This window comes from Campylobacter troglodytis (genome assembly GCF_006864425.1).
Lineage (GTDB): Bacteria > Campylobacterota > Campylobacteria > Campylobacterales > Campylobacteraceae > Campylobacter_D > Campylobacter_D troglodytis.
The window spans coordinates 1-57,671 of the sequence record NZ_QHLI01000008.1; the positions used below are offsets into that span (position 1 = coordinate 1).

49 protein-coding genes, 1 tRNA gene and 4 pseudogenes (1 of these 54 running past the window's edge) are annotated in these 57,671 nt (G+C 35.9%); 34 read left to right on the forward strand and 20 right to left on the reverse strand.

Annotated elements, in window-relative coordinates; genetic code table 11:
* Positions 1-784: 784 nt before the first annotated feature.
* Together DMC01_RS02880 and DMC01_RS02885 are read right to left on the reverse strand one after the other, a co-directional pair.
* Positions 785-1,033, reverse strand: coding sequence for a hypothetical protein (locus DMC01_RS02880; protein WP_142692792.1), 249 nt, complete (start codon positions 1,031-1,033; stop codon positions 785-787).
* 635 nt (positions 1,034-1,668) lie between these two features.
* Positions 1,669-1,744, reverse strand: a tRNA-Phe gene (locus tag DMC01_RS02885).
* Positions 1,745-2,477: 733 nt separating this feature from the next.
* Here DMC01_RS02885 and DMC01_RS02890 point away from each other — a divergent pair.
* The 7 genes from DMC01_RS02890 to DMC01_RS02920 all read left to right on the forward strand — a co-directional run bounded on the left by DMC01_RS02890 (position 2,478) and on the right by DMC01_RS02920 (position 7,739).
* The gene (locus DMC01_RS02890) at positions 2,478-3,821 is read left to right on the forward strand and encodes a TrkH family potassium uptake protein (protein WP_142692793.1); all 1,344 of its coding nucleotides are present in this window, start codon (positions 2,478-2,480) and stop codon (positions 3,819-3,821) included.
* On the forward strand, positions 3,818-4,465 hold the full coding sequence (locus DMC01_RS02895; protein WP_142692794.1) for a potassium channel family protein: 648 nt from the start codon (positions 3,818-3,820) through the stop codon (positions 4,463-4,465). Before DMC01_RS02890 ends, DMC01_RS02895 begins: the two co-directional genes overlap by 4 nt.
* Positions 4,466-4,663: 198 nt before the next feature.
* Positions 4,664-5,077, forward strand: coding sequence for a nucleoside-diphosphate kinase (ndk, locus tag DMC01_RS02900; protein ID WP_142692795.1), 414 nt, complete (start codon positions 4,664-4,666; stop codon positions 5,075-5,077).
* Positions 5,078-5,080: 3 nt separating this feature from the next.
* Complete coding sequence (locus DMC01_RS02905; protein ID WP_142692796.1) at positions 5,081-5,434, forward strand: hypothetical protein; 354 nt, start codon at positions 5,081-5,083, stop codon at positions 5,432-5,434.
* Positions 5,435-5,632: 198 nt separating this feature from the next.
* Positions 5,633-5,779, forward strand: coding sequence for a 50S ribosomal protein L32 (rpmF, locus tag DMC01_RS02910; RefSeq protein WP_142692797.1), 147 nt, complete (start codon positions 5,633-5,635; stop codon positions 5,777-5,779).
* A 3-nt stretch (positions 5,780-5,782) separates the two neighbouring features.
* Positions 5,783-6,769 carry a phosphate acyltransferase PlsX gene (gene plsX, locus DMC01_RS02915; protein WP_142692798.1) on the forward strand — a complete coding sequence of 329 codons (987 nt, stop codon included), beginning with the start codon at positions 5,783-5,785 and terminating at the stop codon, positions 6,767-6,769.
* Between the two features lie 7 nt (positions 6,770-6,776).
* Positions 6,777-7,739: a beta-ketoacyl-ACP synthase III gene (locus DMC01_RS02920; protein ID WP_142692799.1), complete on the forward strand. Its 963-nt coding sequence runs from the start codon at positions 6,777-6,779 to the stop codon at positions 7,737-7,739.
* Between the two features lie 369 nt (positions 7,740-8,108).
* Here DMC01_RS02920 and DMC01_RS16395 read toward each other — a convergent pair.
* Positions 8,109-8,196: pseudogene (locus DMC01_RS16395) on the reverse strand (IS1595 family transposase); the annotation flags it as partial.
* A gap of 1,129 nt (positions 8,197-9,325) precedes the next feature.
* Entirely contained in the window at positions 9,326-9,448 is a 123-nt protein-coding gene (locus DMC01_RS15770) for a hypothetical protein (protein WP_282432236.1), read from the reverse strand.
* A 226-nt stretch (positions 9,449-9,674) separates the two neighbouring features.
* Between DMC01_RS15770 and DMC01_RS02925 the strand changes: the two are divergent.
* Positions 9,675-10,315 (forward strand): annotated as a pseudogene (locus tag DMC01_RS02925) (IS1595 family transposase).
* 209 nt (positions 10,316-10,524) lie between these two features.
* Here the strand turns inward: DMC01_RS02925 and DMC01_RS02930 are convergent.
* Together DMC01_RS02930 and DMC01_RS02935 are read right to left on the reverse strand one after the other, a co-directional pair.
* On the reverse strand, positions 10,525-12,318 hold the full coding sequence (locus DMC01_RS02930) for an aminopeptidase P family protein (protein ID WP_142692800.1): 1,794 nt from the start codon (positions 12,316-12,318) through the stop codon (positions 10,525-10,527).
* A 105-nt stretch (positions 12,319-12,423) separates the two neighbouring features.
* Positions 12,424-13,200, reverse strand: coding sequence for a triose-phosphate isomerase (locus DMC01_RS02935; RefSeq protein ID WP_142692801.1), 777 nt, complete (start codon positions 13,198-13,200; stop codon positions 12,424-12,426).
* Positions 13,201-13,460: 260 nt separating this feature from the next.
* On the opposite strand from DMC01_RS02935, the gene truD reads away from it, so the two are divergent.
* The 14 genes and pseudogenes from truD to DMC01_RS02995 all read left to right on the forward strand — a co-directional run bounded on the left by truD (position 13,461) and on the right by DMC01_RS02995 (position 31,454).
* Entirely contained in the window at positions 13,461-14,597 is a 1,137-nt protein-coding gene (gene truD, locus DMC01_RS02940; protein ID WP_427846091.1) for a tRNA pseudouridine(13) synthase TruD, read from the forward strand.
* Between the two features lie 887 nt (positions 14,598-15,484).
* Complete coding sequence (locus DMC01_RS02945) at positions 15,485-16,579, forward strand: capsular polysaccharide synthesis protein (RefSeq protein ID WP_246058967.1); 1,095 nt, start codon at positions 15,485-15,487, stop codon at positions 16,577-16,579.
* Complete coding sequence (gene yibB / locus DMC01_RS02950; RefSeq protein WP_142692804.1) at positions 16,569-17,510, forward strand: protein YibB; 942 nt, start codon at positions 16,569-16,571, stop codon at positions 17,508-17,510. Before DMC01_RS02945 ends, yibB begins: the two co-directional genes overlap by 11 nt.
* Positions 17,507-18,787, forward strand: a complete 1,281-nt coding sequence (gene waaF, locus DMC01_RS02955; RefSeq protein WP_246058969.1) for a lipopolysaccharide heptosyltransferase II — start codon at positions 17,507-17,509, stop codon at positions 18,785-18,787. The genes yibB and waaF overlap by 4 nt, the downstream gene beginning before the upstream one ends.
* 271 nt (positions 18,788-19,058) lie before the next feature.
* Positions 19,059-19,925: a DNA cytosine methyltransferase gene (locus DMC01_RS14430; RefSeq protein ID WP_221887124.1), complete on the forward strand. Its 867-nt coding sequence runs from the start codon at positions 19,059-19,061 to the stop codon at positions 19,923-19,925.
* An 8-nt stretch (positions 19,926-19,933) separates the two neighbouring features.
* Positions 19,934-20,047 carry a DNA cytosine methyltransferase gene (locus tag DMC01_RS15775; protein ID WP_282432238.1) on the forward strand — a complete coding sequence of 38 codons (114 nt, stop codon included), beginning with the start codon at positions 19,934-19,936 and terminating at the stop codon, positions 20,045-20,047.
* 38 nt (positions 20,048-20,085) lie between these two features.
* Complete coding sequence (locus tag DMC01_RS14440) at positions 20,086-21,195, forward strand: DNA methyltransferase (RefSeq protein ID WP_221887126.1); 1,110 nt, start codon at positions 20,086-20,088, stop codon at positions 21,193-21,195.
* Positions 21,196-21,210: 15 nt separating this feature from the next.
* Entirely contained in the window at positions 21,211-22,902 is a 1,692-nt protein-coding gene (pglK, locus tag DMC01_RS02965; RefSeq protein ID WP_142692805.1) for a BC-type lipopolysaccharide transporter PglK, read from the forward strand.
* Positions 22,899-23,960 (forward strand): annotated as a pseudogene (locus DMC01_RS02970) (glycosyltransferase); the annotation flags it as partial. The gene pglK and the pseudogene DMC01_RS02970, both read left to right, overlap by 4 nt.
* Before the next feature lie 207 nt (positions 23,961-24,167).
* Positions 24,168-25,148, forward strand: a complete 981-nt coding sequence (gene pglI, locus DMC01_RS02975; protein ID WP_142692836.1) for a GalNAc(5)-diNAcBac-PP-undecaprenol beta-1,3-glucosyltransferase — start codon at positions 24,168-24,170, stop codon at positions 25,146-25,148.
* Entirely contained in the window at positions 25,136-26,236 is a 1,101-nt protein-coding gene (gene pglJ, locus DMC01_RS02980; RefSeq protein WP_142692835.1) for an N-acetylgalactosamine-N,N'-diacetylbacillosaminyl-diphospho-undecaprenol 4-alpha-N-acetylgalactosaminyltransferase, read from the forward strand. Before pglI ends, pglJ begins: the two co-directional genes overlap by 13 nt.
* Before the next feature lie 3 nt (positions 26,237-26,239).
* Entirely contained in the window at positions 26,240-29,275 is a 3,036-nt protein-coding gene (locus DMC01_RS02985) for an STT3 domain-containing protein (RefSeq protein WP_185908645.1), read from the forward strand.
* Between the two features lie 237 nt (positions 29,276-29,512).
* Positions 29,513-30,664: a glycosyltransferase family 4 protein gene (locus DMC01_RS02990; protein ID WP_142692806.1), complete on the forward strand. Its 1,152-nt coding sequence runs from the start codon at positions 29,513-29,515 to the stop codon at positions 30,662-30,664.
* A 187-nt stretch (positions 30,665-30,851) separates the two neighbouring features.
* Positions 30,852-31,454 carry a sugar transferase gene (locus DMC01_RS02995; RefSeq protein WP_142692807.1) on the forward strand — a complete coding sequence of 201 codons (603 nt, stop codon included), beginning with the start codon at positions 30,852-30,854 and terminating at the stop codon, positions 31,452-31,454.
* 105 nt (positions 31,455-31,559) lie between these two features.
* Here DMC01_RS02995 and DMC01_RS03000 read toward each other — a convergent pair whose 3' ends face one another.
* On the reverse strand, positions 31,560-31,763 hold the full coding sequence (locus tag DMC01_RS03000) for a hypothetical protein (protein WP_142692808.1): 204 nt from the start codon (positions 31,761-31,763) through the stop codon (positions 31,560-31,562).
* Between the two features lie 146 nt (positions 31,764-31,909).
* Here DMC01_RS03000 and DMC01_RS03005 point away from each other — a divergent pair, with 146 nt between their 5' ends.
* The 3 genes from DMC01_RS03005 to DMC01_RS03015 all read left to right on the forward strand — a co-directional run bounded on the left by DMC01_RS03005 (position 31,910) and on the right by DMC01_RS03015 (position 34,186).
* Positions 31,910-32,509, forward strand: coding sequence for an acetyltransferase (locus DMC01_RS03005; protein WP_142692809.1), 600 nt, complete (start codon positions 31,910-31,912; stop codon positions 32,507-32,509).
* Between the two features lie 225 nt (positions 32,510-32,734).
* Positions 32,735-33,895: an aminotransferase class V-fold PLP-dependent enzyme gene (locus DMC01_RS03010; RefSeq protein ID WP_142692810.1), complete on the forward strand. Its 1,161-nt coding sequence runs from the start codon at positions 32,735-32,737 to the stop codon at positions 33,893-33,895.
* A gap of 90 nt (positions 33,896-33,985) precedes the next feature.
* Positions 33,986-34,186: a hypothetical protein gene (locus tag DMC01_RS03015; protein ID WP_142692811.1), complete on the forward strand. Its 201-nt coding sequence runs from the start codon at positions 33,986-33,988 to the stop codon at positions 34,184-34,186.
* Between the two features lie 66 nt (positions 34,187-34,252).
* On the opposite strand, the gene DMC01_RS03020 is transcribed toward DMC01_RS03015, so the two are convergent.
* Positions 34,253-34,414, reverse strand: coding sequence for a hypothetical protein (locus DMC01_RS03020; protein ID WP_185908647.1), 162 nt, complete (start codon positions 34,412-34,414; stop codon positions 34,253-34,255).
* 171 nt (positions 34,415-34,585) lie between these two features.
* Here DMC01_RS03020 and DMC01_RS03025 point away from each other — a divergent pair, with 171 nt between their 5' ends.
* From DMC01_RS03025 to DMC01_RS03050, 6 genes are all read left to right on the forward strand, one after another.
* A complete protein-coding gene (locus DMC01_RS03025; protein ID WP_142692813.1) occupies positions 34,586-36,352 on the forward strand; it encodes a polysaccharide biosynthesis protein in 1,767 nt (588 codons plus the stop codon).
* A complete protein-coding gene (locus tag DMC01_RS03030) occupies positions 36,352-37,251 on the forward strand; it encodes a PDC sensor domain-containing protein (protein WP_142692814.1) in 900 nt (299 codons plus the stop codon). The genes DMC01_RS03025 and DMC01_RS03030 overlap by 1 nt, the downstream gene beginning before the upstream one ends.
* A gap of 110 nt (positions 37,252-37,361) precedes the next feature.
* Positions 37,362-37,751, forward strand: coding sequence for a chemotaxis response regulator CheY (locus tag DMC01_RS03035; RefSeq protein WP_142692815.1), 390 nt, complete (start codon positions 37,362-37,364; stop codon positions 37,749-37,751).
* A 15-nt stretch (positions 37,752-37,766) separates the two neighbouring features.
* Positions 37,767-38,774 carry a 50S ribosomal protein L11 methyltransferase gene (locus DMC01_RS03040; RefSeq protein WP_142692816.1) on the forward strand — a complete coding sequence of 336 codons (1,008 nt, stop codon included), beginning with the start codon at positions 37,767-37,769 and terminating at the stop codon, positions 38,772-38,774.
* Positions 38,771-40,684 carry an ATP-dependent zinc metalloprotease FtsH gene (gene ftsH / locus DMC01_RS03045; RefSeq protein ID WP_427846090.1) on the forward strand — a complete coding sequence of 638 codons (1,914 nt, stop codon included), beginning with the start codon at positions 38,771-38,773 and terminating at the stop codon, positions 40,682-40,684. Before DMC01_RS03040 ends, ftsH begins: the two co-directional genes overlap by 4 nt.
* Complete coding sequence (locus tag DMC01_RS03050) at positions 40,684-41,280, forward strand: phosphatidylserine decarboxylase (protein ID WP_142692818.1); 597 nt, start codon at positions 40,684-40,686, stop codon at positions 41,278-41,280. Before ftsH ends, DMC01_RS03050 begins: the two co-directional genes overlap by 1 nt.
* 17 nt (positions 41,281-41,297) lie before the next feature.
* Here DMC01_RS03050 and DMC01_RS03055 read toward each other — a convergent pair.
* Positions 41,298-41,996, reverse strand: a pseudogene (locus tag DMC01_RS03055) (IS1595 family transposase).
* Positions 41,997-42,598: 602 nt separating this feature from the next.
* Here DMC01_RS03055 and DMC01_RS16400 point away from each other — a divergent pair.
* From DMC01_RS16400 to DMC01_RS03070, 3 genes are all read left to right on the forward strand, one after another.
* Positions 42,599-42,886, forward strand: coding sequence for a hypothetical protein (locus DMC01_RS16400; RefSeq protein ID WP_142692819.1), 288 nt, complete (start codon positions 42,599-42,601; stop codon positions 42,884-42,886).
* A gap of 147 nt (positions 42,887-43,033) precedes the next feature.
* Positions 43,034-43,753: a CDP-diacylglycerol--serine O-phosphatidyltransferase gene (gene pssA / locus DMC01_RS03065; RefSeq protein ID WP_142692820.1), complete on the forward strand. Its 720-nt coding sequence runs from the start codon at positions 43,034-43,036 to the stop codon at positions 43,751-43,753.
* Positions 43,754-44,451: 698 nt separating this feature from the next.
* Positions 44,452-44,652, forward strand: a complete 201-nt coding sequence (locus DMC01_RS03070) for a hypothetical protein (RefSeq protein WP_142692821.1) — start codon at positions 44,452-44,454, stop codon at positions 44,650-44,652.
* A gap of 516 nt (positions 44,653-45,168) precedes the next feature.
* Here the strand turns inward: DMC01_RS03070 and DMC01_RS03075 are convergent.
* The 11 genes from DMC01_RS03075 to DMC01_RS03125 all read right to left on the reverse strand — a co-directional run.
* Entirely contained in the window at positions 45,169-46,203 is a 1,035-nt protein-coding gene (locus DMC01_RS03075) for an aspartate-semialdehyde dehydrogenase (RefSeq protein WP_142692822.1), read from the reverse strand.
* 811 nt (positions 46,204-47,014) lie between these two features.
* Positions 47,015-48,298, reverse strand: coding sequence for a sigma-54-dependent transcriptional regulator (locus DMC01_RS03080; protein ID WP_142692823.1), 1,284 nt, complete (start codon positions 48,296-48,298; stop codon positions 47,015-47,017).
* Positions 48,295-48,714, reverse strand: a complete 420-nt coding sequence (locus DMC01_RS03085; RefSeq protein WP_142692824.1) for a hypothetical protein — start codon at positions 48,712-48,714, stop codon at positions 48,295-48,297. Before DMC01_RS03085 ends, DMC01_RS03080 begins: the two co-directional genes overlap by 4 nt.
* A 10-nt stretch (positions 48,715-48,724) precedes the next feature.
* The gene (locus tag DMC01_RS03090) at positions 48,725-51,877 is read right to left on the reverse strand and encodes a cytochrome c biogenesis protein (RefSeq protein WP_142692825.1); all 3,153 of its coding nucleotides are present in this window, start codon (positions 51,875-51,877) and stop codon (positions 48,725-48,727) included.
* Between the two features lie 589 nt (positions 51,878-52,466).
* Positions 52,467-52,712 (reverse strand): hypothetical protein, encoded by a 246-nt coding sequence (locus tag DMC01_RS03095; RefSeq protein WP_142692826.1) that lies wholly within the window; start codon positions 52,710-52,712, stop codon positions 52,467-52,469.
* Between the two features lie 126 nt (positions 52,713-52,838).
* Entirely contained in the window at positions 52,839-53,534 is a 696-nt protein-coding gene (locus DMC01_RS03100) for an ABC transporter ATP-binding protein (protein WP_142692827.1), read from the reverse strand.
* Positions 53,521-54,303, reverse strand: a complete 783-nt coding sequence (locus DMC01_RS03105; RefSeq protein WP_142692828.1) for an ABC transporter ATP-binding protein — start codon at positions 54,301-54,303, stop codon at positions 53,521-53,523. Before DMC01_RS03105 ends, DMC01_RS03100 begins: the two co-directional genes overlap by 14 nt.
* Positions 54,300-55,328 (reverse strand): branched-chain amino acid ABC transporter permease, encoded by a 1,029-nt coding sequence (locus DMC01_RS03110; protein ID WP_246058970.1) that lies wholly within the window; start codon positions 55,326-55,328, stop codon positions 54,300-54,302. Before DMC01_RS03110 ends, DMC01_RS03105 begins: the two co-directional genes overlap by 4 nt.
* Positions 55,325-56,221: a branched-chain amino acid ABC transporter permease gene (locus DMC01_RS03115; protein ID WP_142692829.1), complete on the reverse strand. Its 897-nt coding sequence runs from the start codon at positions 56,219-56,221 to the stop codon at positions 55,325-55,327. Before DMC01_RS03115 ends, DMC01_RS03110 begins: the two co-directional genes overlap by 4 nt.
* A gap of 13 nt (positions 56,222-56,234) precedes the next feature.
* Entirely contained in the window at positions 56,235-57,344 is a 1,110-nt protein-coding gene (locus tag DMC01_RS03120) for an ABC transporter substrate-binding protein (protein WP_142692830.1), read from the reverse strand.
* A gap of 10 nt (positions 57,345-57,354) precedes the next feature.
* Positions 57,355-57,671: the end of an ABC transporter substrate-binding protein gene (locus tag DMC01_RS03125; RefSeq protein ID WP_142692831.1), read on the reverse strand. The gene runs 799 nt beyond the window's last position; only the last 317 of its 1,116 coding nucleotides appear in the window; its start codon lies off the right edge, out of view; its stop codon occupies positions 57,355-57,357.

Sequence of the window (57,671 nt, forward strand, 5' to 3'; positions counted from 1 at the left end):
AGATAACCATCTCGCTTTAAGGACTTAGCATCCTTTCTGCCGATACTCTTTCTAAGTATGCCTTCTAACATTTTTTGTCCTTTTTGTGAATTTTCGCATATTTTGCTAAATGTTGATTTTAACAAAACTTAAATTATAGCCAATTTGTGCTTAAAGTGCATTTAAGTTTTATCTTTTTTTGCCTTTTTCTGCCCTTCTTTCAAGCAAAGATCTTTAATTAAGATAAAAATTCAAGCCTTTCTTTATCATTCTTTATCATTCTTTATCATTCTTTATCATTTTTGAAGGTAAAGTTTTTTAATTAAGATAAAAATTCAAGCCTTTGTGATCTTTAATCCTTTAATCCGCATTTTGCCTTCTTCCTCTAAATGCTTTTTAATTCACATTTTGCACTCTTGCTCTAAACATTCTTTGCTTTTTGTCTTAGTTTAGCAATGCTTATCTTGCTATCTTCATTAAGGGACTAAAAATTCAAGGAACTAAGTTTTCTTATGCTAGCTTATAGTAAATAAATTAAGTTTTCTCATACTAAACGGTAGCAAACAAGTCGCAGCTTCCCCCCTTGTCATTGCGAGTTTGCGCAAAAAAGGATTTGTCATTGTGAGCCTTGCGAGAACAAGGCGAAGAATCTTTTTTTGAATTTTTGTTATACTAAGGCTTAGCCGAAATATCTCTAAATTTGTCATATTGAGCGAAAGCGAAATATCTCTAAATTTGTCATATTGAGTTTTCGCAGCAAGTAATTTGTCATTTTGAGGAGGCGAGGCGATCGAAGAATCTCTTTTTAAATTGCGATATACTTCGCACAAAGCCTCAGTATGAGAAGTGAGGACTGAGATTCTTCATTGTCGCTTCGCTGCCTCAAAATGACAAATAAAGATTTTATAGCCATTGTACGTGTTAATAAGCCATAAATTCGCCCATTCATAGCCATATCTTTTGAGGTCTTTGCCATGGGCTTTATGAGTTTTGCGGTGCATTTTTTTTGTGAGTGTTTCGCATTGAAAACTTCCTTTGCAAGTAACGGTTTCAAAGATTCCCTTTGTATTGCTGAGGGTTTGCCTTTTAAAGACCTCTTGCTGAAAATATTTAGAAGAAGGATAATTTTATGTGTAAAGCGTGAATTTTTGACAAATTTTGTGAATTTTTTAGAAAATTCACAAAATTATGTGTTTTGTTGTCCGTAATTTATGTTTTGTTAAACCACCACCTAGCAACTTGTAAGCACTGTGTTGCAAACCCCTTCGCAAGGGGAGCTAAGGTGTTGATCTTCGCTTAACAAGAGGCATTGTCATATTAAGCATAAGGGGCAAGTAGATTGCAAGGACATCCGTGGCAAAAAGATCTCAAAAAGCTTCTTTGACAAAGGATGTTTTTGGCAAAAGAAGTTTTTTCAGAAAAAGAGTTTCTTTGTTTTTTGAGAGCTTAAAATGATGAATATATGACTTATCATACTGATTTTACCAACTAACGATGAAAAAAATTTATGTTTTTGCAATGATAATTTTGTCTAAGCTCTTGTGAATTTTAAAATAAAATTTACTCATTTGCGTAAATTTTAAGCTTCTTTGCCACAAAAGGCTGGGTGCTACAAGGTTTAATGCCTTTTTAAAAGATCTAAATTCAAAATGTGGCTGAAAATTCAAGCAGATTTAAAAAGTTTAAGAATGGTGGTTAGAGGCAGAATCGAACTGCCGACACGCAGATTTTCAGTCTGCTGCTCTACCAACTGAGCTATCCAACCATAAATTGAAATTATAGCTTATTTTTTTTAAAGTAAAATAAAGTTTTAGTTGATTTTTAGATTTTTAGCAATAAAATGCCTAGGCTTAATTAAACTGAAATCAAAGGATTTTTAAGTTAAGAGCTATAAAAAACAAAGATCTGTTTTTAAATTTCGCAGATTAAAAGAAATTTAAAAGTATTTTTGCTTCGCCTAACTTGCAATGTTTAAAGAAAGACTTAATTTATAAGCAAACACCCTCTAAGCTTGTCAAATTCAAGGCAAACTTTGTGTAAAATTTTCAAAAAAATTCGCATTTTAACAGCAAAAAACTGTGAAAGATTAGCCAATCTAAGTTTCTTTAAAAAACAAGCAAGTTTTTTCTAAGCGGTGAGATTGAAATAAATGAGAGTTATTTTTTACAACGCTTATAACTGTAAGCAAAAGGGGTAAGAGCTGTGCCTTAAAAGCGTCCAAGTAAAGCTTGTAAGAAAAGTTCTATGTTTTTATTTCATACTCTTGCAACTTCTGAGTATAAGAGAATTTGCAAAGCTTAGACTTGCCAAATTCACGGCTAATAAAATTTTTATCCTTTAAAAGAAATAGAATTTAGATACAATACAAAAATTCAAGATCAAGTTTTGTATAAAATCTTAATTAAAGACAACAAGAGAAAATCCGCTTAAGTTAGATTGAGCCAAATAAAATTCTGTTAAGTTTAATTAAGCCATTTTTGATCTAAGATGGAGTTTTTTTGAGACAAACGCAATTTGATAGAAAAACAGTTAGATATTTATTCTTAGGCTATGTGCTTATAGCTCTTTTGGGTGCGTTTTTACTGAGACTTGAAGGGGTTTGTAAGAGTGAGTTAAGCTTTATAGACGCCTTATTTACAGCCACCTCAGCCATTAGTATGACAGGGCTTATAGTCAAAAATACAGCCCTTGATTTTAGCCTCACAGGACAGGCTATAATCTTATTTTTAATACAAATCGGAGGGCTTGGCTATATGGGGCTTGGGGTCTTTTTCTATGTGCTTATACGCAAGAAAATAGGCTTTAATGAAAGAAATATGCTAAAAGAATCCCTCATTTATCCACATATGGAAGGGGTTGTTAGCTTTTTACAAAGGATACTAATCTTTGTTTTTGTGGCTGAGTTTATAGGAGCTGTGCTTTTTTTCTTTCGCTTTATACTTGATATGAGCCTTGAAGAAGCCCTTTGGCATAGCCTCTTTCACTCCATCTCAGCCTTTAATAACGGAGGCTTTAGCACCTTTGACACAGGCATAATGGAATACAAAGGCGATTTTTGGGTGAATTTCATCATAACAAGCCTTGTTATAATAGGAGGTATAGGGTATTTTGTCTTGGTTGAGCTTTATTTGTTTCAAGCAAAAAAGCTAGCAAGTCTTAGCGTTCATACCAAGCTCGTTTTATCAAGCACTGTTATTTTGATTATATCTGCTAGCCTAGCGGTTTTTTTGTTTGAGTATTCAAATGAAAAGAGCCTTGGCGAGCTTTCCTTGGTGGATAAAATTCTAAGTTCTTATTTTACAGCCATAAATTATAGAACCTCAGGCTTTAACTCCTTGGATCTAGGGGGATTTAAGGATGCTAGCTTGTTTTTTGGCTCCTTGTTTATGATTATAGGAGGAGGACCTGGTGGAACAAGCGGGGGCATAAAGGTAACAACGGCTGCTGTCTTGCTTATTTATACTTATTGGGTCATTAAAAACGGCAGAGTTAGGGTGTTTAATCACGAAATCCCAGAAGATACCATAAAAAGAGCCTTTGTAATAGCGGTTGGTTCTATGTTTTATCTAGCCATTTGTGTTTTGATTATATCCTTGTTGGAGGATGATTTTCACTTTTTAGCCCTCTTGTTTGAAACCACCTCAGCCTTTGCTACTGTGGGATTTTCTGTTGGGGATGGGGGGGTGCTTTCTTTGAGTTCTTTGTTTGGTGTGGAGGCAAAACTTGTGATTATAATCTTAATGATAAGTGGTAGAATAGGCATCTTCGCCTTTTTGCTCAGTATATTCATCAAAGAAAAGGAAAAATACCTTAAATATCCAGAAGGGAGAATTTATTTATGAAAAATGCAAGTTATGGCATCATAGGGCTTGGTAAATTTGGCTCTGTGGTGGCTGAAAAGCTATTAAATGCAGGAGAAACAGTTATAATAGCAGATAAAGACGAGGAGCAGCTTAAAAATTTACAAGATAAGGTATCTTGTGCTTATATCTTAGATTCTACAAATTTAGTAGCCCTCAAAGAGGCTGGCTTTCATAATATAGATGTTGTCATAGTTAGCATAGGAGAAAGTGTTGAAAAAAGCGTTTTGACCCTAATGGCTCTTAAAGACATAGGGGTTGAAACTGTTATTGCTAAGGCTACCTCTCAAATTCACGGACAAATACTCTCAAAGCTAGGAGCTTCAAAGGTAATCTATCCTGAAAGAGAAAGTGCGGTTCGTTTGGCAAAAGAGTTTATAATGGACGCTGAGCTTGAGATCATCGATCTTTCAGCTAATACTGTCAAGGCTGTAAAGATTCGCATTGATGAGAGCTTGGTAGGATACAGCCTTAAACAGGTGGCTCAAAATATGAAGATAGTTGCTTATAAAAACAGCTCAAATGACTGGCTAATGTTTCCTGATCTAGAAACAACCCTGGTAAATAAAGGAGATCATGTGATCTTAATAGGGACAAACAAGGACTTGAAAGAATTTAAATATTAATTTTTAATTAAAACTTTTTTAAAGAAAAAAAGATATAATTTAATTTTAGTTTTTTTTAAACTGTATTGAATTTAAAACAAAATGCTTTTAATGTTTTTTGTAAACTTCATAAATTCATAGCAAAATAGCTTGAATTTATAATTTTAAGCTAAAAGTTACAGTTTCAATGCAAAATATAATTACACAAGGAGTAAGATTTTGGAAAGAACCCTATCTATCATAAAACCTGATGCGGTTAAAAAGCAAGTTATAGGCAAGATCATAGACCGTTTTGAAAGCAACAAGCTTCGCATAGTGGCTATGAAGAAGATCAAGCTAAGTAAGGATCAGGCACAAAATTTTTACGCCATTCATAAGGACAGAGCCTTTTTTAAAGATTTGGTTGAATTTATGACAAGTGGGCCTGTTGTTGTTTTGGTGCTTGAAGGCGAAAATGCAGTGCTTAAAAACAGAGAGCTTATGGGTGCTACAAATCCAAAGGAGGCAAAGTCTGGCACCATTAGGGCTGACTTTGCTGAAAGCATAGATGCTAATGCAGTGCATGGAAGCGACAGCTTAGAAAATGCAAGGAATGAGATCAAGTTTTTCTTCAAAGAAGATGAACTTTCTTAAAAGATGAAACTTTCTTTTTCAAAACTATTTTTCAAGCCTTATCCTTTTAGTTTAGAGCTTGAAAATGTGAATTTTGAAGGAAGTTTACAAAAAAAAACTGAGTTACTTATAGAACTTAAAATGCAAATGAAAGGCTTTGTTTATAGACCTTGTGATTCTTGTGGAAAGGATATGAGGCTTGATATAGATGAAAAGATCGAGCTTTTAATCAGCAAGGGGATTTTTAAAGACGAAGAGGGCAAGTTAAGCGATGTGGTGGAGTGCTTTGAGCAAGAGTTTGATTTAAAGGAGCTAGCCTTGGCTGAGCTTGAAAGCTATTTAAGTGGCTATTTTTACTGCAAAAGTTGTGAAAACTAGGGACTTTTTAAATAGAATTTAACTTAGCAAGATTAATCTTGTGTTTTAAATTTTATTCAAAAGGTTCTTTTAAGATAGTTAATCTTGTAATTTTGAGCCAGTGGATGTTTGTATTTGCAAATGCGTGGCAAGACTTTAAAAATTCACAAATTAACACCAAAAAAGAGTCATTAAATAAGCTAAAATAAAGGAGAAAAAATGGCTGTTCCAAAAAGAAGGCTTAGTAAAACTCGTGCAGCAAAGCGTAGGACACATTATAAACTTAGTCTTGCAAGGCCAGTAAAAGACAAAGATGGCAGCTATAAAATGCCTCATAGAGTAAATCCATTAACCAAGGAATACTAATAAATGACAAGCATTGCCATAGATGCAATGGGTGGGGACTTTGGCGAAAAGCCAATCATCCAAGGACTTATTCAAGCTCTTGAAGAAAGACCCTTTAATGCTATCTTAGTTGGCACTCGCAAGATCTTAGAGCCTCAAATTCCTGATCATTTACGCAAATTTATAAGCTATGAAGAAGCAACTGAGATCTTTCCTATGGAAGAAAGTGCTACCGAGGCTTTAAAGTATAAAGAAAGCACCATTTATAAAACTGTTGAGCTTTTAAGAGAAAAAAGGGTTCAAGCCCTACTTTCAGCTGGGCACAGTGGGGCTACAATGTCCTTAGCAACCCTTCGTTTAGGCAGACTTCAAGGTGTCTTGCGCCCTGCCATTGCTACCTTGATGCCAAATGTATCAGGCAAGACGCTTTTTTTGGATGTAGGAGCAAATACAGACTGCAAGAGCGAGTATTTGTTTCAATTTGCCATTATGGGCGAGGCTTATGCAAAGGAGCTAATGAAGATCCAAAAGCCAAGAGTTGCCTTGCTTTCAAACGGAGAAGAGGAAGGCAAGGGAAACGAGCTAACCAAAGAAACCCATCAGCTTTTAAAGAAATTGCCAAATTTTGTAGGAAATGCTGAGGGTAGGGATATTTTTAATGCAAAGATCGATGTCCTAGTTTGTGATGGTTTTAGTGGTAATATCATCTTAAAAGCCTGTGAGGGCACAGCCACAGCTATATTTGACATACTAAAAAAACTCATAAAATCCTCCTTTCTTTCTATGTGCGGGGCCATGCTTATGAAGGCAAGTTTTAAAAAGCTTAAAAAGCACATAGATTGGCAAGAGTACGGAGGAGCGCCCTTACTTGGCGTAAATGGTTGTGTCATCATCTCTCACGGCAAAAGCGATGCAAGAGCCATAAAAAATGCCATCTTTCAAGCCTTGAATTTTAGTAATTCTCACATAAATCAAATCATAGAAAGCGAGTTAAGTGCCTTTGAAAAATAAAGCCTCAATGAAGAGCATAGCAGCCTTTGTGCCTGAAAGAATTTTAAGCAATAAAGACCTAGAAAGTATGGTAGATACTAGCTCTGAGTGGATCTTTAAAAGAACTGGCATTGAGGAAAGAAGATTGGCTGCTGAAAACGAAAAATCAAGCGATCTTGGCACAAAGGCAGCCATTTTAGCCGTGCAAAGAGCTGGCTTAGAGCTAAAAGACATTGATGCTTTAATCACAGCCACTCTTAGCCCAGATTACTTCACTATGCCCTCAACAGCCTGTAAGATAGCCTCAAATTTAGGGCTTAAAAACATCACAGCCTTTGATCTTTCAGCTGCTTGTGCTGGCTTTATTTATCTGCTAGAAGTAGCAAGATCTCTTGTAGAAAGTGGGGTGAAGAAAAATGTCCTCATAGTTGGTGCTGAAAAGACAAGCTCTGTGATGGACTACACAGATAGAAGCATTTGCATACTCTTTGGAGATGGAGCTGGTGCTGCTGTAATCAGTGCTGATGAAAAATACCCCATAATCGATGTGCATACAGGAAGCAATGGGGATTTTGGAGATCTTTTAAAGATAGAAAGGGTTGAGTCAAGCAAGGCAGCTTCTTTGGCTATGAGGATGAGGGGCAATGAGGTCTTTAAGGTAGCCGTCCAAACCCTACAAAATAGCGTTTTAGAAATACTAGCTAAAAATCAGATCAGATCAGAAGAAATAGATCTTTTTATCCCCCATCAGGCAAATTTACGCATCATCAAAGCAGTACAAGATAGATTAAAATTGCCAGATGAAAAATGCGTTTTAACCATACAAAAATACGGCAACACAAGCTCAGCCTCCATACCAATGGCTATGAATGAAGCCTATGAGGAAGGACGCTTAAAAAAAGGTGATCTAATCTTGCTTGATGCCTTTGGTGGAGGCTTTGTGTGGGGTTCTGCTCTGCTTCGTTTTGGAGGCGAAAACTTTAAGGCATAGTAATTTTATTTTTACTCCTACCTATAAAGCCAAGAGCTTACGCCCCTAAATCCTCGTCCTTTAAAATCTTAAAGCCTTGTTTAAATTATTAAATTTAGCCAAATTCATAGGGTATTTCTAAAATTTTTACAAGATGAAAGATTAAGCCTAAGAAAAATGCAAAAAGATTAAGGCGATTGATACTTTTAGCTAAAATGATCTAGGATTTTCCTAAGCCATTTTTAAAAAAATTTATACAATTTGCATTCTTAACTTTGATCTTAGATCTAAATTCACTCTCTTTCAAATGCGTGAAAAATTCCCTTGCCATGAAACTGAGCTAAGCTAGCCTTTGCAAACTTCTACTACACAGTTAAAAGAGTGCGAAGTAAAAAAATTCACAATTTCGTTTATGTGGTTTTGTGAGTATGCAAACTCATTTTTAGAGTGTTTTACCCTAATAATAAGCCTTTACTCCTTACTTGCAAAGTTGAAAGCCTAGCGTTGTAAAAAATAACTTTGTAAAAATAACTCTCACCCTCTTCAATCTCACCACTCATCTTGCTGATTTTTCGCACTCTTTAAGGGTTAAAAGCTTGCTGCACTATCCTATTTGTGCAAGAGCGAACAAGCTTGCAAAAAGGCGATTTTCTTAGGCAAAGCTTAGCACAAAAACACTCCAATAATTGCTAAAATTTGTGCTAAAAAATATGGGACAAAATATACCAAGTTCTATTTTACCAAGCTTGTAAATCTACTTATATCAGCTAAAAATATCAATAGCCAAATTTAAATGAAGGATTAAAGAATGCTTTGTGAATTTAACATTTAAAATAAAATCTTTAAATTTTAGCTAAATGAAAGCCTTTAAAACTTGTTTAAATTCAATCTAAAAGCTTATGAAGGCTTTTAGTTGCTTTCAAACCTTAAAATACTCAAACTTCTTTTTAGCTTTCAAATTTAAAGCTCTATTTAAAGCCTTTAAAAATTCTTTTAACTTCTTTGAATTTACCTTCAAGCCATTTTTAACTTTTTTCAACTAAACTCACAAGCTTGTAAATCTTTTAAATTCAAGCTTAGATTTAATTTTAAATTTTAAGTTTTATATTGGTTTCAAGCTTAACTTAAATACCACATAAAGCCTTCAAGTTTCTTTAAATTCAAGCTTTCACTTAATTTAAAAGCCTTTAAACTCTTAAAGTTCTTTTCAAACTTTTTAGTCTTAAAACTGCTTTAAAGCCCTTTTTAAAGCCTTAAAACCCTTTCAACCTCTTTCAATCCCAAGCAAACATTTTAACACCAACTTAAATTTAAGCTTTAAAAAGAATTAGCCAAGTTAATCTTAAATCAAGCTTGAATTTAAAGCTTTCAACTTCTTTAAATTCAAGCTTAAATTTAACTTTAAATTCAAATTTAAACTCTAAATTCAAAGCTAACTTAAAGGACTAGTTCCTAGCCTTTGACAAAGGCTTCTTGCCCATCATCTTATAACTTAGTTTAAGTTAGGATACCTTCGTTTGGTATGATAATTTTTGCTTTTGTCATTGCAAACTTGTCGCAAGGAAGAAGCTCTTTTTTTATTGAGATACTTTTGCTTTGGCTACCTCCTAAAATGCTAGATCGTTTTGCTTAATATGACAAGGATTTAGATATACTTTTGCTTTGGCTACCCAATCCGCTAGATCGCTTCTTAGAGTATGAGGGGCTTTGGATACTTCGCAATGCTTCAAATGACAAATCTTTTATCTAAGATTAATTCTTTTTTAAAAGAGTTTTAAAGCTGCCTAAATTTCTAAGCACCATTTAAATTTATCTTCATAAAGGCATTATTAAATATATATTTAAATTAGGCTCAAGACAACTTAAGCTCTAAGAAAGGAGCTTCAAGTTATGATTACAGCAATGAAAAACAAGTATATAATTCGTTCCCGAATTTCGCAGATATAATTTAGGGAAATTTTGAAGTATTTCTGCCTTGATATTGAAGCAGTAAAAATTGCAAAATTAAGTAAAATTTCTCGTCCTTGTGTGAATAGAATTTTGCGTGAAATTCGCATTTTAATAGCCAAAGAGTGTGAAAAAATCAGCAAAACGAAGTTTCTTTAGAAAATGGAGCGGTGAAATCGAAGTCTATGAGAGCTACTTTGGTGCAAGGCGTGTGCGTGGAAAAAGGGGGCGTGGAGCTGGAAAAAAGACACCTGTGTTTGGTATGTCAAAGCGAAACGGTTGCGTTTATACGCTCAAACACTTGCTCTGCCAAAGAATTGCAGTCCATAATAAAGGAATTTTCAGAGCTGGCAGAAAGTGAAATTTATAGGAAAGCTTCAAATCCTACGATGGTTTAGTGGATTTCGGTGCAAAGGCACATTACAGGGTAAAGCACAGCAAAAACGAGTTTGCAAACGGACGAATCACATTAACAGAATAGAGAATTTCTGGGGCTTTGCGAAGTTTCGACTTGCCAAATTTCGTGGCATTAAAAAAGAAAATTTTGTCCTTCACTTAAAGGAAACAGAATTAAGACGAAAAATTTAGGACAAAATTTTTATCAAATTTTATTAAAGTTGATAAGAGAAAATCCTATTAGAGTATCTTGAGCCTTAAATTTAAATTAAATATAAGCAAAATCTTTTCTTGCATTAAAAGCTAAAATAATTTAAAATCAAAAAGTCTTTATGTGATTTAAATTCAAGGCTTTAAATTCAAGGGCATCTTAGTTTTTTCAATTTTAAATCCTTAAATTCAAGCTTAAATTCACAAAGCCTAGCAACAAGCTAGTTTTAAATTTAGCACCGTGAATTTCAGCTTAAATAAATTTTTTGATCTTCTTTTTAAGCCAGTTTAGGGACGAGCCTTCCAAATAAGGAGAAACTGTTTTGAAAATCTTTTGATGATACTGACTAAGCCAGGTTTTTTCTTTCTCATTTAGCATTGAAAAGTCTATTAATAGACTTTCAAAGGGACAAAGGCTAAGGGTTTCAAAACGCAAAAACTCTCCAAATTCCCTCTCCTTTTTTTCAGATTCAACTATGACAACAAGATTTTCTAGGCGAATGCCCCATTTGTTCTTGCGGTAAATTCCTGGCTCAATAGAACTTATCATACCCTCTTTTGCCTTGTTGTGAGTTTTTAGTTTTGAAAAATAAGAAATGCCAACGGGTGCTTCATGCACATTTAAAAAATACCCCACACCGTGCCCTGTACCGTGCATATAATCAAGATTAAAATCCCACAAATTCACCCTAGCCAAGCTATCAAGCAAGGGCAAGGCTATGTTTTTAGGAAAGGTGGCTGTGCTTAAAGCGATTAAGGACTTTAAAACAAGGGTGTAATCTTTTTTTTGCGCACTGCTTACCCTGCCTATGGGTGCTATGCGGGTTAGATCTGTTGTGCCGTTTTGATACTGAGCGCCTGCATCTATGAGCAAAAGTCCGTTTTTACTTATGTAAGAATAGTTGTTTTTTGTAGCCCTGTAATGAGGCAAGGCTGAGTTGGCATTAAAGCCTGCTATTGTAGAAAAGGAATTGCAAATATAAAGAGGATGCCTTGCTCTAAAGGCACTAAGTCTAGCATCTATGTCAAGTTCGTTTAGCTTAGGCTCTCTTTTAATGGCCTTTTCAAGCCAGGCAAAAAAATGACAAAGGGCTATAGCATCTGCTTTCATAGCATTTTTGATGTTTTTTATCTCCTTTGAGTTTTTACAGGCCTTAAGTAGGGTGCTTGGGTTTGTGGCTTTTATTAATTTATTGTTCTTGCTTTTTAATAAATTTGCAAAATGAACGCTTGTTTTTTGAGGATCAAGCAAGATACTTTCTCCTTCGATCTGAGCTAGAATTTGATCTACTTCCTCGTATTTATACACAGTAAATCCTTGAAGTTCAAGCTTATTTATAAGCCTTGTTGAAAGCTTATCTTTGGCTACAAAAAGACTTGCCTTGCTTTGATCTATAAGCAAAAATGATAAAAAAACAGGATTAAAGTCTATATCAAGCCCTCTTAAATTTGTTATATAGGCTATGTCATCAAGAGAGGATATGAAATGATAGTTTGCCTTGCTTTCTTGCATCTTGGCTCTAATCTTGCGCAATTTTTGCACCACCCTAGCTCCTTGATAAGCTATTTTTTGCTCAAAGATCTCCTTTTGAGGTAGGGGGGGACGAGGGCTTATGATCTTAGAGCTTAGATCAAGATATTTAAGCTCAAACTTACCTTTTTTGCACTGCTTTTTAAGCTCTTTGTTAAAACTCATAGAAAGAATGCGATCATTTACTCCAATACAGGCTTCATTTTCAAGCACCTTGCTTAAAAAGCTTATGAAATTATGCTGTAAGCTTTGTTTTTCAAGCACTATATTACTTCCTAAAAGCTCCTTTTCAGCCTGGATCCAATAGCGTCCATCTGTGAAAAGATGAGCTGATTTTGCAAGTACTACCAAGGTTCCAGCAGAACCCGTAAAGCCACTTATAAAAACCCTATCATTAAAGCACTCGGGCAGATATTCATTAAAATGAGGATCTGCTGTTGGCACTATGTAGGCATTTAAGTTCTCTTGTTTCATAAGTTTTTGTAAGCTACTTATCCTTTTGGCATAGATATTCATAAACCCTCCTTTGAGTCTTGATTTTTCATTTTGGCAATTTTCACTGTGTTTTGACTGTTTTAAAATATTTTTAAAGAACTATTTTTTAAAAAGAATTTTTAAATTTTAAGTAAATGATTTTTTAATCAAGGCTATAAAATCATCAGCCTTTAAAGCAGCTGAGCCTATTAAAACTCCGTTGCAAAATTTTAAATTTAAAATATCTCTTATGTTATTTAAATTCACGCTTCCTCCATACAAGAGTTTAGCAGGGCTTTTTTGGCTTAAAAACTCTAAAATTTCAGCTAGATCTTTAAGATCTGCACTTAAACCCGTGCCTATGCTATAAATTGGCTCATAGGCTATGATTAGTCTTTCATAGGCTAGATCTAGCTTTGAGAGCTGTTTTGTTAAAAAATCCCTTGTTTGACCTACTTTTTTAATTTCTAGGCTTTCTCCTATGCAAAGGACGATCTTATAGCCTTGATCCTTTGCGAATTGAAATTTTTTTTCAATCAACTCATCGCTTTCATTTAGCAAAACCCTTCTTTCAGAATGTCCAAGCAAGACACAGTTGATATTAAACTCATCTAAATGATCCTTTCCCAACTCTCCTGTAAAGGCTCCATTTAAGCAAGGATAAAAATTTTGAGCCCCTTGAGTGAAGAAAAGCTCTTTTTTGACAAAGGCTGTGCTTGGAGGAAAGATTAAAATTTCATTTTCTTTGTGTAAGGAAGTTGTTATCTTTGAATTTAAATTTATGTTTGCTTGTGAATTCATGAGATCTTTCTTGGCTTTTAGATCCTTTGTGCTTGAATTTTTTATAAATTTGTTTAATGTTTTAGCATAGGCTTTAAAGCTAGTTCTGTTGTGATTACATTTTAAATTTGCAGCAAAGATCATATAAAACCCCTTGTAATTCTTAAAATTCACATAATTTTTAATTTTTAATATATTAGCAATACCGTTTTAATGAAACGGTAAAAAAGGCTTAAAAACTTAATAAAACAGTGTAAATTTAGGTAAATAAGCACTAAAAAATTTAAATTAGCCACTGTAAGCTTATAAACTTAAAATTGTATCTTTAAGGCAAATTTTAATTTAGCTTTTTTCAAAAATATTAAGCAAAAAGAAATTTTTGCTATCATTTTGCTATGAAAAATATTAACCTTGACGCACAAAATGAAGCCTTGCAAGCAAACTTCAAGCCTTTGCGAACCCTTACTCACGCCCCCATAAACTCACATTTTAGCAAAAACGCTGATGATTTTGTGGTGCGTGAAGTGCCGCTTTATGAGTTTAGCGGAAATGGAGAGCATTTGATCTTACACATTTGCAAAAAGGACTTGACGACAAATGAAGCTTTGCAAGCTTTAAGCGAGCAAAGCGGGGCAAAAATGCGTGATTTTGGCATAGCAGGGCTTAAAGATAAGCAAGGACAGACCTTTCAATACATAAGCATTCATAAAAAATTTGAGCAAATTTTGCAAAAATTCACACACGAAAAGCTAAAAATTATAAGCACGGCCCATCACGACAACAAGTTAAAAATAGGACATTTAAAGGGAAATTCCTTTTTCATAAGGCTTAAAAAAGTAAGTAAAATCGATGCCTTAAAATTAGAACAAGCCTTTGAAGCACTTAAACATCAAGGCTTTGCAAATTATTTTGGCTATCAGCGCTTTGGTAAATTTAAGGATAATTTCGCACAAGGACTTGAAATTCTGCAAGGTGAAAAAAGATTAAAAAATCTCAAAATTCAAGCCTTTTTACTCTCAGCCTTTCAGAGCGAGCTTTTTAATCGCTACCTAGCTAAGAGGGTGCAGTTGTCGCATTTTGTAAGAGATTTTAACGAGAAAGAACTTGCTAAGATTTATCCGCTAAATAAAACTGAGCTTAAAGAATTAAAGGCTCAAAGGCATTTTTTTAAGCTTTTAAGAGGCGAGGTTTTGGGGCATTATCCTTATGGCAAATGCTTTGTGTGTGAGGATTTAGAGGCTGAGTGTGAACGCTTTTTACAAAAAAATCTTTCTCCTCTTGGCTTAATTCTTGGCAAAAAGGCATTTTCTTGCGATAAGGGCTTTGCAAAAGCCCTTGAAAACGAGGTTTTTGCTGAATTTGAATGCTTTGCGTCTCAACTTATAGGCTCAAGGCGGTATTTATGGAGCTTTTTAGAAGATGCTAAAAGCCGATATGATGAGGAAAAGGCACATTTTTGTTTGGAGTTTTTCTTGCAAAAGGGCAGCTATGCCACTGTGATCTTAGAGGAGCTTTTGCAAAGATCTTTACAAGAAAGTTAAGGGCATTTAATGAAAAACTGTCATCGCTTGTTAAGCAAAGTATCTAAAACTCCCCCTTGTTATGCTAGGCGAAGTATCTCATAATAACGCAAAGTTTGTCATACCAAGCCCTTGTGCAAAGTATTTCAAACTCAACATTGTCATTCTGAGGGAGCGAAGAATCTCAAGCCTTCCCTTGTCATACAAGGCAAAGTATCTTAATAAGATACTCAAAACTACACTCTTTGTCATACCAAGAGTCTGTGTAGCACGAGTGAAGTATCTCAAAACTCTTGTCATTTTAAGCAAAGCGAAAAATCTCAAAAAAGAGATTTTTCGCTTTCTATGAAAGCTCAAAATGACAAAATCCTTGTCATACTGAGCCTTTAGGCGAAATATCTCAAAGCTCTATTTGTCATACTAAACATTGCGATCCAGCAGGTTGGGTAGCCGAAGCAAAAATATCTCAAGTCTCACATTGTCATACAAAGTGTAGCGAGGCATCTCGTAATTCTAAAAGAATTTCTTCGTTTTCTACGCAAACTTGCAATCATAAAGGCAAAAATTTTCATACCAAGCCTTTGTGCGAAGTAGCTTAAACAAATTTTTGTGATATTTAAAAAGACTATTTAGTAGAATTTTAGACCCAAAGATCTCTTTTGCCTTTTTCAAAAAGAAGGACTGTCTTGCTATACTCTTAAAGACTTAGCTAAATTAAACTTTAAGCCTGATCAAAGAAATTTAACTGACTTTGCCTTAAAACATTTATAAAAATTCATTAAAATTCACAAAAACTAGCTTAATAAAATTATCCTTAAAAGGACAAAATCTTGCTTTACACCCTGTGTTATCATTTATCTAGGTTAATTCCCATAAAAGCTCTAAGAAGAAGGCTAAAGGGCATCTTTTTGTATAAAAAAGAACAGCCCAAGGCATTAGAATATCTTAATCAAAACTATATTTCCCCCTTTTTAAAGGGCGAGTTAAAGCATTATGAATTTAAGCCCTTAAAAGAATTCAAAGATAGCAAAATCATTTGGCAGTTTTGGGCACAAGGAAAAGAAAATGCCCCAAGGCTCGTGCAAACTTGCCTTGCCTCAATTCAAGCTCAGATGAAAGACTATGAAATCATCGTTTTAGATGAAAGCACGGTGCAAGATTACATAAATTTCCCACCCCTTATCTTGCAAAAGCTTGAAAACGGAACGCTAAGCAAAACCTTTTTTTCTGATTTGCTTCGTGTGTGTTTGCTGGCAAGCTATGGGGGTGTGTGGCTTGATGCGACTATATTTTTAAGTGCTAAAATCCCCCAAAGCCTCTTAGAAAAGGACTTTTTTGCCTTTCAAAGAAGTAAAGAGCCACCACAAGATTATAAACTGTGGCAGGGCTTTGATTATCGCTATTTTATTTGGGATGAGGGCTTTAAAATAAGGCTTTTAAGCTCTTTCATCATAGCAAAGCCCAGACACAAGCTACTTTTAGCCTTGCAAGATATGATGATTTCTTTTTGGCTAAAAGAAGACAAATTGCCACACTACTTTACCTTTCAACTTCTCTTTGAGCTGCTTGTTTCAAATGAGGCTTATGCTAGTTTTAACTGCGAAATCACAAACGACACAGACGCGCATTTACTTCAACTTCACGCCAAAGAGCCTTTTGATGAAGCCTTGTGGGCTGAAATTCAGCAAAAAAGCCCGGTTCATAAGCTGACATATTTTAAAAATTTGCCTGAAAATTCAATGGTTTCTCGCATTTTAAAGCTTAAAAAAGAGGACTTAGAGGGCTTTTCAAAAAAAAACTTATCAAAAAATGAAAAAAAGCCTCAGGGCTTGGCATTTAAAAACTCACAAGCATCTTCTTTGACACACAAAAACTCAAAAGACATAAATTCACAAAGCACACACTCAGCACAAAAAAATTCACAAGACATAAATTCAACAAGCATTGAAAATTCAAAAGAAAAAATTCAAAAGACATCACAAGGACAAAAAGATGAACGCTGAAATTACCATAGTTACAGCCTTTTATGACATAGGCAGGGCGAGCATTAAGGGCTTTGAGAGGGATTATAAAAGATATATTGAGTATTTTTCCTTTTGGGCTGGGCTTAAAAACGAGCTTGTTATCTTTACTAGCGAGGATTTTGCAGATGAAATTCTAGCTGTGCGTGAGAAGCTAGGGCTTAAAGATAAGACAAAGATAGTGGTAAAAGAACTAGAAAGCTTTGACAGCGAGGCTTTAAGCAAGATGCGTGAGGTTTTTGCAAACTTTAATCAAAGCAAGGGACGCAAGAACCCTCAAAACATAGAGTGTATCAGTGCTGAGTATGATTATTTGATGTATTGCAAGCCCTTTTTTGTCTGCGATGCCATAGAAAAAGGGCTTACAGGCGATAAGGTGCTTTGGCTTGACTTTGGCTTTAATCACGGGACAGACTTTTTCACTGATAAAAGCCAGTTTAACTTTACCTTGTCCGTGCAAGAAGGGCTTAAAGATGATAAAATCAATTTTTTCGCTCTAAAAGATAAAGAAGAAGCACACTTAGCCCAGCTTTATTACTCTATGGATGTGTATTTAATAGGCGGTTTGATTTATGGAGGATGCAAGGTGTGGGCTGAGTTTAAAAAGCATTTTAGTGAAGCTTTGAGGGCTTTTTTGTCCTTGCAGCTTGTAGATGATGATCAAATTTTTCTTATATGGTGCGCTAGAAACTACCCACAAAGCTATAATATAGTGCGAAATAAGGGGCATTGGTTTGATTCTTTAAGCTTTTTTATCCCCCCACAAATTCGTTTAAATCTTAACTGCAAAGAAGCACGAATGAAGCCTCATAAAAAAGCAAAAAAGGCTATGCAAGAAGCCCTCTCACAAAAGCTTTATCTTAAAGCCCTTTTTTATGCCCTAAAATATATCTTTAAAAAGCTTTTTAAATGACTAGGATCTTCATAGAACTTCCCACCTGGCTAGGCGATAGCGTAATGGCAAGTGCGGCTTTAAGAGAAATTTTTTGGCATTTTAAAGGCGTTAATGAGAGCTTACAAGGCTTTGAAAACTACGGCACTAAAAATGCTTTACATTTGCAAAAAAACCCCCAGCAAAGCCTTGAAAATTCACACAGCCAAATAAATTTAAATCCAGCAAAGCTCACAAACAATTCTTTAAATCAAACAAGCCTTAAAAATTCAAAAAATATTTTAAATTCACAAGAAAAGCTCCAACAAAGCCCACAAAAACAAGTAGAATTCACCCTTTATGGCTCATTCGTGGCTTGTGAGTTGTTTAAAGGGCTTAAAGAGTTTGAAACTTTAAAAGAAAAATTCAAAGACAGCAAAGAATTCAAAAACTACGACAATTTTAGCTTTAAATTCATAGTTCAAGCTCCAAAAGCAAAGGGCTTTTTAGCCCCTTTTAAAAGGCTTTTAAACTTAAAAAAACTAGCCAAAGATTTAGGTAAATTCAACTATGCCCTTTCTTTTCGCTCAGCCTCTTCAAGCAAGATTTTGCTTTTTTTTATAAGTGCCAAAAATAAATTCGTCTTTGATAAAAATCAAAACAAAGAAGCCCATCAGGTGCTAAAATACCTTGCTTTCGTTGAAAATGTCTTGAATTTAAAGGCTACTTCAAGCGAGCTTTTTTTGCCAAGCCCTGCTTTTAAGGATATTTCAGCTAACGAAAAGCAAGAATTATGCGATAAATTCACGCTCTTGCAAGATAAAAAATGGCTAGGTATAAACGCAGGTGCTAAATACGGACTAGCAAAATGCTGGGATAAGGAGTATTTCGCAAAAGTGGCATTAGAATTCAAAAAAACGCACGAAATTTTAATCTTTGGCGTGCAAAGCGAGGCTGAAATTTGTGAATTTATCGAGCAGAATTTAGCTCAAAAGGGAGTAAGGGCTCATAATCTTTGCGGGAAAACGAGTATAAGTGAGCTTTGCACCCTCATTTCAGCACTTGACATTTTTATAAGCAATGACAGTGGGGCTATGCACATAGCAGCCTCTTATAAAACCCCCACCGTTGCTATCTTTGGACCCACTCGCTTTACTCAAACTAGCCCTTGGCAAAACGAGCGTGCAAAAATAGTGCATTTAAACCTAGCCTGTATGCCCTGTATGAAAAGGGTTTGTCCGCTAAAACATCACGGTTGTATGAAAGATTTAAAGCCTATTCTTGTCATAAACGCAGCAAACGAGCTTTTGGCTTTGTAAAATTTGCTTTAAAATTTAACATAAGATGCTAAAAATTATTCATAAATTCAAAACAAAGAACTAAATTAAATTTAAAGCAACTAGCAAGATGAATACAGTTTGTAAAACTAAAATTAATAGCTTAAAAATCACCTAAAAAGTGCGTATGAGTGGGAGTTGAAAGGCTAAATTCACACGCTTTTGTTGCTTTGCTGATGAAACATTTGCATTAAGAAATTCGGGGTAGAATTTTGCAACAAAATTGAGAATGCTTGAAAAAAGGACAGAAACAATGAGCCAAACAAATCTTTTTTCGCAACTAGAAAAAAGCCTAGAAAATTTAAAACAAAGTTTTAATTTCATCGACTTATTTGCTGGTATAGGTGGCATTAGAATGGGGACTGAAAATGCTGGTGGCAAGTGCGTTTTTTCAAGCGAGATTAACCCAAAAGCCGCCAAGGTTTATGAAAAAAACTTCAAAGAAAATCCACTAGGCGATGTAACCAAGATAGATTTAAGCAAACTTCCAAATTTTGATATGCTGTGTGCAGGTTTTCCTTGTCAGCCTTTTAGCATTTCGGGCAAAAAAAGGGGCTTTGAGGACACTAGGGGGACTTTGTTTGTTGATATTTGTAGGATTGTTGATGATAAAAAGCCAAAAATAGTATTTTTAGAAAATGTCAAGCATTTAATACACCACGACAAGGGCAAAACATTAAAAATTATCTTAACAACGCTTGAAAATTTAGGCTATAAAGTTACATATCGCTTGTTAAATGCCAAGGATTTTGGTGTCCCACAAAATAGAGAAAGGATTATCATCATAGCTTCAAAAAATGAGGGCTTTGATTTTAATCTCTTACAAACGCAAAAACAAGTGATTTTAAAGGATTTTTTGGATAAAAGTGGCGAATTTGAAGTGCTTGATAAGGCTCAATACACCCTACTTTCACACACTACAAACCAAGACTCTGGGCTGATTTTTTGTGGGTATCGTAACAAAAACATTTGGAAAAAGGGCATAAGGGAAAATACCCTGCATTTATCGCGTGTGCATAGACAGCTAAATCGCATTTATTCTGTCTCTGGTGTGCATCCTACCATACCTTCGCAAGAAAGCTCGGGCAGATTTTTATTTACATACCCGAAAGCAATATAGTGCGAAAAATGACTATAAATGAATGTTATAGGGTTATGGGCTTTCCCAAAAATTTCATAAAAGATGAAAGCCTAGCAGAGTGTTACAAACAAATCGGCAACTCCGTGTGTGCCTATGATTGAGGCTGTGATTAAAGAGATTATTTTTCAAGGACTGCTTAATGAGCGAAAACAAACGGCTTGAATGTCTTTTTGAAAAGGCTCAAATTCCACAAATGACAAATGATGAAAAAAGCTATGCAAGTGTTATAATATCTAATGCCTACAAGCAAAAGGGCGTTTGGACTGTGCTTGTTACGCTTTTATTTTACAAAACCTTACACCCAAACCAAGATATAAGATACCACAAGGTAGAGCTTGAAAATGGCTTTTCAGGTAGGACATTTGATACAAAAATCGTTACGCCAACTTTAAGAAAGCTAGGACTTCCTTGTATGGCTGAGAGTGGCCGGCTTACTCGCAGTTTTAAGCAAGCTTATCCTTATACGCTAAATTATCAAGGCAAAATCGCCAACAAAACCCTTAAAAACGCCTTTTTAAATATATTAGATCTAGTGCAAAAATGCGACACTAACGAAAAAGCAGCACAAAAAGCAAGGGATTTTTTAGAGCTTTTGTTTGTCAAAATCAAGCAAGAAATGCAAAAACATAAGGTAGAAATTATTCCCTTAAAAAATAAAGATAAAATTACGATAAACCAAATCACAACTATGCTTAACTCGCATTTTGAGCGTATTTACCAAACGCACGGAGCTTCAAAACTGCCCGTTTTAGCCTTTTACGCCATATATGAAATTTTAATTAAAGAGCTTAAAAGGTATGAAAATTGCGTTTTAATGCAGCTTGGCTCGCACACAGCAAGTGATAGAACCTCAAAAAGTGCTGGGGATATTGAAATTTTTAAGGATAAGCAACTTTATGAAGCCATTGAGATTAAGCTAGGTAGGGAGATTGACATAAATATGCTTGATATAGCGTATAATAAAATCATCAAATTCTCGCCAAAAAGATATAGCATTTTTTCCACAGCAAACATTAAAGAAAGCGACACTGCACAAATTTACGAAAAAATCGAAATCATAAGGCAAGAACACGGCTGTCAAGTCATCATAAACGGCGTTTTGCCAAGCATAAAATACTATTTAAGGCTTATTGATGATTTAAGTAGTTTTATAAACAACTATTCAGCACTCGTTGAACGAGATAATGAGCTACAAAAAGAGCATAAGGAATTTTTAAACACTCTACTAAAAACGCTAAATAAAGGCTAAATTCAAAGGCAAGCTATGCTAAAAAAACTTTTTTTTATTTTAAGTCCGCAAGATAAGAGCTTTTTTTATGCTTTGCTTGTGTTTAGCGTGTTTATTTCATTCATTGAAAGCTTTGCAATAAGCCTTATTATGCCCTTTGTAAGCGTGGCAAGTGATTTTAGCTTGCTTGAAAGAAATGCTTATTTAAGGGGCGTTTTTGAGTTTTTTGGCTTAAAAAACTATGAATTTATAGTTCTTTTTGGGCTTTTTTTAATCATCTTTTATTTATTTCGTGCTATTTTAAACGCTCTTTATTTTCATCTTTTGGCTCGCTTTTCAAAGGGTCGCTATCATCTTTTTGCCTTAAAAATCTTTAAAAAAATTTTAAGCCTTGATTATGAGAGTTTTAGCCGTCAAAGGCATTCAAATTTGCTTAAAAGCATCACCCAAGAGGCATATAATCTCGCCACTATGCTTTCTTGCTTCTTGCTAATGCTAAGCGAGCTTTTTGTCGTTGCACTCATTTACGCACTAATGCTAATTGTAGATTATCAAATCACCTTGTTTTTAAGTGCCTTTTTGCTTGTAAATGCTTTGATTTTGGTGCGTGTGCTTTCGCCTTTGATGAAAAAAGCTGGAATTAAAAGAGAAAGGGCTATGGGGGCTTTTTTTGAGACAGTAAGCGTGAATTTAAACAATTTCAAGCTAATTAAACTAAGAGGCAAGGAAGCTCAAAGTGCTAGGCTTTTTAGCTCGCAAAGCTTTGATTTTTCAAGGGCAAATATAATAAGTGAGAGTATAAATGCTCTGCCACGTCTTTTTTTAGAGGCTGTTGGATTTAGCGTTTTAATCTTCATAGTGGTGCTTCTAATCTGGCAAAAACAAAGCGACATACACGAGCTTTTGGCTATGATTTCGCTTTTCGTGCTAGCCCTTTACCGCCTTATGCCAAGTGCAAACCGCATCATCACAAGCTACAATGACATTTTATACTACAAAAACTCACTTGACATAGTTTATAGCATACTTTCAAGCAAGGATGAGGATTTAAAGGATGAAAAAATCGCCTTTAAAGAAAAAATTGAGCTTAAAAATTTAAGTTTTGGCTACAAAGACAAGCCCTTGCTTTTTGAAAATCTTAATTTTTCCATAAAAAAGGGCGAAAAAATCGCCTTAATAGGCGAAAGCGGGGGCGGAAAAAGCACGCTTGTTGATTTACTAATGTCGCTTTTAAAGCCTAGAAGTGGAGAGCTTTTAGTAGATAATGTGCTTGTAACTTCAAGCAATTTAAAATCCTTTCGTCAAAAAATAGGCTACATACCTCAGCAAATCTATCTTTTTAATGAAAGCATAGCCAAAAACATAGCCCTTGATGAGAAATTCAAGGAAGAAGAAGTGCTAAAGGTGCTAGAACAAGCGAATTTAAAGGACTTTGTTGATGGCTTAAAGGATGGAATTTATGCAATTATCAGTGATAATAATCTTAGCCTAGGACAAAAGCAAAGACTAGCCATAGCAAGAGCACTTTACTCAAAGCCTGAAATCCTCGTGCTTGATGAGGCTACCTCAGCCCTTGACAGCGAAAATGAGGCAAAGATAATGAGTGAAATTTATAAAATTTCAAAGGATAAAACCCTCATCATCATAGCTCACAGACTAAGCACCATCAAGGGTTGCGACAGGGTGTATAGGCTAGTTAATGGCAAGTTGAAAGAAGAGGCACTATGAAGATAGCCTTTATCATAGCCACGCTTCAAAATGGGGGTGCTGAAAGGGTGCTTGTAAGCCTTGCAAATGAGTTTTGCAAAAATTGCGAGGTGAAAATCATTAAATTTGATAATTTGCCCTCTTTTTACGAGCTTGACAAAGGGGTGCTTGTAGAGGATTTGCCAACTTTTAAATTCACAAATCTTTATCACAAAATCGCTAGCCGTTTTAAGAAATTCTTTGCCCTGCGAAGGGCTTTAAAGACAAGCAAAGCGGACATTTTCATCTCTTTTTTAGACAGCACCAACATAGCCTGTATAATGGCAAATTTTGGCTTAAAAACCCCGCTTATCATAAGTGAGCATAGCACTCAGGGCTATTTAAAGCCTAAAATTTGGAGGCTTTTAAGACGTCTTTTTTACCCTTATTGCGATGCCTTGACCGTTTTAAGCAGCAAAGATAGGGCTTATTATGAAAGCTTTGTAAAAAATGTCAAGCTGCTTTTAAATCCTTGTCATTTCACACCTTGCTTGAATTTAAAAAAAGAAAATGTCGTGCTTTTTGTAGGACGCCTTGATAAAAACAAAAACTGTGCTATGTTTTTAAGAGCTGTGGCAAACTTGCCCCCTAGTTTGCAAAAAGAGTATGAATTTATCATAGCCGGCGAGGGAGAGGAAAGAAAGAATTTAGAAAAACTCGCACTTAATTTAAAAATAAATGTGAATTTTTTAGGCAGGGTCAAAAACATAGAAGCACTTTATAAAAGGGCAAAGATTATTTGCCTTTGTTCCTTTGTGGAGGGCTTGCCAACTGTTCTCATTGAAAGTATGTTTTTTGAAGTAGCAAGGATAAGCACGGATTATGAAAATTCAGCAAGGGATTTAATTGAGGAGGGCAAGGACGGCTTTTTAGTGCCTTGTGATGAGGCAAGGGCTATGAGTGAAAAATTGACGCTTTTAATGCAAGATGAGGCTTTGCGTTTGAGCTTGGTTAAAAACGCCACAAAAAGATGTGAGGATTTTAGTATTGAAACCGTGGTAAAGCAGTGGTTTGAGCTTATAAACGAGCTACTTGAAAGAAAGCAAGATGAAACTAAATTTAAGCTAAATTCAAAGCCAAATTTGACAAAATCTAGCCAAGATTTAAAGGAAAATTTGGCAAAGCCTGAATTTAAAGCAAATTCAAAAGACAAAAATTCAAGTTTAAATTCAAATCCAACAAATAATTCAATCTTAAATTCAATAAATTTAAATTTAACAAAACAGCCAAGTTTAAATTCAAGTCTAATGCAAAATTCAATCTTAAACTTAAATTCAGCAAAAAATGATAAGGCAAAATTCCCCTTTTTATCCGTTTTAATCACCACTTACAATAGAAAAGATTTACTGCAAAAAGCTGTGAAAAGTGTGTTAAATCAAGATTTTGAGGACTTAGAAATAATAATTAGCGATGATAACTCCACAGACGGCACGGCTGAGCTTTGCAAAAATTTATGCGAAAAAAACAGCAAAATTCACTACACAAAAAACACGCATTATAAAAAAGGACCAAATGGCAACAAAAACAATGCCCTTGATAATGCCAAAGGCGAATTTGTAATGTTTTTAGACGATGATGATGAGCTTTTAGAAAACGCCATAAATATCCTTGTTAAAGAAAGCAAAAATGGTTATTCTCATATCTTTGCAAACTGCCTCATCAAAAAGGATGGGCAAATTACAGAGGAATTCAGCGGACAGGGCTTGAATTCAAGCTGTGAAGTGAATAAAAAAGACTTTTTGCTTGGCAAATTTTATGGGGAGTTTTTAAGCATATTTAAAAAATCCTTGCTTGGAAAAAACCGTTTTGATGATGAGCTTTGGGGACACGAGGCCTTGCTTTGGGTGCATTTATACAAGGAAAAAAGCCTTTATTTACACAAGGCTTTAAGGGCTTACACAAAAGATAGCGAAGGAAGCGTTACAAACTCGGCTTTACAAAACGCAAAGGGTGTGTATTTGGGATACCTAGCACTTGCAAGGCTTTTGGAGGCTGAATTTATCGCCACAAAGGACAAGGATTATAAAAAACAAATAGCCCTTCACTACAAAATGGCTGCTTATTACGCAAAATTTGCTAAAATGCCTAAAAAAATGCTAAAATGTTTAGCAAAGAGCTTAAGCACAAAGCCCACCAAAGAGGCTTTAATGTTGCTTTGCGTTTGCTTTGTGCCTTGCTTTGTGCTGGAAAAACTTACGGTTTTGAGGGTAAGATTATGCAAAAACTAGGAATTTTCATTTACTCGATGGGAAGTGGAGGGGCTGAGCGTGTTGTCGCAACGCTTTTGCCAACTCTGATGCTTAAATACGAGGTGCATTTGGTGCTGATGAATGATACCATTGCCTACGAACTGCCAAAGGATCTGCAAATTCATTACCTAGAACATTCAAAGCCAAAGGAAAAGCCCCTAATTAAACTTCTCAAACTCCCCCTCCTAGCCCTTCGCTACAAAAAACTAGTTAAAAGCCTAAACCTAGACAAACAGCTTGTCTTTTTAAACCGCCCAAACTACATAGCCTTGTTAGCAAGGATTTTTGGGCTTAAAATCCCACTCATCATCAACGAATGCACCACCCCAAGCCTTATGTATGCGAAAAAAAACTTCACTAGCCTTGCAAATAAGCTTTTGATTCGCCTTTTGTATCCAAAGGCGGATTTAATCTTGGCAAATTCAAGGGGCAATGAGGATGATTTAAGAACAAATTTTGGCATAAAAGAGGATTTAATTTGCGTACTTTATAATGCTGTGGATTTAGACAAGATCAAAAGCTTAAGCGAGGAGGACATTGAGATAGAGGATAAGTTTATCTTAAATGTCGGTAGGCTTGATAGCGGCAAGAATCACGCTCTTTTAATCAAAGCCTACGCAAGACTTGAAAGCGATTTAAAGCTTGTAATTTTGGGCGAGGGAGCCTTGCAAGCTGAGCTTTTAAGCCTCATTGATATGCTTCATTTACACGATAAGATTATCTTGCTTGGCTTTGATGAAAATCCTTACAAATACATGAGCAAGTGCAAATTCTTTGCTTGTACGAGCAATTACGAGGGCTTTTCAAATGCCTTGATTGAGGCCTTGGCATGCGGCTGTGCTGTGGTTTGCACCGAGCATAAAAGCGGAGCAAGAGAGCTTTTTGGCGACAATGAATATGGGCTTTTGGTTAAGGTAAATGATGAGGATGCCTTATATGAGGGGCTTAAAACAATGTGCGAGGATAAGCATCTTAGACAAGAGTATGAAAAAAAGGCAAGTAAGAGGGCAAAAGACTTTGATAAGATGAAAATTGCTCGTGAGCTTTTCGAGCTGCTTGGGGAGTAGGGCTTGCAAGAAGGCAAAGAATCAGATGTAAATTCAGTAAAAAATTCAAAAAATCAAACAAGTTTAGGTGTGGATTTAAACTCAAGTGCTTTAAATAATTCAAACTCTATTACAAATGCAACAAATGCTAAAACTTCAAACAAGAATATAAGATCAAACAAGCAAACAAGAAAAACTAAAAATTCAAAAATAAATTCAAAAAACCCAAAAAATTCACAGTTAAATTCAACAAATTTAAATTCAAGCAATGCTACAACTTCACAGTTAAATGTAAATAAAGAAGATCTAGCTGAATTTTCAGCCACAAATTCAAGTTCTAACAGCCTTGAAAATTCAAATAAAACGCATTTTAAAGGCTCAAAAAAGGGCGAGAATTCAATAAGTGCTGAATTTAAAGATAGCAAAAGTTCGGAAAATTCAAAAAATTCAAGCCAAAATTCAAGTAATTCAGCAAGTGCTGAATTTAAAGATAGTAAAAACTCACAAAGCCACGAAAATTCAGCCTTAAATTCAAACGACTTAAAAAATTCAAGCATAAATTCAGCAAATTTAAATTTAAATTCAAGCAACTCAATAAATTCAAAAAAAGCTCAAAATTCAGCATTAAATTCAAACCAAAACTCACAAAATTATTTTAGCATTTACAAAATCAAAGGCAAATTAAAAGAGCATTTTTCTCGCTACAAGGCACTTTATCTAGCCTTTTTGCTTTGCTATGCTTTTAGCGTTTTGTGCCGCTTTTACTGGGTGTGGTGGGCTAGCGAATATGAGAGCTTTAAATTCAACAACGAGCTAATGATAATCTCAAACGATGGCTATGTCTTTGCCGAGGGTGCAAGGGACAAGATAGCCGGCTTTCATCAGCCAAATGATTTGTCTTTCATCGACAATCCCCTTTCCTTGCTTACTTATTTTGTATTTAAGCTCACGCCTTTTAGCTTTGAGAGCATTATTTTATATATGAGCGTTTTTGTAAGCTCGCTTGTCGTTTTGCCCCTGCTTTTAATTTCAAGGCTTTATGGAAATTTAAGAGCTGGCGTTTTAGCAGCCTTGCTTGCTAGCATTGCAAATTCATATTATAACCGCACGATGGCAGGCTATTTTGACACAGATATGCTAGTCATTACCCTACCTATGCTAATCATTTATGCCCTACTTCGCCTCTGCCTTAAAAAAGACGCCCTATCCCTTGTAGCCTTGCCCCTTTTAAATGCCTTTTATCTTTGGTATTATCCCTCGGCATTTACGCTTTGCTGTGTTTTCATAGCCTTGTTTTTTGTTTATGTTCTAATCTTTCACCGCAAAGAAAATATCTTTTATCTTGCCACCGTGCTTTTGCTAATAAGCCTTGCAAGTTATCCTTGGTATATTGAGCTTGCCCTTTTTGCCCTATTTTTAGCCCTTTTTGCCTTTAAAAACGAGCTTTTTTCGTTTAAATTTAGCCTATTTTTAGTAGCCCTTGCCTTTGTTTTTGTATCTTTTAGCGGGGCTTTAAATAGCATCTATCAGCAAATAGCCTTTTATCTTTTTAAAAGCGATGTCGTGGGAGTTGCTCAAAGTTTTGCTTATTTTAATGTCTCAAACACCATACAAGAAACCTCAAACATAAGCTTGTCCGTCTTTATGCAAAGGATAAGTACAAGCGAGCTAGCCTTTTTGTTAAGCAGTTTCGGACTAATCTTGCTTTTAAGGCAGCACAAAAGTTTTATCTTAGCCTTACCTATGCTACTTTTGGGCTTTTTGGCACTTCGTGGGGGGCTTCGCTTTACCATTTATGCTGTGCCTGTGATGGCTCTTGGGCTTGGCTGGGCTTTTTTTTGGCTTATATCACAAATACAAAATTTTAGCTCTAAATTAAGCAAAATAAATTTTTCTAAAACGCGAATTTATCAGCTTTTATGCGTGATTTACATTGCGATTTTTTTGCTTTTAAAGGGCTATATTTACATTGAGAATTCAACTCTTGAAAAAAGTTTTTTGGGTTTTTCGGCTTATATTTTTAAAAAAGATTTCTTTGCTTTACAATTATTTTATTTGTGTATTTTTGGGCTTATATTTTTTGAAATTTTGCGTGCAAAATCATTTAAATTCGCAAGATATTTTGCCATTTTCATAGCACTTTTCTTTTCCGTGGGCTACGCCCTGACGCACATTTACGCCTACAAAGCCTCGCCCGTTTTTAATCAAAACGAAGTAGTGCTTTTGGATAAATTAAAAGGCATTGCTGATAGAGAGGATTATGTGGTGGCTTGGTGGGATTATGGCTATCCTATTAGGTATTACAGCGATGTTAAAACCCTAGTAGATGGGGGCAAGCATCTTGGCAAGGATAATTTCTTTCCCTCTTTTATTTTAAGTGCCAACCAAAGAGCAAGTGCGAATTTAGCAAGACTAGCCGTAGAATACACAGAAAAAAGTTTTTATGATAAAAACGACACCGTGCTTCAAAATGACTTATTAAAGGCTATGATGAGAGATTATGATTATGGGGCAAACTCAAGCGAAGCTTTAATTTTTCTAAACGCTTTAAATAGTCCAAATTTCACACTTAAAACCCCCAAAACCCGCGATATTTTCATCTATATGCCAGCAAGAATGTCTATGATTTTCTCCACAGTTGCTAGCTTTTCAAAGATAAATCTAGCCTCAGGGCAAATAAACACGCCCTTTATTTTCAGCACGGCACTAGCCCTTGGAAGTTTAAAAGATGGCTCTTATCTTTTGAGTAATTCTATGGTGCTTTCAAGCGATTTTACAAGTTTGTATGTGGGAGAAAGGAAATTAAGCATTCATAGCATAGTGGAGTTTAACTCCATTAAAAACAAGGAATTTAAGCATAGCCTTGTGGATGAAAATGGGGATTTTTTTGTTTTTTATTTAAAGGAAAATTTCAACCTGCCTATGCAGTTTATCATAATGGATAAGACTATGTTTGAAAGTGCTTTCGTGCAAATGTTTTTCTTTGAAAACTACGATAAAAGCCTTTTTGAGCTAGTTTTAAATGAGAGGGAAGCAAAGATTTATAGGCTTAAAAGGTGAGGCTTGAATTTTAAATTTTTTAAAAAGGTGTTGAATTTTACTTGTCCGTCATTGCGAGATTTTGCGTAGCAAAATCGTGGCAATCTATTACGCACAAAAGGTGCGTTTATGGCAAAATTTGTATCCAAAAAACACACTTTGTGTGTTATGGATTGCTTTGCTACGCTCGCAATGACGAGTATTGTTTAAATTCAACATTTTTTGCAAAAATGTCTTAAAACAAAAAAGGAATTAAACTTGAAAATAGGCTTTCTTTCTCACGCAGGAGCTAGCATTTATCATTTTAGAATGCCTATAATAAAAGCCTTGCTAGATAGAGGCAATGAAGTTTTTATCATAGTTCCACAAGATGAATACGCACAAAAATTACAAGATTTAAATCTGCCCTTTAAACTTGTATTTTATAAATTTGCTCGTTCTAGCCTAAATCCTTTCATAATTTTAAAAAATTTCTTGCATTTAAAGGCTATTTTAAAGCCCTTGAATTTGGATTTACTTCAAACAAATGCCCACAAAAGCAACACCTTGGGAATCATAGCGGCAAAAATGGCAAGCATAAAGCACACAGTCTGCCTTGTAGAGGGGCTTGGTAGCTTTTACATAGAAGATGATCTTAAAAGCCTAGCGGTGCGTGCAAGCATAAATGCACTTTACAAAATATCCTTTAAACTTGCTAATAAGTTCATCTTTGTAAGCAGGGCAAATGCTGAATTTATGCGTGATTTAGGGCTAAAAGAGGAAAAAATTGCCGTCATTAAATCAGTAGGCGTGAATTTAAGGCATTTTTATCCCTTTAAACTTAGCCCAGCTCAACAAAAGCATTTCTTGCAAGAAATAAAAGCATCTGAGAATTTACCTATGGTTTTGATGATTTCTCGGGCTTTGTGGCATAAGGGCATAGCTGAGTTTTACGAGGCTGCAAATTTGCTTAAAAACAAGGCAAATTTCTTGCTTGTAGGGGGGCTTGATAGGCACAACAAATCCTGTGTGCCTTTGGATTTCTTGCAAAATGGGGCTGTGTTTTATCTAGGCATTAGAAGCGACATAGCCTTTTTGCTAAATTTATGCGATATCTTTGTTTTGCCAAGCTATAAAGAGGGCTTTCCTCAAAGCGTTTTGGAGGCAAAAGCTTGCGGAAAGCCTTGCGTTGTAAGCGAGGTTGAGGGCTGCGTTGAAGCTGTGAAAAATGCAATCGATGGGCTTTACTGCGAGGTAAAAAATGCCTCTGATTTAGCGGATAAAATTTCGCTTTTATTAGAAGACAAACAACTTCGCTTGAATTTAGGACACAATGCCTTTAAAGACGCTTTAAATTATGATGAAAATATCATTGCTAAAAAATATCTAAGCGAGTATGAGAGGCTTTTAAAAGACTTAGTAAATTTTTAAAAAGCTTAAATTTAAAAACACAGCTCATTTTAAACCTTGCTAGGACAAAATAAGCAAAAATTACAAATTTAAGCTCTGAATTTCTTGGGCTTTTTTCACAAAAATGAGTAAGCTTAGTAAAAAATTCGCATTTACACAGTTAATTTAAACTAAGTTCTTATAATGTCAAACAACAAAGGACAAAACAGTGTATAAAAAATTCATAAAAAGAGGGCTTGATCTCACCGTGTCCCTATGCTTACTCATACTTTTTTCCCCTCTTATCTTGCTTCTTTGGCTACTTTTAAAATGCGTGTTTAAAGATGCTATTTTTAAGCAAGAACGCCCTGGGCTTAATGAAAAGATTTTCACGGTTTATAAGTTTAAAACGATGAGCGATGAAAAAGACGCTAGCGGAGCTTTGCTAGCAGATGAGCTTCGGCTAAAATCCTTTGGTAAGGTAGTTCGTAGCCTTAGCCTTGACGAGTTGCCTCAGCTTTTCAATGTCCTAAAAGGCGATATGAGCCTCATTGGTCCTCGCCCCTTGCTTGTGAAATACTTGCCACTTTATAGCCCCGAACAACGCCGCCGCCACGAGCTTCGCCCTGGTATAACAGGCTTAGCTCAGGTAAATGGGCGAAATGATATTAGCTGGGCTAAAAAATTTGAATATGATGTTTATTATGTCGAGCATTGCTCGTTTTTTTTGGACACTAAAATCGCCCTTTTAACGCTTTTTAGGGTCTTGCAAAGAAGTGGGGTTAGCAAAAGTGGCTTGGCAACGAGCGATGAGTTTAATGGGAGTAATTAAAAAAATAGGGTGAATTTTTGTGAATTTTGGCGAAAATTTGGGAAAATTCACAAAAAGCCTGAATTTCAAGCGAATTTAAAGGCAAAAACAAAGTTTCAAATTCACTCAACGCGGTTGCCCACGAAAGAAACTTAATCTGCTTTCGCGGATTTTTTCTTTCGGGTCAAAGCGTTTCTTGTCGGCACTTTCAAGGCTATCGCCTTGAATACCCACCCCCACCCAACGGGTTGCAAGCGTAGCGAAGCAAAAACCCCTCCGCAAGGGAGGGGGCTTTTTACGGCGTGAATATGAATTTGGGCAAAAATTCACAAAAAACACTTTAAAAAATGTTTTTAGGGTTGTTGATTGTGGATGAGAAAGGTAGTTTTGCGGACGAAGACTAGACCGATTTAGTCTGTCAAGTTCGCAAAACTACCTTTATCGCCTCAAGCAACAACACCACAAATGGAGTTTGAATGGACAAAAAAATTTATATCTACGGAGCTAGCGGGCAAGGGCTTGTTTGTGCTGACATAGCAAGGGCTATGGGCTATAAGGAAGTGATTTTTTTAGATGATGACGAAAAAAAGGGACAAAAATTTACGCCAAACTTGCCAAAACACGATATTTTCATAGCTGTGGGGGAAAATTCCGTTCGCAAAAAGCTCACTCAAAAGGTGCAAAAGGCTGGCTTTAACTGCGTTAGCCTCATTCATCCAAGTGCGATTATCTCGCAAAGTGCAAGTGTAAGCATTGAAAATGTCGCCATAATGCCCTTTGTAGCGATAAATGCAAGGGCTGTTATAGAAGCTGGGGTGATTTTAAACACTGCTTGTGTGATTGAGCACGAATGCGTGGTGGGTGCATTTAGCCACATAAGCGTTGGGGCGAAACTAGCAGGAAATGTTAAGATAGGAAAGGCCTGTTTTTTGGGTGTAAATTCTTGCGTTTTGCCAAATTTAAGCATAGCTGATGGGGTGATTTTGGGCGCTGGTGCTGTGGCTACAAAAAATATAACACAAAGGGGAGTTTTTGTGGGAGTTCCTGCAAAGATAATGAAAAATAAAGATGTTTGATAAAATTTAAAATTTTGGTTTATATGTCATTGCGAGACTTTACAAACGCAGTGTCGTGGCAATCCAAAAAAGCTGTGGTTTTTGCCATTTTAAAAAGCATTGATTAAATTCACATACTTGCTAAAAGGTTAATAGTTGGTAAGTTGTGGATTGCCACGACTTTGCTACCGCAAGTGCAAGGTCTCGCAATGACATTTTTGATAAAACTTCAAAAAAGGACAAAATATGAGATTTTTTCTCTCCCCCCCACATATGAGCGGCAAGGAGCAAGAGTATATAAAAAGGGCATTTGAGAGCAATTACATAGCCCCCTTGGGTGAATTTGTAGAACGCTTTGAAAATGCCATCAAGGATTACGCAAAGGTAGATAACGCCCTTGCCTTAAATTCAGGCACAGCCGCCTTGCATTTAGCCTTGCGGGTTGCTGGCATTAAAGAGGGCGATACAGTGCTAGCCTCAAGCTTTACCTTCATAGGCTCTGTCGTGCCTTTAAAATACCTAAAAGCTCGCCCTATCTTTATCGACAGCGATGAGCATTTTAACATAGACTTAAACTTGCTAAAAAGGGCTATCTTGGAAAACAAGCCAAAGGCACTAATACTAACGCATTTATATGGAAATGCGGCTAAAATAAATGAAATCGCCGCACTTTGCAAGGAACATAACATAATTTTAATCGAAGATGCAGCAGAAGCCCTGGGAAGTAGCTTTAATAGCAAGGCTTTGGGAAGCTTTGGGGACTTTGGGGTGTATTCTTTTAATGGCAACAAAATCATCACCTGCGGGGGCGGGGGTATGCTTATCGGCAAAGATGCACAAAGCATTGAAAAGGCAAGATTTTACAGCACCCAAGCACGCGAAAAAGAGCTTTTTTACGAGCATAAAGACTATGGCTATAATTACAGACTTAGCAATGTCTTAGGCGCCATAGGCACAGCTCAAATGGAGATTTTAGAACAAAGAGTGGCAAAAAAACGTGAAATTTATGAGTGTTATAAGGAAATTTTAAGCGATTTTTTTTATTTTGAAGAAGAGCCTTTAAATTCAAGGGCGAACAGATGGCTAACAGTTGCCCTGCTTGAGTTTGATAAAAAGGAGCTTTTTGCTTATGAAAGGGTTGAAAAGGCAGAGGCTAGGAAATGGGAGCTTCATCCCAAAATACAAAGAATAATAAAGCATTTATCAAGCCTTAAAATCGAAACCCGTCCGCTTTGGAAGGCTATGCACGCGCAAGGAGTTTTCAAGGGCTGTAAGGCTTATATAAATGGCAACAGCGAGCTTTTTTTTAAAAAGGGGATTTGTTTGCCAAGTGGGACGGCACTAGAAAAAGAGAATATAGAGGAGATTTGTGGGGAGATTTTAAAGGTTTTAAGGGATGAAAATTAGCTTTAATTAGATTTTAAATTTAGAATTTGTTTGTGAATTTGGCTTGAATTTTAAACTTTTTTGTGAATTGAATTTTAATTTGTGGGTTTTTTGAATTCGGCTTGGTTCGTCTTTCGGCTAAAAATCGCTTTTAACAAACTTCGGCAGACCGCTGTCGCTTTTAGTCTAGCCTCGTTTGCCAAAAGCGATTTTTCGCTCGAAATACTGCACCTTGAATTTATTTTACGGCAAATTCACGCAAGCGTGAATTTTCGCTTGAATTTCAAGCAAATTTGTGAATTTTATAGTTAAAGGGCGTGAATTTTCGCTTTAAATCAAAAGTTTTCTATGAATTTTTAGCGAAAATTCGCAAAAAATTCACGCCGTGCCGTCATTGCGAGCAATTTTTTGTAAAAAATTGCGTGGCAATCCACTAAAATTTAGGCTGTCGTCTGAATTTTCGCCGTAGTTTTGAGTGAAGTTGTGAATTTTATAGTTTAAAGGTTTGAATTTTTTAAAAAAGGCGTGAAACTTTGTCATTCTGAGCGAAGCGAAGAATCTCAAAAAATTTCTTTATAAAAGAGATTTTTCGCTTTCTTGCTCAAAATGACAAGATTATATTTGAAATTTAATATTTTTTTATAAAAAGCGTGAATTTAAAACATTTTGCCAAAAAAATTCACACAAAAACATTGAAATTAAGGGGACACAATGACACACAAAAGCAAGAGACTTGCCTTTTTTCTTTGTGCTGATGTAGTTTTATTTGCTCTATCTGTTTTTTTAGCCTATGAGTTAAGGTTTTCAGGCTACATACCAAGTATCTTTTATGAAAGCCTAATCAAAGCCACGCTCTTGCTTGTCCTTCTTAAACTAATGCTTTTTGGACTTTTTGGCATTTACAAGGTGGCGTGGCGGTTTTTTTCTCTAAATGAGGCAAGAAAAATCTTTCTTGCCCTAGCCTGTGCTGAGTGTGTATTTTTGGGGATTTTTTATGTGTTTGATGATTTTTTCAATCCCTTTCCAAGAAGCATCATAGGCATTGACTTTGTGTTAAGCTACCTTTTGATAGGCTCTTTACGCATTAGCAAGAGGATGTTTGTGGATTTTAGACGCCCCATTTTCAATGAGGATACGCCTTGCATAGTCTTTGGAGCTACCTCAAAGGCTTTGCATTTGCTAAAAGGGGCAAAGGAAGGCTCTTTGAACCTTCGCCCCATAGCAGTAATCGATGAAAGAAAGGATTTAATAGGCACATACTGCGATAAATTCAAGGTTCAAAGCAAAGAAGCCATAAAAGAGTATGTTAAAAACGGGGTTAAAACAGCCATCATAGCCTTTAAATGCGAACAAGACAAGCTAAAAAGCCTTTTTGACGAGCTTGTTAGCTATGGAATTAGCGATATAAAGATATTTTCATTCACAAACAACGAGACAAGAAATCTTAGCATAGAGGACTTACTTGCAAGAAAGCCAAAGGATTTAGACAGCAAGGCGGTTTTGGCATTTTTAAAGGGCAAAACCGTCCTTGTAAGCGGAGCTGGAGGCAGTATAGGTAGTGAGCTTTGCAAGCAGTGCATTGAATTTGGGGTGAAAAGGCTGATAATGCTTGATCATAGCGAGTTTAATCTTTATAAAATCACAGATGAGCTAGCAAAATTCAAAGACAAAATCAGCCCTGTGATGATGAGTATCCTAGACAAAGAGGCTTTAAACTCGCTTTTAAGCTCGCAAAAGATAGATTTAATCTTGCACGCAGCTGCTTACAAGCACTTGCCCCTTTGCGAGCTAAACCCCAGGGCTGCTGTGCTTAATAACATACAAGGGACAAAAATTCTTTGCGATTTGGCAAAAAAAAATAAGGTTAAAAAATTTGTGATGATAAGCACGGATAAAGCCGTGCGACCTACAAGCATAATGGGCTGCACAAAGCGTGTGTGCGAGCTATATGCTTTAAATTCAAGCGATGAGGCTTTTGAGGTAAGTTGTGTTCGCTTTGGAAATGTTTTGGGCTCAAGCGGGAGCGTAATTCCTAAATTCAAGGCTCAAATTGAGGCAAACGAGGCTTTAACGCTTACTCACCCAGACATAGTGCGTTATTTTATGCTAGTTAGCGAAGCCGTGCAGCTAGTCCTTCAAGCAGCTGCCATTGCAAAGGGTGGGGAGCTTTTTGTTTTAAATATGGGAGAGCCTGTAAAAATTATGGATCTAGCTAAAAAAATGCTACTTTTATCAGGAAAAACGCATTTAAAGATAGAAATCACAGGGCTAAGAAAGGGCGAAAAGCTCTTTGAAGAGCTTTTAATAGATAAAAGCGACATTAAAACAAAATATGAGAGTATCTTTGTAAGTAAAAGCGAGAAATATGATTTGAGTAAGCTGAATTTGCAAATAAACGAGCTACTTCATTCACAAAATATAGCTAGAATTTTAAAGCAAATCGTGCCTGAGTTTGAGCATAATGAGGAAGGAAGCTAATGTATATTAAAGACATTCAAAGATTTGAGGAAAATCGCTACAAGGCAAGGGCTTATATGAGCTATATGCTAACAAGAAATTTACCAGATAGACTTCCTAAAATCGAGCTTTCAAGCATAAATGTAGCCCTTGATAAACTAGCCCACGAGGTGCAAACCTTTGAGGCTCTTTATGTGCTTGATAAGGCAGGAAGACAGATGGATGATAATATCAGCACCCATAAGGAATTTTGCATAGGAAAGGACGAGGATAGAAGCGGGAGGAGTTATTTTTACAGGGCTGTTAAGCTCAAACGGTGTGTTTTAAGCGATCCTTATCCTTCGAGCCTTGATAATGAGCTTTGTGTAACGGCTTCTATGCCTATTTATGACAATGCAAATAGGCTACAATTTGTAGTTTGCATAGATATAAAGCTAAAAGACATACTAAAAATCATACAGGCAAGTAATTTTGAGTTCTTTTTTATGGAATTTAGTAGGGTGGTGTATTTTTGCTTTGGGGTTGTGCTTTTTGTGATAACTTGCTTTTTGTTTCACAGAGGAATTTTAAGCCTTTTTAATCAAGAAGGGGTTAAAATTCAGCAAATGTTTGAAAGCACCATTGCTATAACCTTGGCTTTGGCTATTTTTGATCTTGCAAAAACTGTCATTGAAGAGGAGGTTTTAGGACGCAATAAAAAGGAAAAAACAGGCATTCAAAAGACCATGGTGAGATTTTTAGGATCCATCATCATAGCCCTTGCCATAGAGGCTTTGATGCTTGTGTTTAAGTTAGTAACTGGGGATCTTTCTCAGATGATCTATGCTATTTATTTAATCATAGGGGTTAGCATCTTGCTAATAGGACTTAGTATTTATTTGTTTTCCGTTAAATACAAGGGAGAATATTTTAACGATTAAGAAAAATTAATGCAAAAAATGATATAATTAAGCTTAATTTTAACTTTTAGTAAGCTTAAATGAAGTATAATTAGAGATTAAAGTGAAAAATTTTTGAAAGGAAGTTGACCGTGAAATTGTTAGTTGTTGATGATAGCTCTACAATGAGAAGGATCATAAAAAACACCTTGGAAAAATTAGGACACCCTGATATTATCGAAGCAGAACACGGAGTTGAGGCTTGGGAAAAGCTTAGTGCTGATGATGCTATCAAGGTTGTGATCACAGACTGGAATATGCCTGAGATGAACGGCTTGGATTTGGTTAAGAAAATTCGTGCCGAGAAAAAATACGAGGATATGCCCATTATAATGGTAACAACTGAGGGTGGCAAGGCTGAGGTGATTACAGCTTTAAAGGCTGGGGTTAATAACTACATAGTAAAGCCCTTCACACCGCAAGTTCTCAAAGAGAAACTTGAAGATGTCCTAGGCATTGGCAGTGCACCTGTAGCTGAGTGAGTATGAAGTGAGCCTATGGAAAATTCTTACAATGAGCTTTTTTTGCAGCTTGAAAAGGATTATAATCCCCTGTTGATAGACCTTGTTTTGTCCTTAGGCATTGAGGCTGTGGAGGAAAGAGATGAGGGGCTTTTTATCCGCTCAAATGAGGATCTAAGCCAAATAGCTTGGGCTCTTGATGAATTTAGCACAAAACTTAGCCAAAACAAGAATATAAAGCTGAATTTACGAAGTACTCTTAGCAAAAAGCCAAATAAAAATTGGATCAAGGAGTATAAAAAAGGCGTTTCACCCTTGCAAATAGGGGATTTTTATATACATAGCTCTTGGCAAGAGCCAAATCCTAATGCTATAAATGTGCAAATTGATCCTGCCCTTGCCTTTGGCTCAGGTCATCACGAAAGCACTCGCTCTTGCATAGAGCTTTTAGCCAAATTTGCAAACAAAAACGATGAGCTTTTGGATCTTGGCTGTGGAAGTGGAATTTTAAGCATAATTGCAGCTAAGCTTGGTTGCCTTGTTAGTGCTTGCGATACAGATGAGATGGCTGTTTTAAGCACATTAAGCAATGCTAATTTAAACGGTGTCTGGCTTAAAGAGCTTTGGCTAGGAAGCATCAATCACAAAATAAGCACAGTTAATCAAAGCTCGTTTAAAATGTCAAATTTTAATTTAAATTCAAGCCATAAGCTAAATTCCAACAAAAATGAATTAAACACCTTAAAAAATCCTAAAAATTTATCAAATTTAAAAGAAAAAAATTCAGCCATTTTGAAAAAAACAAACATTAATTTCTCTCAAAATTTAGGCTATGGTCTAATAGTAGCAAATTTGGTTGGAGATCTTATTTTATCTCTTGCAACTGAGCTAAAAAAAGGCATTAAAAATGGGGGCTTTTTAATCCTTTCTGGCATACTGTTAAAATATGAAGAAAGAATTCAAAAGTCCTTTGAGGATTTAAAACAAATTCATAAAACTAAGACAAATGAATGGCTAAGTTTTGTGTATAGAAAGGAAGAATGATGAATAATAATCCAAACCAACAAGATCAAAATAAAAATAGCTTTTTCAACAAAAATCCTATTTTAATCTTCGCTATCTTTGCTGTGGTAGCGATCTTACTCTTTAAAAGCTTTGCTGATAATTCAGGCTCAATAGGAGGGCTTGGTGCAGAAGGAAGCAGAAATATAGCTTATTCTGAGCTTAAAAAGCTAATAGAAAGCAATCAAATCGCCCAGGTTAGCATAGGGCAAAGCTCTATTAGAGCCCTATCAAATCAAAACACAGTATATACAGTTAAAAAGGTAAGCAACGATCCTAGCCTCATAGCCTTGCTTGATGAAAAGAAGATCTCTTATGGGGCTTATTCTGAGACAAATTGGTTTAGCGATATGATCTTTTCTTGGGTCTTACCCATACTCATCTTCTTTGGAATTTGGATGTTTTTGGCATCTCGTATGCAAAAAAATATGGGAAGTTCCATACTTGGCATAGGAAGTTCCAAAAAGCTTGTAAATAGCGAAAAGCCAAAGATTAAATTCAACGATGTAGCAGGGGTTGAGGAGGCAAAGGAGGAGGTAAAGGAGATCGTTGATTTTCTAAAACACCCTGAAAGATACATTAATCTTGGAGCAAAGATCCCAAAGGGTCTGCTTTTGGTTGGCTATCCTGGCACAGGCAAAACCCTCTTAGCCAAGGCCGTAGCAGGTGAGGCTGATGTGCCTTTTTTTAGCGTTTCGGGGTCATCATTCATAGAAATGTTTGTAGGCGTGGGAGCTAGCAGGGTTAGGGATTTGTTTGAAAATGCCAAAAAAGAAGCACCCGCCATCGTTTTCATTGACGAGATAGATGCCATAGGCAAAAGCAGAGCAGCAGGGGCTATGATGGGTGGAAATGACGAAAGAGAACAAACCCTAAATCAACTCTTAGCCGAAATGGACGGCTTTGGCACAGAAAGCTCACCCGTAATAGTGCTTGCTGCTACTAACCGCCCAGAGGTTTTAGACGCTGCCCTTTTGCGACCCGGGCGATTTGATAGGCAGGTTCTTGTTGATAAACCTGATTTTAAGGGTCGTTGTGATATTTTAAAGGTTCATATGAAGGATGTTAAAATTTCACCTGAGGTCAAGCTAGAAGATGTAGCAAGGCTTACTGCTGGACTTGCGGGGGCTGATCTGGCAAATATTATAAATGAAGCAGCCCTCTTAGCAGGTAGGGATAATAAAAAATATGTAGAGCAAAAAGACTTGGTAGAAGCTGTGGAAAGGGCTATTGCGGGACTTGAAAAAAAATCTCGCCGCATTAATGAAAAAGAGAAAAAGATCGTTACCTACCACGAGTGCGGACACGCTCTCATAGCCGAAACCACAAAGGGTGCAAAGAAGGTAAGCAAGGTGAGCGTGATTCCAAGAGGACTTGCCGCACTTGGCTATACCCTAAACACTCCTGAGGAAAACAAGTTTTTGATGCAAAAGCACGAGCTCTTGGCTGAGGTTGATGTTTTGCTCGGAGGTAGAGCAGCAGAGGATGTCTTCATAGGTGAGATTTCAACAGGAGCTAGTAATGATTTAGAACGAGCCACAGACATCATAAAGGCAATGATCTCTATGTATGGAATGAGCGATATAGCAGGACTTATGGTGCTTGAAAAGCAAAGAAATACCTTTTTAACAGGGGGACAAACTGTTAAGGATTACTCGGATAAAACAGCTGAGGCTCTTGATGAGTATGTAAAAAAGACCTTAGATGATCGTTATCAAGGGGTTAAAAAGACCTTGCAAACCTACAACGGAGCCATTGAAACAATGGTAGATGCACTGTATGAGCAAGAAACCATCGAGGGTAGCAAGGTTAGAGACATCATAAAAGATTATGAGATAGCAAATAATCTTGAAAGCCGCTTACAAGAAATTGAGAAAAAGAAAGAAGCCTAATGAGCCTAGCCAAAGCCACACAAGCCACGGTGGCACTTTTTGGAATATTTTTTGTGCTAGTGTGGATCATCTTTGGCTTTTCTTGGCTTTTGTTCTTTCTTTTTTTAGCTCTAATCTTCATATGCAGAAATACTAATAAATCCATAGTTTGCACAGATCCGAAGGCTATCTTAGCTCCTATTGAAGGAGAAATAAACTCCATTCGCACAGTTAAACACCAAAATTTAGGCTCTTGCATAGAACTTAGCATTAAAAATTACCTCTATAACGAGGGCATAATTCGTGCAAATTCAAGGATGCAGATCAAAGAATTTAGACTTAGACACGGACTTTTTTCTTTTGAAAACAAGTACTTTAACGAAAGAGCCTTTATCATCGCAAGTAGCAATGATAAGCTTTTTGCTCTAAGGCTTAATCTTGGTTTTTTGGAAAGAATACTTAAATTTTATAAAAAACAAGGCGAGTTTGAGGTGGGCGAGGAGCTTGGATTTAGTTTAAACTCCACTGTTGATCTACTGTTACCAAAAGATACAAGATTATTAGTAGCAGTTGGAGATAAGATAAAAAGCTCTTCCTTGCTAGGATATTTTTCTTAAGCGATTGATACTTTTAGCTAAAATGACCTAGGATTTTTCCTAAGCCATTTTAACAAAAATTTTATACAAATTTTCATTCTTAACCTTGACATTATATCGAAATTAAGTTTCTTTCAAATGAAGGTAGAAAAATTCCCTTGCCGTGAAACTGACTTAATCTAGCCTTTGTAAGGTCCCCAGAAATTCACAATTTTGTTGATATGGCTTCGTCCATTTGCAAACTCATTTTTGCTATGTTTTACTCGGTAATGAGCCTTTGCTCCTTCTTGCAAAGTTGCAAGACAAAACGAAACAAAAAATCCACCAAGGCACCGTAAGCTTTAAGCTTATCGCTATAAATTTCACTTTCTTTAAGCTCTGAAAAGTCCTTTATAATCGGCAATAATTCTTTTGCAGAGCAATGTTTTACCATCTGTGTATAAACGCAACCATTTCGCTTTAACATTCCAAACACAGATGTTTTCTTGCCAGCCCCACGCCTACGCTTGCCACGCACTCTGCGAGCACCAAAATAACTCTCATCGACTTCAATCCACCACTAATCTTGCTGATTTTTTCACATTCTTTGGCTATAAAAAGCTTTATTTACTGCACTATTCTATTAACGAAAGGGCGAGAAACCTTGCAAAGAGGGTGATTTTGCTTACACAAATGTCAGCACAAAAACACTCCAAAATTTGTCTAAATTTTCGCTCCCAAATGTAGGGCAAAAATATATACTAACATCGATTTTACCAACCTTTCAGCCGTCATTATATCAACTAAAAGTATCAATCGCCAAAACAAAAGTCCATTTGCAAATTTCGCCAAATGTAAGGGAAGTTTTTAAGTATTTTTACCTCGTGCTACACACTCGTCCCTTTGCTAAAAGCCTTGATTTATAGGCGAAAAACCCTCTAATTTTGTTAAATCTCATAACAAAGTTTGTGCAAAAATTTCAAAAAATTCACATTTTACTAGCCCAAAAATGCAAGAATGTCCCTAAAACGAGAGGTGGAAGTTGATGAGAGTTATTTTTACTTTATTGCACTCGCAACTGCGTAACAAAAAGTAGCAAGATGTATCAATGGTAAACGTGGACATTGAGCTTATAAACAACATTTGTGTTTTTGCTGTGTGCCACACATACTCGTCCCTTTGCAAGAAGATATGCTAAAACGCTAGTTTAGCATTTATACGAAAGTAGTAAAGCACTGCTTGGCAAAAAAGCTAATATTCATAACAAGAGACCTGCAAGGCTCGGAAAATCTTAAATTTACGGCGACAGTGCATCCGAGGGCATAAGATGTCATTTGGTGGATTTTTCAACGCTTAGCTTGTGTCTTGGCTAAGTAAAGATGCATTATATGGCAAGTACTCCAAATTCGATTTGCAAAGGTGCAAAATCATATCAACGCAATTTGTGAATTTTTTGCTTCGTGCTCTTGTAAGCTCAAACAAAAGAGGTTTTGCGAATTTGAGTTTAGTCAAATTCAATGCTAAGAAAGAAAATTTTATCCTTCACTTAAGGGAAACAGAATTTAGATATAATATGAAAAATTTAGGACAAAATATTTATCAAAATTTATTAAAGTTGATGAGAAAAAATCCTATTAAAGTATCTTGAGCTAAAAATTAAACATTAAGATTTGTATAAAATCTTGCTAGAAGTACTAATAAATCAAGTGCTTAAGTTAAATTGAGCCAAAATGATAATATAAAATCCTCTTAGCTTGGATTGAATTTAATTGAGCCTTTTCTTAAAAGGAAGACTATGCAGCAACAAAAGAAGCCTCATTTAATCTACATCTTGCCAAATCTATTCACAGCAGCAAGTTGCTTTTGTGGGGTTGTATCCATCATATCATCTTATAATTATGATTACACAAGCTCTCTTCTTTATATCTTTTTAGCCCTCATCTTTGATGGACTTGATGGGCGGGTGGCAAGACTTACAAATACCACCTCTAAATTTGGCATTGAATTTGACTCCCTAGCTGATTTAGTAGCCTTTGGGGTTGCACCTGCTATATTTTTCTATGTTAGCCTTGGTTCTACATATGGCAAACTAGGTTCTTTAATCTGCGGACTTTTCATAGTCTTTGGAGCCATTCGTCTAGCTCGCTTTAATGTAAGTACAGGCAAGTACGAGCCTTCTGTCTTCATAGGACTTCCCATACCAACAGCTGCAACTGTCAGTGCTATTTACACCTATGCCTACATAAATTATGATTTTTTAAACCCAGCAGTTGTATTAATCTTACAACTTGCACTTGCTATTTTAATGGTAAGCAATATACGCTATCCAAGCTTTAAAAAGATAGATCTAAATAGATCCAGTATGTTAAAGGTGTTAATACTCTTAATCTTTGTCTTTTCTTTGCTTTATCTTTACACAGTACAAAGCATACTCATAGCCATATCCCTTTATGTTCTTTACGGACTTTTAAGGGCTGTTTGGACCCTACTTTTTGTAAAAAAATTCAAGCAATAAGGCAATTAAAATTTAAATTAAGTTTTTAAAACACAGATTCTTAAAACTACAAATGCTACACAGCTACACTGGCTTTTATAAAATGGCTCTTTTTTAAAAAAGTATTGATTTGTAGCTCTTAACCTACAGTCTAAGAAGCCATAAATTCAAGGCATTTCTTCATAAATTCGTGGATTCTTGGCACACGCTTATAATGACAAATTGATATTTTGTCTAAAATTAATATGTTTTTGAAAAAAGCCTAATAAATTTAATCTTAGTATTAAAAAGGCATTTATCGTTGCCATTTTGAGTGTAAAAAAATGTAGAAACTAATATGAAGATCTTCCTAGATAAAGCTCTTAAACCAAGCTTGTCTAAGTTTAGTTTGTGAATTTTTAGTTTTTGCCTTTTTGTGAAAGATAGACACTGTTTTAAATTCACAACATGCTTAAATTTAAAGCCTTAAAATAAACTAAATCTTTCAAAAAAGCTATTTTGAATAAAGTAGCACACTCAAAAGCTACCGTAACTTACAAAGAAACACCTTAAATTCAGCCATTAAATTTAAACTTAAGCTAGAATTCACAAAAAATGCTTTAAATTTAGGCTAAATTAAACTTAAATTAAATTGAAAGGTTTTTAAGTTAACGCATATGATAAACAAAGCTTTATTTTTAAAATTCACAGATATAATTTAAGGAATTTGGAAGTATTTTTTGTTTCGCCTAAAGGCTCATCCCTTTGCAAGAAGCCTTGATTTGAAGGCAAAACACCCTTTAATTTTGCCAAATTCGTCATTAAAATTTGTGCAAAAAATTCAAAAAATTCGCATTTTAATCGCCAAAGAATGCGAGAAACTTCCTAAAATGAGTACTGAGATGAAGTTTATGAAAGTTATTTTGCTTCCCTACACTTAAAACTTTGTAGCCAGAAGGTGCAAAATGTGTGCGTGGTAAGCGTGGATGTTGTGCTAACAAGAAAAGATCTGTGTTTTTACTTCGTTAAGCCTCTTGCAACTTTGTAGCTAGAAGGTGCAAGGGTGCATTATATGGTAAAGCATAGCGAAAACGAGTTTGCAAACTAGCAAAATCATATCCATTAGATTGTGAATTTGTTTACTTCGCATTCTTGCAAATTCAAAGCAAAAGGTGCTTTGCAAAGTTTAGCTTAGCTAAAACTGCTAATAAAGAAAATTTTGCCCTTAACTTAAAAGAAACAAAAATAAGAGAAAAAATTTAGGACACAATTTTCATCAAGATTTATTAAAGTTGATAAGCCCAAATCCTATTAAGTTGAATTAAATCAAAACTATTTTTATCAAAGAACAAAGCAGTACGCTCAAAAGCTACCGTAACTCACAAAGAAACACCTTAAATTCAGCCATTAAAATTCAGCCTTAAATTTAAGCTTAGGCTAGATTCACAAAAAAGACTTTAAGCTTGATTATTAAGCTTGATCCACTCCTTGGCTATACGAACAGCATTTGTAGCAGCTCCTACTCGAATTTGATCAGCTACGCACCACAAATGCAAGACATTTTTACGGCTTAGATCGCCACGAATTCGTCCTACATAGGTTTCATTTGTGTTGCTACTTAGAAGGGGCATGGGGTATTTTTGCTTTTGTGGCTCATCAATTACTACTATATTTGCTGCCTTTGCTAGAATTTCTTTTGCCTTTTTTGCACTCACTTCCTTTTCAAAATGAAGGGTGAGTGCCTCGCTATGGCTCCTTAAAACCCCCACACGAACGCAGGTTGCTGATATTTCAAGACTTTTGTGTAAGATCTTTTGGGTCTCATTTACCATCTTCATTTCTTCTTTTGTGTAATCATTTTCCATAAAAATGTCAATCTGAGGGATGACATTGAGTGCTAGGGTGTGTGGGAAGGTGGATGATTTAAACTCAGCTAAATTAAAGGCAAAAAAGCTTTGTAAACCAGAAATTAGCTCATCCATACCCTTCTTACCAGCCCCACTAGCTGCTTGATAAGTAGCCACATCAACCCTTTGTAGTTTAAATATCTCATCAAGAGGCTTTAAAATCTGCACCATTTGAATGGTAGAGCAGTTTGGATTTGCTATGATACCTGTTTTTTTCCAAAGTTTAATATCCTCTGCATTTACCTCAGGCACGACAAGAGGGACATCTTCTTGCATTCTAAAATGGCTTGTGTTATCGATCACCAAGGCACCTGCTTTAACCGCAAAGGGTGCAAATTTAGCAGATACAGACCCACCTGCACTGAAAAAGGCTATATCCACGGGATTTTCTTTAAAAACTGTTTCTGTAAGCTCTTTAACGCGGTAGCCTTTGCCTTTAAATTCTACTTCTTTACCCACACTCTTCGCACTTGCAAGGGCTAAGATGCTTTCTACTTCTAAGTTTAACTCATCTAAAACAGTTAAAAGCTCCTCGCCCACAGCACCTGTGGCACCAACTATGGCTATTTTATATTTCTTACTCATTTTTATCCTTTAATTTTTTGCAAATTTTAATCTTATTTGTGAATTTTAGTGTAATTTTTTGGCTTAAATTCATAGAGCTATTGTATGTAACTTAGCAAAAATTAAATACAAAATTCTTTTAGTTTTGTTTGACTAAATAAAATTACTAAATCTTTGCCAAAAAGCAAAAACAAGCCTTAAAAGCACAAGAAAGGCTTGAATTTAAAAGCTCAGGTTTATAAAATTTAAACTATTCTCTTTTATTTAAAACAACTTTTAAACCCTTGATTAAAATTCACTTAAAATTTAGTTTTTTGTTAAAAATTGGCTAAAGATATTTTAATAGGATTTTCTCTTGTCAATTTTAATAAATGTTGATATAGATTTTGTCCTAAAATTTTTATATTATATCTAAATTCTGCTTCTTTTAAATGAAAGGCAAAATTTGTTTTTTAAGCCTTTAAATTTAGCTAAAACAAACTAGCAAAGCATTTTTTGCTTTGAATTTACAAGACGCGTAAAGCAAAAAACACTCACAATTTCATTGATATGATTTTGTAAGTGTGCAAACTCACTTGCACTATGTTTTACACAGTCTTATATCTTTACTCCTTCTTGAAAGGTTGCAAGACGCGTAGCACGAAGTAAAAATACTTCAAAATTTCCCTAAATTATATCTGTGGAATTTGGAAACAAAACTTTGTTTTTCATAAGACTTAGCTGAAAAACCCTTTGATTTAAGTTTAATTAAGTCAAAATAAATTTTAAGCCCTTGATTAAAATTCACTTAAATTTTAGCTTTTTGTTAAAAACCTAAAAAGCCCTCGTGCTTTTAAAGCTCATATCTTTTCATCTTTTCTTTGAGGCTTTGCTCATTCATTTCAAGCATAGCACAGGCTTTTTGTATGTCGTTTTGACATTCATTAAGCACCTCTATGATTAGTTCTTTTTCTAAATTCTTAATGTCTTTTTTTTGCCTACTTTCTAAAAACAAATCCTCGCTTGAAATTTCAGCACCCTCACTTAGTATGCAAGCCCTTTGTACTATGGATATAAGCTCTCTTATATTGCCTGGATATTCATAATTTAAAAGGCTTTTGCGTGCTTCTTGGCTAAGTGTTTTTTCTTCAAGTTCATACTCCTTGCAAGTGTCCTTTAAGACCTGAGAGGCTATGCCTAAAATTTCTTCTTTTCTCTCTCTTAGGGGTGGAATTTCAATGGGTATGGTGTTTAAGCGGTAGTATAAATCGCTTCTAAATTCACCGTCTTTAATCTTTTTTTCTATGTTGGCATTTGTAGCACATACTATGCGGACATTGATCTTAATGGGCTTTGTGCCACCAAGCCTTGAAATTTCTCTTTCTTGCAAGGCTCTTAAAAGCTTTGCTTGAATTTCAACGGGCATCTCGCCTATTTCATCCAAAAACAAGGTTCCCTCATTTGCTAACTCAAAAAGCCCTATCTTTGTGGCATTTGCATCTGTAAAGGCTCCCTTTTCAAAGCCAAAAAGCTCACTTTCTATTAAATTCGCTGGAATGGCTGCCATATTTATGGCTATAAAGGGCTTTGTGGCTCTTTTTGAATTTTTGTGTATGAAGTTAGCAAATAATTCTTTCCCCACGCCACTTTCTCCAAAAAAGATCACACTAGCATCTGTTTTTGCAGCTTTTAAGCTTAAATTCAAAGCCTTTTCTAAGACAGCTGAGGTAGAGAAAAACTCAGCACTTTTTTTGTTAGCCAAACTAGCTTTTTTATCTGCTGTTTTTTCTTTAATGATCCTAAGCCTTTTTATAGCCTTGATCAAAGTATCTATATCAAAGGGCTTTGTTAAAAAGTCCTTTACTCCAAGCCTTAATGCTTCTACTGCCTTATTTAAGGTAGCATTTCCTGTTATGATGATGAAGTCGTATTTATCAGCACACTGTTTGACAAAGTCAAGTCCGTCAAGCCCTGGCATATTTATATCTGTTATGATTAGATCCACTGTGCTATCTAGCTTTTTTAAGGCCTCAGTGGCTGATTTATAGCTACTTATCTTAAATTCTTTATACTCACTTAGGGCTATTTCTAAGGATTTTCTCATATTTATATCATCTTCTACTATGGCTAGATTCATGATTTTGCCCTTATATTTCTATTTGCTACTCCAATTTGCTCATAGGCATCAATGTCCTTTTTATAAGCACTATACTTTTTGGCAAGTTCTCTATTTAAAAAGGATATATGCTTGGCTGTGGCGTTTTGATTTGAGGTGAGTGCTGTTATGAAGCCAAGCTTTTTTTTGGCATCTGCGCTAAGTTTTGAGCTGTTTTTGGGAGGTAGTTTTTGATCTTGTAAAAAAAGCTTGATAAGCTCGTCTAGCTCAGCCTCGTTAGCAGTTTTGGCTTCATTTATTAGGGTGTCTAAATTTTTTGCACCCTTTGTTTCTTCTTTTACCCCGTCTTTTTTGGCTGAATTCACAAACATAATCACGCCAAGAACTAGGCTAGCAAGCACAAAGCCTGCTAGGATGATGATTATCCAAGTAGTCATTTATTTCTTTCTATAAGCTTTTTGCGTATCCTCTTTTAAAGAAACTTATTATAGCTAAAATTAGCATTAAAATAAAGCCAAGATACACATAATCAGGAATTTTTGTAGCATCTCCTGCTGCGTAAGAGTGCATACCAACCAAGAAATAATTTACTCCAAAATAGGTCATTATAATGCTCCAATAAGCAAACATTGAAGCTAGGGCGAAATTGTATTGACTTCTAAGGCTTGGCACGAGGCGAATGTGAAGTACAGCAGCATAAATTAAAATACTAACAAGAGCCCACACCTCCTTTGAATCCCAGCTCCAATACCTCCCCCAGCTCTCATTTGCCCAAATGGCTCCTAAGAAATTACCCACAGTAAGTAGCATTAAGCCTAGGATCATAGCCATTTCATTTATGCGGGTTGCCTCTGTTATGTTTCTAGCTATGCTTGTATTGTGAGATCCTTTTTTTTTCATAAAGCACAAAAGCACAAGCACAAAGATACCAAGCAAGGCACAAAGCCCTAAAAAGCCATAGCTTGCAGTGATTACTGATACATGAATACTTAGCCAATAACTATTTAAAACAGGGACTAAATTTGTAATTTGAGGATCAAGTTCTCCTAAATGTGCCACCCACAAAACAAGCCCAGCTAAAATAGAGGTTAAAGACAAAGAAAGGGGGCTTTTTCTTGAAAAAAAGATCCCACTAAGCCCAAGGGCAAAGGCTATATAAATCATACTCTCATAAGCATTGCTCCAAGGAGCATGATCTGCTAAGTAAGCCCTTAAACAAAGCCCTACTGTATGAACTAAAAAGGCAAAGATATTTAAGATATATACTATTTTAAAGGCTAGGTTTATGCTCGTGTTAGGGCTTAGCATCTTAAATAAAACCAAGCATAAAAGCAAGAGCCCGGCTAATAAATAAACAGGGCTAAGCTTTACAAAGATCTCGGCCTTATTTACAAAAAGCTCTGTATTAAGCTTGGTTTCGCTTGGAATGATCTTAGCTCCAAACTGTCTTTGATACTCTTTTATAAGCTCTAAGGCTAGATCTGCCTTTGTGTAATTATTTTCAACTAGGGCTAAGATGCTTGTGTTTATGTAATTACTAAGTAGTATAGAAACTTGTTCTTTTTCTGCACCTTGAAGCTCGTTGATGCGGTTTGGGGATAACCAAAGATCATTTTCCCCACTTTGCAAGGGAAAAATTTTAAGCAGATCTCCATTTAGGGCTAAATTAACAATATTTGCCCTCTCATCAAGCTTTATGATCTCCTTATCAAAGATGCCTCTGGAGTTTGGATTTTTACGGTTTGCATTTTCTACATATTTTTGCAGCTTGTAATTATCAGCTTGATCGAAAAAATCCACATACCTAAGATATTTTTGAGGTGCACTAAGTCCTAGAATTTTGCTAAATTCCTCATTTACTGCCTTATTTGTTGGCATAATGATCATAGGCTCATAAGCCCACCAAGCCTTAAAGATAAACATAGAAAGCACAACAGCACTAGCCTCGCTTCCCTTATAGCTTGTATCCTTATAAACCTTGCCTAGAATTTCACCTGCTAGGGTATCCAAAGGAGCCATCCTGCCTCCGCTTTTTTGCACTACCAAGGTGGCAAGTTTGAGGCTGTGTTCTTTTGAGAGTAAGGGAGCTGCTTTTGAAGCATTTATATCTGCTGCTTGTAAGTTTTGACTAAGGCCAGCAAAAACCAAAAAAACAAGGATGATTTTTAAAGCATCTTCATTTACCAATCTTGCAAGGGTTCTAAATCTTGAATGGGGATTTAAAAGGCTTAAAAACATACCAAAACACAGTAAAAAATATCCTATGTAGGTTGGAATTTTACCTGGATCCTTATTTACAGAAAGCACAGTGCCTTTTTCATCCTCATCATAAGAGCTTTGATAAAAACGGTAGCCCTTGTAATCAAGGACATTATTCATAAAAATTCTATAATCAAAGCTTAGACCATCATCTATTAACTTAACCTCACTTGCATAAGAACTTGGAGACATAGAGCCCGGATATCGCTCTAAGATAAAATTTTTAAGATAAAGCTCAAAGGGTAGCTCCTCAGTAACTGTCGTGTAGGAAACAAAGAATTTTTGCCCACCAAGCTCCACAGCCCTTGCTCTGTCAAATTCAAGCACAGCTAGATCCTTAGTTTCTCCCTTGTAGCTTAGACTAAGCTCTAAGGCATTTAAGGCATTTTTATCAAGGCTTAGCTCCTCTTTTAAGCCAAAAACAAGGCTTTTAAGCCACTTAAAAAAGCTCTCATACTCAGGGGGGTTCTTGCCAACAAGCTCTATTTTAGCATTCATAGAGGCAAATTTAATGACAAAGCTTAGATCCTCATAGCTATAAAGTCTTTTTTCCCTTGTATCTGTCTTAGTTAGTGCCTTTAAATTTGAGCTTTCCCCACTACTCATACTAAGAAAATTTAAATTCTCGCTTGAAGAAAGATTTAAATTCTCATCGATCTTAACAAAGGGGGCTTTAACCTCATCATTAAGAAAGGAAAAATTCATCCCAGCTATATGCTTAATCTCACCTTCTTTAAACAAAAGCTCGCTAACTCCTTCTTTTTGGCTATTGATCATTATTGAAAGCAAGGGGGGGGAGCTTTGATCTTCTGCGAATTTTTCCTCTGCTGCTAATAAAAGATTTTTGTATTTTAAAAGAGCCTTTTCTCCATTAAGATCAAGTTCTATACTAAAATCATTAGCAAAGGGCAAAAGACCTATATACTCAGGCAAAGCCTTGCCGTAAGCTACATTATCTTTGAGGGTGAAAAATTTAATATAAGATCTAGCGCTTTCTATGCTTGAATTTGCACTTTGTTCTCTTATATGCAAAAGCCCTTCAAAGCCTGTATATCTTGTCATAGCAGCACCAAATAAGATAAATAAAAAAGAAAGATGAAAGATAAATAAGGGAAGCTTTTTTAAGCTTAACATCTTATAACGAAGAATCCCGCAAGCTAAATTCAGCCCAAGCAAGAGCTGAATAAGGGCAAAATATCCTGTGCCATAAACCATAGCCCAGGCTGTTGGGGTTGAATAAGCACTTTCTATGAAGGTAGCAAGAGCACAAAAACAGGCAAAGACTAAGAATAAAAATATGCTAATTTTAAGGCTACCAAGGGCATTTATTATTTTTTTCATCTTTTATCCTAAATTCAACTGTTTAGCTTTTATAAAAACGAGTTTGGCTTTTTATCTTAAAGGTGCTTTAAATTCTAATTTTTTATACTACTTCTTTGAAAAAGAATTTTTGTTAGTTGCTATAATGACAATAATAAATTACACTCTTTTAACAAAAAAGATTATAAAATCTTGTTTTAAATAATAAACACAGCAACTTTTCTAAAAAACTCATTTCATCAAAGCCTAGTACACTTCACAAAAATTCTACGCTAAGCAGTTTTTAAAAAATTTAAAGGCTTAATTCAACTTAATAGAATTTTCTCTTATCAATTTTAACAAATTTTAATAAAGATTTTGTCCTAAAATTTTCGTCTTAATTTTGTTTCTTTTAAATGAAAGGCAAAATTTTATTTTTTAGCCCTTAAATTTAGCAAGTTAAAATTTCACAAAGCCCTAGAAATTCTCTATGTCATTTATGTGGCTTCGCAAGTGCGCAAACTCAATTTTTAGATGTTTTACGAAATCTTGTGCCTTTGCTCCTTCTTGTAAAGTTGCAAGAGCGCGAAGTAAAAACATAGATCTTTTCTTGCAAGCTTAACACCCACGCTTATCTCACACACATCTTGCACCTTCTAGCTACAAAATTGCAAGTGCAACGAAGCAAAAAATAACTCTCATCAACTTCAAGCTCAGCACTCATTTTAGAAAGCTTTTCACACCCCTTGGCTATCAAAATGTGAATTTCTTTTACACACAACCTTGCTCTGAAATGTGACAAAGAACGGCGATTTTTCGCCTCTAAACCAAAGACCTCTTGCAAAGTTATGAGCCCAATAAGCGAAATAAAACTCAAAATTCCTTAAATTATATCTGAGAAATTCAGAAAAGGACTATATATCTATTTTCATAGGCATTAACTTAAAAACCCTTTGATTTAAGTTAATTGAGCCATATTATATAATCTTTGCCTTGCTGAATTTTAAGCACCTAGGTATTTTTTGCGAATTTCACTGTCTGTACTTAAATCCTTTGCAAGTCCTTGCATACTTATTCTTCCATTTTCTAAGACATAGGCATAATCGCTAATTTTCAAGGCTGAAAAGGCATTTTGTTCTACTAAGAGTATGGTTATGCCCTCACTTTTTAGCCTAAGTATGGTTTCAAAGACCTCGCTTACTATCTTTGGAGCAAGCCCAAGACTTGGCTCATCAAGCATTAAAAGCTTTGGCTCACTCATTAAGGCTCTTGAAATAGCAAGCATTTGAGCCTCGCCCCCACTTAAATTTCCAACTAAGAGCTGCTTTTTTTGGCTAAGTCTTGGAAAGAGCTTATACATTTGTTCTCTTAGATGCTCGTAGTTTTCATCATTATTAAAGGCTCCTATTTTGAGATTTTCATCCACTGTTAAATTTATAAAGACCCTTCTGCCCTCAGGCACCAAGGCTATGCCCTTTTGAACTAGGGTGTGGGTTAGATGTCTTTTGGTATCATAGCCAAGAAAGCTTATATCTCCGCTTCTTTTAACACAGTTAAGCAAGGCTTTAAGGGTTGAGCTTTTTCCAGCCCCATTTGAGCCGATCAAGCTTACAATCTGTCCTGTTTTAACTGTAAAATCAATCCCCCTTACAGCCTCGATAAGCCCATAAAATACCCTTAAATTCTTAACCAAAAGCATTGCCTTCTCCTAAGCTATCCCCTAAATAAGCCCTAATTACCTCCTCATTTAAAACAGCCTCGCTGATCTTGCCCTCAAAAATAGTCTTGCCATAATCAAGCACCAAGACCCTATCACACAAAGAATTCACAAAGTGCATATCATGTTCTATAAGCAAGATGCTAAGTTTATACTCCTTTCTTAGTCTTGTGATTAAATTTGCAAGCTCTAAGCTCTCACTTGCATTCATACCAGCTGCTGGCTCATCAAGTAAAAGCAAACTAGGATTTGTAGCCAAGGCTCTTGCTATTTCTACCTTTCTTTGCTGACCGTAGCTTAAATTCACAGCCCTTTCATTTGCTAAATGAGCTATATTAAGCTCGTTTAAAAGATCTAATGCCCTATTTTTAGCCTTTCTTTCAGCACTTTTAAAGCGTCCTAAATGCAAAAAGGCTTCAAAAAGACTATATTTTATACTAGCATTAAGCCCTATAAGTACATTTTCAAGCACAGTCATACTTGAAAAAAGCCTTATGTTTTGAAAGGTTCTAGCTATGCCAAGTTTTACTATTTGATGAGCTTTGAGGGCGTGAATTTTTCTACCCTTGAAGATAACCTCGCCTTGAGTTGGCTTATAATTTCCTGTGATTATGTTAAAAAGCGTTGTTTTTCCTGCTCCATTTGGTCCTATTAAGGCAAAGATCTCACCCTCATTAAGACTAAAACTTGTTTCATTTATGGCTACAAGCCCTCCGAAATGTTTGCTGATCTTACTTAGCCTTAAAATCATCTCTTCTTTCTCTTAAAAAGTTCTAAAAGCTCCTTATCTCCCATAAGTCCTCTTCTTGCAAAGAGCATGACTAGGATTAGGATCAAAGAATAAACAAGCATTCTAAGTCCTGGCAAAGCCTTTGTTTCATAGCCAAAAAAGCTCATAGGCTCATCTAAAAATCTTAGCCACTCAGCCCCTCCTATAACCAAAAATGTTCCTATGATAGCTCCTGTTGTAGAACCAAGCCCTCCAAGTACTATGATGATAAGCAGTTGAAAGGTAAGCAAGAAGTCAAATTGCTCAGGGGAAACAGAGGCTAATAAACAAGCTAAAAGCCCTCCACCAACTCCTTCTAAAAAGGCTGAGGTGCCAAAGGCTAGGGTTTTGATCCAAAAGGTATTAATACCCATAGCACTTGCAGCGTCCTCATCATCTCTTATAGCCTTCATAGCCCTGCCGTATTTTGAGGAGACTAAATTTAAGATAAGCACAACGCAAATGATGGCTATGCCTCCTGTGTAGTAGATATTTGAATGTTTTGGCAAATCATTTAAGCCCAAGGAGCCATTTGTAAAGCTTGGAAAATTTATAGCCAAAAGCTTGATAATAATGCCAAAGCCTAAGGTTACAATGGCTAGATAATCCCCCCTTACCCTAAAAACAGCAAAGGAAAGCACCAAGGATAAAAGCAAGGCACAAAGTCCTCCTGCTAGAAGCGCTAAGATAAAGCTTTCGCTATGAACTAGCATAATCAAAGAATTTGGATCCTCTAAGATAAACTGATCGCTTTTATTTTCTGGGCTAAGTAAGATTAAAGCCGCAGCATAAGCACCAACAGCTACAAAGCCATTTGGTTCAAGGCTAAACTGCCCTGTAACGCCGTTTATGAGATTATAACTGACTGCTAGTATGATGAAGATGGCTATGTTATTTACTATGCGAATGCCATAATCGCTAAACATATGAGGGCTAGCTAGTATGAAGCCAAGTGCTAGGATTAAAAATAAAAGCTGAGATATTTTATCTTGCTTTAAGGCTTTCAAAACCTACTCCTTTCGTAGTTTATACCCAAAATTCCACTGGGCTTAAAAAGCAAGATAAAGACCAAAAAGATAAAGGCAAAGGCATCCTTAAATCCAGCAAGCTCTGGGAAAAAGGCAACCGCTATAACCTCGCTAAAACCTATGATCAAACCTCCTAAAACAGCTCCTAAGACAGAGCCTATGCCTCCTAAAACAGCAGCCGCAAAGGCTTTTAGCCCTATTAAAACCCCCATACTAGGCTCAACTGAGGGATAATTTATAGACCAAAATACCCCTCCAACAGCAGCAAGGGCTGAGCCGAGTGCAAAGACTATAGCTATGATCTTATTTGCATCAATGCCCATTAAATTCACAGCATAAACATCAAAGGCTAGGGCACGAATGGCTATGCCGTATTTACTCTTATAAAGCATTAAAAGCACAAGGCAAAGTATGATTAAAGTTAGCACAGGCACAAAGATACTAGCCACACTAAGACTAAGTCCTTTAAATTCAAGCACCTGTTCTAAATAAGCAGGGATAGGAAAGGCACGAGGGGTTGAGCCAAAGGAGATATTGAAAAGATTTTGTATAAAAAAGCTCATTCCTATGGCTGTTATGAGTAGGGAAATTCTAGGAGCCTGTCTTAAAGGCTTATAGGCTATCTTATCCATAGCTATGCCAACGCAAGCTGCAAAGATCATAGTCAAGCTTAAAGCACCCACAAAGGGCACAGACATAGAACTAACACAAAATAAAGCAGTGTAAGCACCTATCATCATCAGCTCACCATGTGCAAAATTAATGAGCCTTAAAACCCCATAAACCATAGTATAGCCTATGGCTATTAAGGCATACATACTTCCAAGGCTCATACCATTTATAAGCTGTTGTAAAAATAAGGTGCTATCCATTAAATTCACTATTTTAAGGATTTATAAGATCTTTATATACTTGTTTGCCGTTTTGAATTTCTTTAAGCACCAAGGAGCGACTAGCGTTGCCGCTTTTATCTATGGTGATGATGCCAGAAACGCCTTCAAAATTTGTTGTTGAATGAATGGCTTTGTTTATGCACTCACTATTTAAAGAATTCACACAGTTGCTCAAAGCCTCAAACATCACAAAATACGCATCAGCTCCCATAGCAGTGAAATTTGGAACCTCTTTTGTCTTCTTGTTTTTTTCATACAAGGCTATGAAATCACGGCTTAGTTTTGTTGGAGGATGGGCATAATCAAAGCTATCTGTAAAGATATAGCCCTCACTAGCCTTGCCAGCAAGCTTTATAAAGCTCTCATCAGCAGTGCCATCAGCTGAGCCCATAGGGGCATTAAGTCCAGCACTTCTTGCCTGTCTAATCAAAAGCGAGGCCTCATTATAATAAACAGGAGCATAGATAAAATCAGGATTTTTAGCCTTGATCTGAGTTATGATAGCCTTGTAATCTCTTTCTTTTGAGCTTATTCTTAGCTTAGATAAGATCTTTCCTCCTTTTTGGCTGAATTTATCCTCAAAAGCCTTTGCAAGACCCAAGGAATAATCCGTGCTTTGATCTACAATAATAACAGCATTTTTATAGCCTAGTTTATCATAAGCATAAGCAGCCAAGGACGAGCCTTGAAAGCTATCTTGAAAGCAGACCCTAGCTGAGTATTTCTTGCCGTTTAAGAGCTTATCAGCAGTTGCAGCAGGGGCTATGAGGGGGATTTTTTTCTCCTCGCTTACTTGCATAATTTGCATGGTATTGGCTGTTACCATCTCGCCTATTATGCCTAGGACCTGATCCTGGGCTATCAATCTTGTAGCTGCTGTGCCGCTTTCTATCTTATCTCCCTTGCTATCAAGCACTGTTATTTTAACAGTGTCTCCATTTGAAAGGGTGTTACGCATACTGTTTGCAAGCCTTATGCCCTCAAGCGCACTTTGACCGTAGGCTGCTGTTTGACCTGTTAGAGGCATTATGACACCTATGTTTAACTCCTTTGCAAAGAAAGTTGAAACAAACAAGGCTAAGCAAAAAACAAGCTTTTTCATCGTTTTGCCTTTAAGGATTTACTGTGCTTTTATATACTTGCTTGCCGTTTTGAATTTCTTTAATTACCACAGAACGGCTAGCATTGCCACTTTGATCTATATTTATAAGTCCTCCAACGCTTTCAAAATTGCTAGTTTTGTGAATGGCACTGTTTATGCACTCGCTGCTTAAATTATTAGCACAGCTATTCATCGCCTCAATGATTACATAGTAAGCATCAGCACCCATAGCACTAAAGGCTGGAACGGCTTTGGTCTTTTTCTCCTTTTCATAAGCCTTTATAAAGTCTCTACCAAGCTTTGTTGTGGGGTTATTATAATCAAAGC

What these genes read in the sequence shown, in the direction of transcription:
- DMC01_RS02895 (WP_142692794.1), top strand. Translation starts at nt 3,818, where the DNA reads ATGAAAAATGCAAGTTATGGCATCATAGGGCTTGGTAAATTTGGCTCT.
- DMC01_RS02905 (WP_142692796.1), top strand. Translation starts at nt 5,081, where the DNA reads ATGAAACTTTCTTTTTCAAAACTATTTTTCAAGCCTTATCCTTTTAGT.
- rpmF (WP_142692797.1), top strand. Translation starts at nt 5,633, where the DNA reads ATGGCTGTTCCAAAAAGAAGGCTTAGTAAAACTCGTGCAGCAAAGCGT.
- plsX (WP_142692798.1), top strand. Translation starts at nt 5,783, where the DNA reads ATGACAAGCATTGCCATAGATGCAATGGGTGGGGACTTTGGCGAAAAG.
- DMC01_RS02920 (WP_142692799.1), top strand. Translation starts at nt 6,777, where the DNA reads ATGAAGAGCATAGCAGCCTTTGTGCCTGAAAGAATTTTAAGCAATAAA.
- DMC01_RS02930 (WP_142692800.1), bottom strand. Translation starts at nt 12,318, where the DNA reads ATGAATATCTATGCCAAAAGGATAAGTAGCTTACAAAAACTTATGAAA.
- DMC01_RS02935 (WP_142692801.1), bottom strand. Translation starts at nt 13,200, where the DNA reads ATGATCTTTGCTGCAAATTTAAAATGTAATCACAACAGAACTAGCTTT.
- yibB (WP_142692804.1), top strand. Translation starts at nt 16,569, where the DNA reads ATGAACGCTGAAATTACCATAGTTACAGCCTTTTATGACATAGGCAGG.
- waaF (WP_246058969.1), top strand. Translation starts at nt 17,507, where the DNA reads ATGACTAGGATCTTCATAGAACTTCCCACCTGGCTAGGCGATAGCGTA.
- DMC01_RS14430 (WP_221887124.1), top strand. Translation starts at nt 19,059, where the DNA reads ATGAGCCAAACAAATCTTTTTTCGCAACTAGAAAAAAGCCTAGAAAAT.
- DMC01_RS15775 (WP_282432238.1), top strand. Translation starts at nt 19,934, where the DNA reads ATGACTATAAATGAATGTTATAGGGTTATGGGCTTTCCCAAAAATTTC.
- DMC01_RS14440 (WP_221887126.1), top strand. Translation starts at nt 20,086, where the DNA reads ATGAGCGAAAACAAACGGCTTGAATGTCTTTTTGAAAAGGCTCAAATT.
- pglK (WP_142692805.1), top strand. Translation starts at nt 21,211, where the DNA reads ATGCTAAAAAAACTTTTTTTTATTTTAAGTCCGCAAGATAAGAGCTTT.
- pglI (WP_142692836.1), top strand. Translation starts at nt 24,168, where the DNA reads ATGCAAAATTCAATCTTAAACTTAAATTCAGCAAAAAATGATAAGGCA.
- pglJ (WP_142692835.1), top strand. Translation starts at nt 25,136, where the DNA reads ATGCAAAAACTAGGAATTTTCATTTACTCGATGGGAAGTGGAGGGGCT.
- DMC01_RS03005 (WP_142692809.1), top strand. Translation starts at nt 31,910, where the DNA reads ATGGACAAAAAAATTTATATCTACGGAGCTAGCGGGCAAGGGCTTGTT.
- DMC01_RS03010 (WP_142692810.1), top strand. Translation starts at nt 32,735, where the DNA reads ATGAGATTTTTTCTCTCCCCCCCACATATGAGCGGCAAGGAGCAAGAG.
- DMC01_RS03020 (WP_185908647.1), bottom strand. Translation starts at nt 34,414, where the DNA reads ATGACAAAGTTTCACGCCTTTTTTAAAAAATTCAAACCTTTAAACTAT.
- DMC01_RS03025 (WP_142692813.1), top strand. Translation starts at nt 34,586, where the DNA reads ATGACACACAAAAGCAAGAGACTTGCCTTTTTTCTTTGTGCTGATGTA.
- DMC01_RS03030 (WP_142692814.1), top strand. Translation starts at nt 36,352, where the DNA reads ATGTATATTAAAGACATTCAAAGATTTGAGGAAAATCGCTACAAGGCA.
- DMC01_RS03040 (WP_142692816.1), top strand. Translation starts at nt 37,767, where the DNA reads ATGGAAAATTCTTACAATGAGCTTTTTTTGCAGCTTGAAAAGGATTAT.
- ftsH (WP_427846090.1), top strand. Translation starts at nt 38,771, where the DNA reads ATGATGAATAATAATCCAAACCAACAAGATCAAAATAAAAATAGCTTT.
- DMC01_RS03050 (WP_142692818.1), top strand. Translation starts at nt 40,684, where the DNA reads ATGAGCCTAGCCAAAGCCACACAAGCCACGGTGGCACTTTTTGGAATA.
- pssA (WP_142692820.1), top strand. Translation starts at nt 43,034, where the DNA reads ATGCAGCAACAAAAGAAGCCTCATTTAATCTACATCTTGCCAAATCTA.
- DMC01_RS03075 (WP_142692822.1), bottom strand. Translation starts at nt 46,203, where the DNA reads ATGAGTAAGAAATATAAAATAGCCATAGTTGGTGCCACAGGTGCTGTG.
- DMC01_RS03080 (WP_142692823.1), bottom strand. Translation starts at nt 48,298, where the DNA reads ATGAATCTAGCCATAGTAGAAGATGATATAAATATGAGAAAATCCTTA.
- DMC01_RS03085 (WP_142692824.1), bottom strand. Translation starts at nt 48,714, where the DNA reads ATGACTACTTGGATAATCATCATCCTAGCAGGCTTTGTGCTTGCTAGC.
- DMC01_RS03090 (WP_142692825.1), bottom strand. Translation starts at nt 51,877, where the DNA reads ATGAAAAAAATAATAAATGCCCTTGGTAGCCTTAAAATTAGCATATTT.
- DMC01_RS03100 (WP_142692827.1), bottom strand. Translation starts at nt 53,534, where the DNA reads ATGCTTTTGGTTAAGAATTTAAGGGTATTTTATGGGCTTATCGAGGCT.
- DMC01_RS03105 (WP_142692828.1), bottom strand. Translation starts at nt 54,303, where the DNA reads ATGATTTTAAGGCTAAGTAAGATCAGCAAACATTTCGGAGGGCTTGTA.
- DMC01_RS03115 (WP_142692829.1), bottom strand. Translation starts at nt 56,221, where the DNA reads ATGGATAGCACCTTATTTTTACAACAGCTTATAAATGGTATGAGCCTT.
- DMC01_RS03120 (WP_142692830.1), bottom strand. Translation starts at nt 57,344, where the DNA reads ATGAAAAAGCTTGTTTTTTGCTTAGCCTTGTTTGTTTCAACTTTCTTT.